Annotated in this window: 49 protein-coding genes and 1 riboswitch (2 of these 50 cut by a window edge); of the genes, 22 read left to right on the top strand and 27 right to left on the bottom strand. The window is 72.2% G+C overall.

What is annotated here, in order from left to right:
- Positions 1-2,404, bottom strand: the 5' portion of a protein-coding gene (locus ABD901_RS26080) for a GH92 family glycosyl hydrolase (protein WP_345130033.1). 3,170 nt of this gene lie to the left of the window's left edge; 2,404 of the gene's 5,574 nt are visible here — the first part of the coding sequence; its start codon is at positions 2,402-2,404; the stop codon falls past the left edge of the window.
- Positions 2,405-2,721: 317 nt separating this feature from the next.
- Between ABD901_RS26080 and ABD901_RS26075 the strand changes: the two genes are divergently transcribed.
- A complete protein-coding gene (locus ABD901_RS26075) occupies positions 2,722-3,699 on the top strand; it encodes a LacI family DNA-binding transcriptional regulator (protein WP_345130072.1) in 978 nt (325 codons plus the stop codon).
- Between the two features lie 22 nt (positions 3,700-3,721).
- A complete protein-coding gene (locus tag ABD901_RS26070) occupies positions 3,722-4,477 on the top strand; it encodes a DUF1295 domain-containing protein (protein WP_345130030.1) in 756 nt (251 codons plus the stop codon).
- A 26-nt stretch (positions 4,478-4,503) separates the two neighbouring features.
- Here ABD901_RS26070 and ABD901_RS26065 read toward each other — a convergent pair whose 3' ends face one another.
- Positions 4,504-5,361 (bottom strand): alpha/beta hydrolase, encoded by an 858-nt coding sequence (locus ABD901_RS26065; RefSeq protein WP_345130028.1) that lies wholly within the window; start codon positions 5,359-5,361, stop codon positions 4,504-4,506.
- 47 nt (positions 5,362-5,408) lie between these two features.
- Here ABD901_RS26065 and ABD901_RS26060 point away from each other — a divergent pair, with 47 nt between their 5' ends.
- Entirely contained in the window at positions 5,409-5,873 is a 465-nt protein-coding gene (locus ABD901_RS26060) for a MarR family winged helix-turn-helix transcriptional regulator (protein ID WP_345130026.1), read from the top strand.
- 80 nt (positions 5,874-5,953) lie between these two features.
- On the opposite strand, the gene ABD901_RS26055 is transcribed toward ABD901_RS26060, so the two are convergent.
- Genes ABD901_RS26055 through ABD901_RS26015 form a run of 9 tightly spaced genes read right to left on the bottom strand, consistent with a single transcriptional unit; the run spans position 5,954 to position 15,966 of the window.
- Positions 5,954-6,928 (bottom strand): ornithine cyclodeaminase family protein, encoded by a 975-nt coding sequence (locus tag ABD901_RS26055; protein ID WP_345130024.1) that lies wholly within the window; start codon positions 6,926-6,928, stop codon positions 5,954-5,956.
- Entirely contained in the window at positions 6,928-8,157 is a 1,230-nt protein-coding gene (locus ABD901_RS26050) for a threonine synthase (protein WP_345130022.1), read from the bottom strand. The genes ABD901_RS26055 and ABD901_RS26050 overlap by 1 nt, the downstream gene beginning before the upstream one ends.
- Entirely contained in the window at positions 8,154-9,158 is a 1,005-nt protein-coding gene (locus ABD901_RS26045) for an LLM class flavin-dependent oxidoreductase (RefSeq protein WP_345130019.1), read from the bottom strand. Before ABD901_RS26045 ends, ABD901_RS26050 begins: the two co-directional genes overlap by 4 nt.
- On the bottom strand, positions 9,158-9,472 hold the full coding sequence (locus ABD901_RS26040; protein WP_345130016.1) for an NIPSNAP family protein: 315 nt from the start codon (positions 9,470-9,472) through the stop codon (positions 9,158-9,160). The genes ABD901_RS26045 and ABD901_RS26040 overlap by 1 nt, the downstream gene beginning before the upstream one ends.
- Before the next feature lie 3 nt (positions 9,473-9,475).
- A complete protein-coding gene (locus ABD901_RS26035; RefSeq protein ID WP_345130014.1) occupies positions 9,476-10,696 on the bottom strand; it encodes a metal-dependent hydrolase family protein in 1,221 nt (406 codons plus the stop codon).
- Positions 10,693-11,487 carry an ABC transporter ATP-binding protein gene (locus tag ABD901_RS26030; RefSeq protein WP_345130012.1) on the bottom strand — a complete coding sequence of 265 codons (795 nt, stop codon included), beginning with the start codon at positions 11,485-11,487 and terminating at the stop codon, positions 10,693-10,695. The genes ABD901_RS26035 and ABD901_RS26030 overlap by 4 nt, the downstream gene beginning before the upstream one ends.
- Positions 11,474-13,339 (bottom strand): dipeptide/oligopeptide/nickel ABC transporter permease/ATP-binding protein, encoded by a 1,866-nt coding sequence (locus tag ABD901_RS26025; RefSeq protein WP_345130010.1) that lies wholly within the window; start codon positions 13,337-13,339, stop codon positions 11,474-11,476. Before ABD901_RS26025 ends, ABD901_RS26030 begins: the two co-directional genes overlap by 14 nt.
- A gap of 2 nt (positions 13,340-13,341) precedes the next feature.
- Entirely contained in the window at positions 13,342-14,310 is a 969-nt protein-coding gene (locus ABD901_RS26020; protein ID WP_345130009.1) for an ABC transporter permease, read from the bottom strand.
- Between the two features lie 48 nt (positions 14,311-14,358).
- Entirely contained in the window at positions 14,359-15,966 is a 1,608-nt protein-coding gene (locus ABD901_RS26015; RefSeq protein ID WP_345130008.1) for an ABC transporter substrate-binding protein, read from the bottom strand.
- A gap of 190 nt (positions 15,967-16,156) precedes the next feature.
- Between ABD901_RS26015 and ABD901_RS26010 the strand changes: the two genes are divergently transcribed.
- Positions 16,157-17,413 carry a PucR family transcriptional regulator gene (locus tag ABD901_RS26010; RefSeq protein ID WP_345130005.1) on the top strand — a complete coding sequence of 419 codons (1,257 nt, stop codon included), beginning with the start codon at positions 16,157-16,159 and terminating at the stop codon, positions 17,411-17,413.
- On the opposite strand, the gene ABD901_RS26005 is transcribed toward ABD901_RS26010, so the two are convergent.
- The 6 genes from ABD901_RS26005 to ABD901_RS25980 all read right to left on the bottom strand — a co-directional run bounded on the left by ABD901_RS26005 (position 17,400) and on the right by ABD901_RS25980 (position 24,942).
- Complete coding sequence (locus tag ABD901_RS26005) at positions 17,400-18,590, bottom strand: M24 family metallopeptidase (RefSeq protein ID WP_345130003.1); 1,191 nt, start codon at positions 18,588-18,590, stop codon at positions 17,400-17,402. The two genes, ABD901_RS26010 and ABD901_RS26005, sit on opposite strands and share 14 nt — an antisense overlap.
- A gap of 105 nt (positions 18,591-18,695) precedes the next feature.
- A complete protein-coding gene (locus tag ABD901_RS26000) occupies positions 18,696-20,192 on the bottom strand; it encodes an amidohydrolase family protein (RefSeq protein ID WP_345130001.1) in 1,497 nt (498 codons plus the stop codon).
- Positions 20,189-21,214: an LLM class F420-dependent oxidoreductase gene (locus tag ABD901_RS25995; protein ID WP_345129999.1), complete on the bottom strand. Its 1,026-nt coding sequence runs from the start codon at positions 21,212-21,214 to the stop codon at positions 20,189-20,191. Before ABD901_RS25995 ends, ABD901_RS26000 begins: the two co-directional genes overlap by 4 nt.
- Entirely contained in the window at positions 21,211-22,413 is a 1,203-nt protein-coding gene (locus tag ABD901_RS25990) for a M24 family metallopeptidase (protein WP_345129997.1), read from the bottom strand. Before ABD901_RS25990 ends, ABD901_RS25995 begins: the two co-directional genes overlap by 4 nt.
- 11 nt (positions 22,414-22,424) lie before the next feature.
- Positions 22,425-23,684, bottom strand: coding sequence for a threonine synthase (locus ABD901_RS25985; protein WP_345129994.1), 1,260 nt, complete (start codon positions 23,682-23,684; stop codon positions 22,425-22,427).
- Between the two features lie 28 nt (positions 23,685-23,712).
- Positions 23,713-24,942 (bottom strand): metal-dependent hydrolase family protein, encoded by a 1,230-nt coding sequence (locus tag ABD901_RS25980; protein ID WP_345129992.1) that lies wholly within the window; start codon positions 24,940-24,942, stop codon positions 23,713-23,715.
- A 77-nt stretch (positions 24,943-25,019) separates the two neighbouring features.
- Between ABD901_RS25980 and ABD901_RS25975 the strand changes: the two genes are divergently transcribed.
- Together ABD901_RS25975 and ABD901_RS25970 are read left to right on the top strand one after the other, a co-directional pair.
- Positions 25,020-26,033 carry an LLM class flavin-dependent oxidoreductase gene (locus tag ABD901_RS25975; protein ID WP_345129990.1) on the top strand — a complete coding sequence of 338 codons (1,014 nt, stop codon included), beginning with the start codon at positions 25,020-25,022 and terminating at the stop codon, positions 26,031-26,033.
- Complete coding sequence (locus ABD901_RS25970) at positions 26,030-26,794, top strand: IclR family transcriptional regulator (protein ID WP_345129988.1); 765 nt, start codon at positions 26,030-26,032, stop codon at positions 26,792-26,794. Before ABD901_RS25975 ends, ABD901_RS25970 begins: the two co-directional genes overlap by 4 nt.
- 53 nt (positions 26,795-26,847) lie before the next feature.
- Here ABD901_RS25970 and ABD901_RS25965 read toward each other — a convergent pair whose 3' ends face one another.
- Positions 26,848-27,390, bottom strand: coding sequence for a carboxymuconolactone decarboxylase family protein (locus ABD901_RS25965; protein ID WP_345129986.1), 543 nt, complete (start codon positions 27,388-27,390; stop codon positions 26,848-26,850).
- A gap of 307 nt (positions 27,391-27,697) precedes the next feature.
- Between ABD901_RS25965 and ABD901_RS25960 the strand changes: the two genes are divergently transcribed.
- Genes ABD901_RS25960 through ABD901_RS25940 form a run of 5 tightly spaced genes read left to right on the top strand, consistent with a single transcriptional unit; the run spans position 27,698 to position 32,203 of the window.
- Positions 27,698-27,862, top strand: a complete 165-nt coding sequence (locus tag ABD901_RS25960; protein ID WP_345129983.1) for a hypothetical protein — start codon at positions 27,698-27,700, stop codon at positions 27,860-27,862.
- Positions 27,863-27,895: 33 nt separating this feature from the next.
- Complete coding sequence (locus tag ABD901_RS25955) at positions 27,896-28,888, top strand: MvdC/MvdD family ATP grasp protein (RefSeq protein ID WP_345129981.1); 993 nt, start codon at positions 27,896-27,898, stop codon at positions 28,886-28,888.
- Positions 28,885-29,865, top strand: coding sequence for a TIGR04500 family putative peptide maturation system protein (locus ABD901_RS25950; RefSeq protein ID WP_345129978.1), 981 nt, complete (start codon positions 28,885-28,887; stop codon positions 29,863-29,865). Before ABD901_RS25955 ends, ABD901_RS25950 begins: the two co-directional genes overlap by 4 nt.
- Positions 29,862-30,065: a hypothetical protein gene (locus tag ABD901_RS25945; protein ID WP_345129976.1), complete on the top strand. Its 204-nt coding sequence runs from the start codon at positions 29,862-29,864 to the stop codon at positions 30,063-30,065. Before ABD901_RS25950 ends, ABD901_RS25945 begins: the two co-directional genes overlap by 4 nt.
- Positions 30,062-32,203 (top strand): peptidase domain-containing ABC transporter, encoded by a 2,142-nt coding sequence (locus tag ABD901_RS25940; protein ID WP_345129973.1) that lies wholly within the window; start codon positions 30,062-30,064, stop codon positions 32,201-32,203. The genes ABD901_RS25945 and ABD901_RS25940 overlap by 4 nt, the downstream gene beginning before the upstream one ends.
- A 17-nt stretch (positions 32,204-32,220) precedes the next feature.
- On the opposite strand, the gene ABD901_RS25935 is transcribed toward ABD901_RS25940, so the two are convergent.
- Together ABD901_RS25935 and ABD901_RS25930 are read right to left on the bottom strand one after the other, a co-directional pair.
- The gene (locus ABD901_RS25935) at positions 32,221-33,129 is read right to left on the bottom strand and encodes a pentapeptide repeat-containing protein (protein WP_345129971.1); all 909 of its coding nucleotides are present in this window, start codon (positions 33,127-33,129) and stop codon (positions 32,221-32,223) included.
- A gap of 112 nt (positions 33,130-33,241) precedes the next feature.
- The gene (locus ABD901_RS25930) at positions 33,242-34,237 is read right to left on the bottom strand and encodes a hydroxyacid dehydrogenase (RefSeq protein WP_345129969.1); all 996 of its coding nucleotides are present in this window, start codon (positions 34,235-34,237) and stop codon (positions 33,242-33,244) included.
- 190 nt (positions 34,238-34,427) lie between these two features.
- On the opposite strand from ABD901_RS25930, the gene ABD901_RS25925 reads away from it, so the two are divergent.
- Genes ABD901_RS25925 through ABD901_RS25915 form a run of 3 tightly spaced genes read left to right on the top strand, consistent with a single transcriptional unit; the run spans position 34,428 to position 38,017 of the window.
- Positions 34,428-35,426, top strand: a complete 999-nt coding sequence (locus tag ABD901_RS25925) for an ABC transporter permease (protein WP_345129967.1) — start codon at positions 34,428-34,430, stop codon at positions 35,424-35,426.
- A complete protein-coding gene (locus ABD901_RS25920) occupies positions 35,423-36,325 on the top strand; it encodes a carbohydrate ABC transporter permease (RefSeq protein WP_345129965.1) in 903 nt (300 codons plus the stop codon). The genes ABD901_RS25925 and ABD901_RS25920 overlap by 4 nt, the downstream gene beginning before the upstream one ends.
- A gap of 36 nt (positions 36,326-36,361) precedes the next feature.
- Positions 36,362-38,017, top strand: a complete 1,656-nt coding sequence (locus ABD901_RS25915; RefSeq protein ID WP_345129962.1) for a type 2 periplasmic-binding domain-containing protein — start codon at positions 36,362-36,364, stop codon at positions 38,015-38,017.
- A 4-nt stretch (positions 38,018-38,021) separates the two neighbouring features.
- Here ABD901_RS25915 and ABD901_RS25910 read toward each other — a convergent pair whose 3' ends face one another.
- Complete coding sequence (locus ABD901_RS25910; protein ID WP_345129960.1) at positions 38,022-39,062, bottom strand: LacI family DNA-binding transcriptional regulator; 1,041 nt, start codon at positions 39,060-39,062, stop codon at positions 38,022-38,024.
- Positions 39,063-39,130: 68 nt separating this feature from the next.
- On the opposite strand from ABD901_RS25910, the gene ABD901_RS25905 reads away from it, so the two are divergent.
- On the top strand, positions 39,131-40,915 hold the full coding sequence (locus ABD901_RS25905; protein WP_345129956.1) for a DUF2264 domain-containing protein: 1,785 nt from the start codon (positions 39,131-39,133) through the stop codon (positions 40,913-40,915).
- On the opposite strand, the gene ABD901_RS25900 is transcribed toward ABD901_RS25905, so the two are convergent.
- Positions 40,896-41,684, bottom strand: a complete 789-nt coding sequence (locus ABD901_RS25900) for a sugar phosphate isomerase/epimerase family protein (RefSeq protein ID WP_345129954.1) — start codon at positions 41,682-41,684, stop codon at positions 40,896-40,898. The genes ABD901_RS25905 and ABD901_RS25900 overlap by 20 nt on opposite strands.
- A gap of 162 nt (positions 41,685-41,846) precedes the next feature.
- Positions 41,847-41,990, top strand: a riboswitch (cyclic di-AMP (ydaO/yuaA leader).
- Positions 41,991-42,244: 254 nt separating this feature from the next.
- On the opposite strand from ABD901_RS25900, the gene ABD901_RS25895 reads away from it, so the two are divergent.
- Positions 42,245-43,039 carry a hypothetical protein gene (locus tag ABD901_RS25895; protein WP_345129951.1) on the top strand — a complete coding sequence of 265 codons (795 nt, stop codon included), beginning with the start codon at positions 42,245-42,247 and terminating at the stop codon, positions 43,037-43,039.
- 64 nt (positions 43,040-43,103) lie between these two features.
- Here ABD901_RS25895 and ABD901_RS25890 read toward each other — a convergent pair whose 3' ends face one another.
- From ABD901_RS25890 to ABD901_RS25875, 4 genes are all read right to left on the bottom strand, one after another.
- Positions 43,104-43,796, bottom strand: a complete 693-nt coding sequence (locus ABD901_RS25890; RefSeq protein WP_345129950.1) for an MIP/aquaporin family protein — start codon at positions 43,794-43,796, stop codon at positions 43,104-43,106.
- Positions 43,797-43,861: 65 nt separating this feature from the next.
- The gene (locus tag ABD901_RS25885; RefSeq protein WP_345129948.1) at positions 43,862-45,862 is read right to left on the bottom strand and encodes an MMPL family transporter; all 2,001 of its coding nucleotides are present in this window, start codon (positions 45,860-45,862) and stop codon (positions 43,862-43,864) included.
- 61 nt (positions 45,863-45,923) lie between these two features.
- Positions 45,924-46,586 carry a response regulator gene (locus ABD901_RS25880; protein ID WP_345129945.1) on the bottom strand — a complete coding sequence of 221 codons (663 nt, stop codon included), beginning with the start codon at positions 46,584-46,586 and terminating at the stop codon, positions 45,924-45,926.
- A complete protein-coding gene (locus ABD901_RS25875) occupies positions 46,583-47,623 on the bottom strand; it encodes a sensor histidine kinase (protein ID WP_345129944.1) in 1,041 nt (346 codons plus the stop codon). Before ABD901_RS25875 ends, ABD901_RS25880 begins: the two co-directional genes overlap by 4 nt.
- Positions 47,624-48,005: 382 nt before the next feature.
- Here ABD901_RS25875 and ABD901_RS25870 point away from each other — a divergent pair, with 382 nt between their 5' ends.
- From ABD901_RS25870 to ABD901_RS25845, 6 genes are all read left to right on the top strand, one after another.
- The gene (locus tag ABD901_RS25870) at positions 48,006-50,282 is read left to right on the top strand and encodes a peroxidase family protein (protein WP_345129943.1); all 2,277 of its coding nucleotides are present in this window, start codon (positions 48,006-48,008) and stop codon (positions 50,280-50,282) included.
- Between the two features lie 88 nt (positions 50,283-50,370).
- Entirely contained in the window at positions 50,371-50,721 is a 351-nt protein-coding gene (locus ABD901_RS25865; RefSeq protein WP_345129937.1) for a hypothetical protein, read from the top strand.
- 140 nt (positions 50,722-50,861) lie between these two features.
- Complete coding sequence (locus ABD901_RS25860; RefSeq protein ID WP_345129935.1) at positions 50,862-52,139, top strand: ArsB/NhaD family transporter; 1,278 nt, start codon at positions 50,862-50,864, stop codon at positions 52,137-52,139.
- Positions 52,140-52,156: 17 nt separating this feature from the next.
- Positions 52,157-52,630 (top strand): cation:proton antiporter regulatory subunit, encoded by a 474-nt coding sequence (locus tag ABD901_RS25855; protein ID WP_345129934.1) that lies wholly within the window; start codon positions 52,157-52,159, stop codon positions 52,628-52,630.
- An 85-nt stretch (positions 52,631-52,715) separates the two neighbouring features.
- Positions 52,716-53,096 carry a hypothetical protein gene (locus ABD901_RS25850; protein ID WP_345130071.1) on the top strand — a complete coding sequence of 127 codons (381 nt, stop codon included), beginning with the start codon at positions 52,716-52,718 and terminating at the stop codon, positions 53,094-53,096.
- A complete protein-coding gene (locus tag ABD901_RS25845; RefSeq protein ID WP_345129932.1) occupies positions 53,093-55,486 on the top strand; it encodes a DUF4132 domain-containing protein in 2,394 nt (797 codons plus the stop codon). Before ABD901_RS25850 ends, ABD901_RS25845 begins: the two co-directional genes overlap by 4 nt.
- A gap of 27 nt (positions 55,487-55,513) precedes the next feature.
- On the opposite strand, the gene ABD901_RS25840 is transcribed toward ABD901_RS25845, so the two are convergent.
- Positions 55,514-57,230, bottom strand: the 3' portion of a protein-coding gene (locus tag ABD901_RS25840) for a PKD domain-containing protein (RefSeq protein WP_345129930.1). 74 nt of this gene lie beyond the right edge of the window; 1,717 of the gene's 1,791 nt are visible here — the last part of the coding sequence; the start codon falls outside the window, past its right edge — the gene reads right to left on this strand; it ends in the stop codon at positions 55,514-55,516.

The following is a 57,230-nucleotide window of genomic DNA, read 5'->3' as shown; positions in this document are numbered from 1 at the left end:
ACGCGACGGTCGCGTCCTTGACCGCCGCGTTGTACGCGCTCATCGCGTCGGGCAGCTTGACGCCGTTGAGGTACGTCTCGGCGAGCGCGACGTCCGCGCTGGTGCCGGTCATCAGGTCGGCGTAGCCGGGCGAGGACCAGCGGGCGATCCAGCCGCCGTCGCGGTACTGCTGGACGAACCCGTCGGCGACCCTCGCCGCGACGTCCGGGTACAGCAGCGAGTACGCGGGCCACACGGTGCGGTAGGTGTCCCAGAACCCGTTGTTGACGTAGATCTGCCCGTCGACGAGCTTCGCGCCGGTGGTGGTGGCGCTCGACGTGCCGGTCGGGTCCGAGACCGGGCTGGCGTACTGCCAGTGCGGCGCGGCCGCGGTGCCGGTGTTCTCCGACTGCGAGTTCGGGTACAGGTTCAGGCGGTACAGGTTCGAGTACAGCGTCACCCGCTGCGTCTCGGTCGCGCCGCGGACGTCGACGCGGCCGAGCCGGTCGTTCCACGCGGCGGTCGCGGCGGCGCGGATCTGGTCGAAGCTTCGGCCGGTGACCTCCAGGTCGAGGTTCTTGCGGGCCTGGTCGACGGAGATGAACGACGTCGCGATGCGCAGCGTCACCGCCGGGTTCGCCGAGGTGTCGAACGTGGCGGACGTGGCCGAGGAGGCCGTCGGCGCCCGGTCGAACGTCCCGGACACGAACATCCGGCTGCGCCCGACCGACAGGCCGCTGCCGTTTTCGACCCAGCCGGTGAAGGTGCCGTCCGTGCCGATGGTGAACGTGCCGTTGTAGAACACGAGGCTGCCGGTGGCCTGCCCCGAGGGGAAGGTGAACTGCATGATGCCGCCGTGGTCCGTCGGCGACATCTGCGCGACCAGGCCGTTGCTCAGCTTGACCCGGTAGAAGTCCGGCTGCGCGGTCTCGTCGTTGTGGCTGAAGGCGAGCTGCCGGTTGCTCGGCGCCCCGGTGAGGGACCCGCCGGCGGCCACCGGCATGACCGACATCTGGTTGCGGTCGCCCATCCACGGGCTGGGCTCGTGCGAGATCGCGAGGCCCTGCAGCATGGGCAGGTTGGCCGCATTGTTGGCCCGCTGGTACTCGTACTCCCACGAGTTGGACGTGGCGTTGGTGACCGGCGTGAAGAAGTTGAAGCCGTTCGGCACCGCCGAGATCGGCAGGTCGTTGCCGCGCGAGAACGAGCCCGACGCGTTGGTACCTCGCCGGGTGTCCACGTAGTTCGTCAGGCTGGAGCCGTCGATCGAGGCCGGCGTGCCCGCCACGGTGACGTCGTCGAGCCAGCCCTGGAACCGGGTCGCGGCGGTGGCCTGCGGGTCGTCGTAGGCGAGCAGGATGCGGTCGATCGTCTTGCCGTTGGCGACGGCGCCGATGTCGGACTGCACCGCGTTCCACTGGTCGGCGTAGAGCACCTTCGAGGCGCCCTGCCCGGCGGCGGTGAGTGCGTACCCGTGCTGGTCGACCGCAGAGCGCCCGCTGAGGTAGCTGCCGTCGGTGAAGTGCAGGTCGACGGCGGCGTACGTGGACGGGTACTGGGCGTCCTGCCCGGTGTACTCGGGGAAGATCTTGTAGGACAGCCGGCTGTTCGGCCCGACCGGGATGTTCACGTCGAAGAGCTTGTTGGTCGCGTACGAGCGGCCGTCGGCCTCGGCGCCGCCGGAGTACCGAACCGAAGCCACCCCGGTGAACCCGGCGCTCGGCTTCATGTTGTAGCCGCTGACCGGGCCGGAGCCCACGACGCTGACCATCGGGGTGGCCGGCGGCCTGGCGTTCGAGCCGTCGCTGATGTCCCAGTCGGCGAGCTGGATGAGCGAGTCACCGGAGTTCGCGGTGACGTTCAGCCGGTAGTAGCTGTACGCGGTGGTGTTGGTGAAGCTGTAGGTGTTGGTGGCGAACCGCCCGCTGAAGGACTGGCCCGTCCGCCGGTCGAGGTCCGTCCACTGGCTGCCGTCGTTCGACCCCTGCACCGTGAAGTCCTTGGGATCGCGGGTCGCCGCATCGTTCGCGGAGGTCAGCGAGTACTTCACGACCGCCGCGGGACCGGAGAGCCGGTAGGCGACCCAGCCGGTCGGATTGAACGCCAGCCACTTGGTGGACGGATTGCCGTCCTTGAGCATGACCGCGGTTTCGTTCGGCGGGTTCTCGGCGCTCGCGGTCACCGCGCTGACCTGGTTGAGCAGGCTGCCGGGCAGTCCGGTGGGGCTCGATCCGCTCAGGTTGCCCTGAACCGGATTGCCGTTCGCGCCGACCTCGACGGTGCTCGCCGGCGGTCGCGGGTCGTTGGTCTCGAATGAGGAGCTGAAGTCGCCGGCCGTCGGCGCGGCGCTCGCGGTGGTTGCGGCAACGAGCAGCCCGATCGGCAGCAGGAGTGCGGTTGCTCCGGCTAACCGTCGGCGGGACACGGGGGGACCTACTGGGGCGCCGATGGGCACCTTCATGGGAACTCCAGGGGGTGATCGCGGGCGCAGGGGGCGCGTCCGTTGGAGATCGCCAGCCTTTCGCCGCCTGACAACGTTGTCAAGATACATCCGCGTAACCATCCGGAAATGGCGATGAACGCTGCAGCTCATCCCCTCCGGGCCGAGACAAACCGGCCGGACGGAAGCGACGAAATCGAACAAGGGGCCCACGCCGCCTTGCCAACGTTGTCAAGGACCACCCCTGCGCCGCTATCGTCTGTCGTGTGACGAGCGACCTGGTCCGTACGAGGCGGCCCACGATGGCGGACGTGGCCGCCCGGGCCGGAGTGAGCCTGAAGACCGTGTCGCGAGTCGTGAACGACGCGCCGCACGTCCAGCCCGAGCTCGCCGAGCGGGTGCTCGCCGCCGTGGCCGAGCTCGGCTTCCGGCGCAACCATCTGGCCAGCTCCCTGCGCTCCGGGCAGGCGACCGCCACGATCGGGCTGCTCATCGAAGAGATCGCCAACCCGTTCTACGCGACGATCGCGGGAGCGGCCGCCGAGATGGCCCGGCAGCGCGACACGATGCTCATCATCGCCAGCTCCGAGGAGGACCCGGCGCGCGAGCAACAGCTGCTGCGGGACATGTGCGCCCGCCGCGTCGACGGGCTGCTCGTGGTGCCGGCCGGCCACGACCATTCGTTCCTGCGCGCCGAGGTCGAGCTCGGCACGCCCGTGGTGTTTCTCGACCGGCCGGCCGGAAACCTGCGGGCCGACACGGTGCTGCTCGACAACCGCGGGGGCGCGCGGGCCGGGGTGCGCCGGCTCGTCGAGGCGGGCCATCGCCGGGTCGCCGTGCTGCTCGACTCGATCGGCGTCTACACGATGCGCGAGCGGCTCGACGGCGCGCAGGACGCGCTGGTGGAGGCCGGCGCGCCGTACGACAACCGGCTGGTCCGCGACGGCGTGCGCGACCCGGCGGCGGCCGGCCGCGTCGTCGCGGAGCTGCTCGAGCAGCCGGGCCCGCCGACGGCCTTCTTCAGCCTCAACAACCGGATCACCCTCGGCGTGATCGAGGAGCTGTACCGGCGCGGCAGCGACGCCGCGCTGCTGGCGTTCGACGACTTCGACCTGGCCCGCCTGGTGCCGTACCCGCTGACGGTGATCGCCTACGACGCGGGCGTCCTGGCCCGCGCCGCCACCGAGCTGCTGTTCCGCCGGATCGACGGCGACCAGTCCTGGCCGCACACGGTGGTGCTCCCCACCGAGCTGGTGGCCCGCGGCCTTCCGAACCGCTGAAAATCCTGTTTAGACTCGGCCCGTGCCCGCCCCCGGCCCGTACCTGTGGCTCGTCCTGCTGGAACTGGCCCTCGCCGTGGCCACGGTGGTCGGGCTGCGCTTCCTGACCGCGCCCTACGGCCGCCACGGCCGCCCCGGCTGGGGCCCGACCGTGCCCGCGCGGGTCGGCTGGCTCGTGATGGAGTCGCCGGCCGTCCTGTGGTTCCTCATCGTGTACCTCACCGGCGCGCACAAGGCCGCTGTCGTGCCGCTGGTCCTGCTGACCTTGTGGCAACTGCACTACCTCCAGCGCACGCTCGTGTACCCGTTGCTCATGCGCACCGGCGCCCGCATGCCGGTCAGCATCATGGCGATGGCGATCGCGTTCAACACGCTCAACGCGTACGTCAACGCACGCTGGATCGGCGACCTCGGCCACTACCCGACCAGCTGGCTGGCCGACCCACGCTTCCTCGCCGGCACCGTACTGTTCCTCGGCGGCCTGGCCGTCAACCTCGACGCCGACCGGCGGCTGCGCCGGCTACGCGGCCCGGGCGAGACCGGCTACCGGATACCGCACGGCGGCGCGTTCCGCTGGGTGTCCTCGCCCAACTACACCGGCGAGATCGTCGAATGGTTCGGCTGGGCGCTGGCCACCTGGTCACTGCCCGGGCTGGCATTCGCCCTGTACACCACCGCCAATCTTGCGCCCCGCGCATTGGCCAACCACCGCTGGTACCACGAGCAGTTCCCCACCTACCCGCCACAGCGCCGGGCGCTGCTGCCCCACCTGCTGTAGCCGGTGCCGGCCCACATGCCGGGGACTCAGCCGCCCAGGTGGTGACGGACGAACCGGCCGGCGCTCCGCAGCGCCTCGGCGGCCTGCGGCAGTTCGGGGCCTCGGGCCTGGAACACGTGCGACATGCCCGCGGTGACCTCGAGCGCCACGGCGACGTCAGCCGCCGCGAGCCGGGCGGCGAGCCGGGTCGAGTCGTCCAGCAGCACCTCGTGCGAGCCGCACTGGATCAGCGTCGGCGGCAGCCCGGCAAGGTCGGCGAACAGCGGGCTGACGAGCGGACGAGTCGCATCTGTTTCGCCGAGGTACGCCTGGAATGCGGCTTGCAGCGCCTCCACGCTCACCACCGGATCGACTTCCGCCTTGGTGCGGAAGCTCCGGCCGGCCATCGTGAGGTCACTGGCCGGCGAGAAGACGACGGCCGCCCGCGGAAGCGGCAGTCCGGCGTCGCGCGCGGCGACGAGCAGCGCGAGCGTGAGGGTGCCGCCCGCCGACTCACCGGCGACGGCGAGCTCGCCGACCGGCACCTCGTCGAGCACCGCCCGGTACGCGGCGAGCGCGTCGTCGACGGCAGCGGGATGCGGATGCTCGGGCGCCAGGCGGTAGTCGACCGACAGCACCCGGGTGCCCGAGACGCGGGCGACGTTCGCCGCGGGAGCGAGCGCGTTGCGCGGCGAGCCGGCCACGAAGGCGCCGCCGTGGAGCCACAGCGTTGTCCCGCGCGGCCGGGTCTGTCGGATCGTCACCTCGAGGGCGGGGATGCCGCCGAGCTCCGTGTCGCGGAGCCGGACGTCCCCCGGGACGGGCCGGGCGGCCAACACGTCCGTGAAGAAGGCGCGCTGGCGCTGGACGTGTTCGGTGATCTTCTGCGCGTCGAGAGGAGTCATGTACCTTGGAAACATGATTCCTGCGATATATCTTCCTGAGAATACACATGTCCGAAGGTGACGTAGATCTCGCCGTCCTCTTCGAGCGCATCGTGCGGCTGCAGGTGGACCTCTTCACCGCCGTCGACGCCCGCCTGCGCCGCGAGCTGGACCTCCTGCTGATCGCCCTGCTACCGATGCGGGTCATCGCGGCGAATCCCGGCTGCCGCGTCCAGGAGATCGCCGACGGGCTCGGCATCAGCGTCGGCGGCGCCAGCAAGTCGGCGGACCGCCTCGAACGCGGCGGCTGGGTGCGCCGCATTGACAACCCGTCCGACCGCCGGTCGTCCGTCCTCGAGCTCACCGCCGAAGGCGAACGCATGGTCGCCGCCGGCTCGAGCATCATCCGCGACGAACTGCGAACGCGGGCCGCCCCGATCCTCGGCGAACGCGACCTCGCCCGCTTCGCCGCCGACATCGATCGGCTGCTGCTCCGGCCGGAACCGGCGCCGCGAACCCCTCAGGCGCCGTAGCCGGTCGGACCGCCCGCGGATGGCCGGCAGGGGCAGTACGAACGGTGGCCGCGCCGGCCAGGGGTCGATGCCGGACAGCGTCAGAGGGTGATGCGGGTGCCGATGCCCCGGGACCCGGCCAGGTTGTAGGCGTGCCGGGCGGCGTAGAGGTCCTCGACCGCCAGGCCGACGGACTTGAAGAGGGTGAGCTCGTCCGCGCTGGTGCGGCCGGAGGCGGTGCCGGCGAGGACATCGCCGATGGATGCCTTGATCTCGATCGCCGTCTCGGCCGCGGCGAAGAGGTAGTCGCCGGTTTCCACCGCCATCGACGACGCCGCGTCGGCAAAGAGGGTCGCCGCCGCCATGGTGGCCGTGTCGATCTCCCTCGTCGAGGGGATCGACGAGCCCACCGCGTTGACGTGGGTGCCCGGGCGCAGCCACGACCGGTCGAGGAGCGGGGTCTTCGACGTCGTGGCGGTGACGACGACGTCGGCGGTGGCCACCGCGTCCGCCAGCGAGGAGGCCGCCTCGACCGGGACGTCGAGCTCCGGCGCGAGCCGGGCGCAGGCCGCCGCGGTCCGGGCGGCGTCGCGGGCGACCAGGCGGATGCGGCGGAAGGGACGGACACCGGCCAGGGCCCGCGCATGGGCAACGGCCTGGACACCGGCACCGACGACGACCAGCTCGGCGGCGTCGGGGCGGGCCAGCAGGTCGGTGGCGACTGCGGTGACCGCCGGGGTGCGCAGCTCGGTGACGGTCGAGGCGTTGAGGATCGCCAGGGGCTCGCCCGTGGTACCGCTGAACAGCAGGACGGCGCCCTGGTGGGCGTCGAGGCCCGCGGCCGGGTTGCCGGGGAAGACGCAGACGGCCTTCAGGCCGAACGCCGCCGACGGGGTGGCGGTGTATGCGGGCATCGCGGCGATCAAACCGGCGGCGCTCGGCGGGATGAGTACCGGGCGCTGGACCGGCTGGTGAACCTCGCCGCGGGCCAGGTCGGCCAGCGCCGAGCGCATGACCGGGATGCACTCGACGGGTGGCAGCAGCTGCCGCAGGTCGGTTTCGGAGAGGACGAGCATCACGACCCCTGTCGGAGGGTTGCGTCGAGGGACTCGAGGCTGGGCTCGATGACCGGGACCGCGGGCAGCAGCGCGGCGGTCGCGCCGATGTCCTTCAGGCCGGTCGACGTGCCGAGGAGCACAACCGTGTCGTCCGGGCCGACCGTGCCGCCGGCGACGAGCTTGCCCAGCACGGCGACCGGCAGGACCGAGGACGCCTCGAGGTAGACGCCCTCCTCGCGGGCCAGCCGCAGCTGGCTCGCCATGATCTCCTCATCGGTGGCAGTGGCCGCCGCGCCGCCGGACAACGCCGCGTACCCCTGGTAGGTGGCGACCGGCGTGCCGACGGAGAACGCGACGGTCGGTCCGGCCGGCACGGTGGCGCCGGGCCGGAAGCCGTGCGTGAGCGCGTCGGCGTAGGGGCCGAACGGCTCGGCCGCGACGAGCCGGGGCACGCGCGGGACGACGCCGAGCTCGACCAGGTCCTCGAAGCCGCGGCGGATGCCGGCGAGCCCGTCGCCGTAGGCGGCCGGCGCGACGAGCACGTCCGGTGCCGTGCCGAGCGAAGCGACGATCTCGTAGGCGATCGTCTTGTAGCCGTCGACGCCGAACGGGTTCGAGCCCGCGGGCGGGCTGAGGTAACCGGACAGGGGTACCCAGCCGCGGGCCCGCACGCCCTCGGCGAGGACCTTCCACCGGTCGGGCGCCTGCCGCAGCGCGACGACGTGGGCGCCGTAGCTCTGCATGAGGACCTTCATCGTCAGCGGCACCGACTCCAGGGTGAGCACGACGCAGCGCAGCCCGGCGGCGCCGGCGTAGGCGGCCGCGGCCGCGCCGTGGTTGCCGGTGCTGGCCACGGCGACCGTCTCCGCTCCGTCCTGCACGGCGCGGGCGACGGCGACGGCGATCAGCCGGTCCTTGTAGGACCACGTCGGGTTGCGGGACTCGTCCTTGAGGTACAACCGCTGGAGCCCGAGGCGCGAGGCGGTCCGGGTCAGCGGGAGCAGCGGCGTGCCGCCCTCGCCGAGGGAGACCGGAGCGGTGCCGGGGCGCAGCGGCAGCAGGTGCTGCCAGCCGAAGACGCCGGGCCGCGCCGGGTCGCGGTGCCAGTCGGCGCCGGTCAGCCGGTACACGGGGAACGGGTTGGCATGGACGCCCTCGGCGAGGCAGGGCGCGCATGGTGCGTAGGGGTCGGTGTCGGGCCGCTCGGTGCCGCAGCGCCGGCACTGCAGCACCCCGGTGTAGGTCACGCGTCCCCCGCAATCACGGTCTCGGCGAACTCGCGCATCATGTCGAGGGTCTCCGGCACGTCGTTGGCGGCGAACAGCAGCCCGGCGAGGGTGGTGACGCCGGCGTCGGCGTACTGCCGGACCCGCTCGCGGATCTCGTCGGGCGTGCCGATCAGGTTCCGCTCGGCCCACGCGCCCTGCTGGTCGCGCAGCGTCGACTTCGACAGCGACAGCATGTGCTGGCACAGCTGCGAGCGCTCGAAGCGTTCCCACGCCTCCTCACGGGTTCGCCCGATCGACACGGACAGCTGCGGAGCGACCTCGAAGTCGTCCGGGAGCGTCCGGCCGGCGGCGGCGGCGATCGAGCGGATCTCCGCCAGGCCGGCGGTCACCTCCGCGGGCGTGAGCACGGCAGGAATCCAGCCGGTGCCGTGCAGCGCGGCCCGCTGCTTGGAGCCGGGCGCGTTCCCGCCGGACAGGACCGGCAGCCGCGCCTGCACGGGCTTCGGGTAGGACTCGACGTCGGCGAAGCTGATGTACTTCCCCGAGAAGCTCGCCGACCGCTCCGTCAGCAGGACGTTGATGGACTGGATGAACTCGTCGGCGTAGTCGCCCCGGTGCATCCTGGTGCCCGGGAACATCGCCTCGGTCTCCTCGCGGTAGGCGCCGATGCCGAGGCCCAGGATGAACCGGCCGTGGGACAGGTTGTCCAATGTGGACGCCATCTTCGCGGCGACTACCGGGTGCCGGAACGTCATCACCGTGACGGCGGTCGCCAGGCGAATCGTCGTGGTACGGGCGGCGACGTAGGACAGGTAGAGGTACGGGTCGTAGAAGCGCGGCGGCGTGTCGAACTCCGCGCGCACGTAGGCCTGCGTGCTGACATGGTCGTTGCCCCACACCGAGTCGAAGCCCAGCGCCTCCGCCTCGACGGCGAGGCGGACGGCGTCGTCGGGGTCCGCGTACGGCACCGGGTACATCATGCCCTCGGTGCCGGTGGGGACGGCGAGTCCGAAGCGCATCAGCGGTTCGGGGACTTGTCGGTGGGCGTGCCGAAGAAGGCGGTGAAGCTCTGCTGCAGCGACATCGACTTGTCGAACATGCCGCCGAGCCAGGCGTCGCTCTCGTAGAACGCCTGCCACTTCTCGGCCTTCTCCTCCTCGCTCTGCCAGGTACGGGAGTAGGCGAACAGATCGGGGTCCTCGATGGAGGTGTACACCCCGGTGATGTTCATGCCGACCGCCTGCATGCGGGGCAGGGCCTCCTCCTGGAAGAACGCGACGAACTCGTCGCGCTTGCCGGGGTGCAGCCGGTAGGTGCGGAACTCGACGATCACCTGTTACCTCCCGAGATCGGTGTAGTCGCGGACCTGCACGCCGCGCTTGAACACGGCGCGGACGTTGCCGGGGTACGCCTTGAAGTCGAACGGGTCGCCGGCCACGAGGGTCAGGTCGCCGCGCTTGCCGGCCTCGACCGAGCCGACGAGGTCGCCGTGCTGCATGAGCTCGGCGGCCGAGATCGTGGCGGCGCGCAGCACGTCGGCGGGCGCCATGCCGAGGGCGTGCATCTCGGCGAGCTCGCCGAGGTTGCGGCCGTGGCCGAGGGCGGCGGCGTCGCTGCCCATCGCGATCCGCACGCCCGCCTCGATGGCCCGGCGGACGGAGGCGAGGTGAGCATCGCGGCCCTCGCGCAGCTTGGCGACAACGGCGTCGGGCATGCTGGCGCCGGCCGCGATCCCGTCGAGCAGGGCGCCGACGACGCCGAGGGTCGGCACCAGCCAGACGCCGTTGTCGAGCATCAGCTGGATGCACTCGTCGTCGAGGTACGTGCCGTGCTCGATGGAGCGGACCCCGGCCCGCAGCGCGTTCTTGACACCGTCGGTGCCGTGCGCGTGCGCCATGACGGGGATGCCGACGGCGTTGGCCTCGGCGACGGCCTCGGCGATCTCGTCGGGTCGCAGCTGCGGATGGCGCGGGTTGCCGCGCGGGGAGATGACGCCGCCGGAGACGTTGAGCTTGATGACGTCGGCGCCGGCCCGGATCACCTCACGGACCCGCAGCCGCATCTGGTCGGGGCCGTCGACGACGCCGTCGGGCCGGCCCGGGTGGACCGGCAGCAGCGGCACGCACAGGCCGCTGGGCATCCAGAAGTCGGAGTGGCCGCCGGTCTGGCCGAGGGCCTGCACGGAGATGTCGAGGTCGGGGCCCTCGACCATCCCCTCGGCGACGGCACGCTGGACGCCGAGGTCGGCGCCGTTTGCGTCGCGGACGTAGGTGATGCCGATGTCGAGGGTCTTACGCAGGTTTTGCTCGGCGTAGTAGAAGAACTGCGAGAAGGGGGTCTCCATCAGCCGTACCGTGTCGAAGTACGGGACCATGACGTGAACGTGGGCGTCGATGAGCCCGGGCAGCACGGTGAGGCCGGTGGCGTCGAACTCGACGTCGGCGTCGAGCCCCGCCGAAACGCCCGTGATGCGCTCGCTGTCCAGGACGACGTCCGCCGCCTGGAACTCGCCGGTGACCACGTCGAAGACCCGGCCGCCCCGGATGACGATACTCATGAGGCTGCCTCCAATGGCGATGACGGGACCCGCAGGACGGGCACGGCCCGCAGCAGCTCCCGGGTGTACTCGTGGGTTGGTGCCTCGACGACCCGTTCGGTCGGGCCCGACTCGACGAGCCGGCCGCGGTACATGACGCCGATCTCGTCGGAGATGTACCGCACGGTCGCAAGGTTGTGCGAGATGAACAGCATCGACAGCCCTTCGGCACGCTGGATCTCGCGGATGACGTTGAGGACATGGGCCTGCACCGACACGTCGAGCGCGGAGGTGATCTCGTCGGCGACGATGAGCTTGGGCCGTACCGCGAGCGCGCGGGCGATGGCGACCCGCTGCCGCTGCCCGCCGGAAAGCTCGCGGGGCAGCCGCCTGGCGTAGGCGGGCTCCAGGTTGACCAGCTCGAGCAGCCGGGCGATCTCGGCGTCGGCGCCGCCGGCGGCGAGGTCGGTGCGCAGCCGCAGCGACTCGAGGATGATCTGCCGGATCGTCATGCGCGGGTCGAGCGACGAGTACGGGTCCTGGAAGACGAGCTGGACCCGCCGGGCCCGTTCCTGCCTGGCGCGGCGGCTCTCCCCGGCGACGCGCTGCCCGGCGACCGTGATGGTGCCTGCGGCGGCGGGGATGAGCCCGACGGTGGCGCGGGCCAGGGTCGACTTGCCGGAGCCGGACTCGCCGACGAGGCCGTACACCTTGCCGGGCGCGACGGCCAGGCTGACGTCGTCGACGGCGGTGACGGCGTGCCGGCCGTGGCCGTACGCGACGGTCAGGCCCCCGATCTCAAGCGTGTTCACGGACGCTCCCGGTGTGTTGCGGCTGCGGGTGCCAGCACTCGACCCGTCGGGTGGCGGACAGCTCGACCAGCGGCGGTTGCTCGGTGCGGCATCGGTCGTCGGCGAGCGGGCAGCGGGGCGCGAACGAGCAGCCGGGCGGCATCTCGGCGAGGCTCGGCGGGCGGCCGGGAATGGTGGCGAGGGCGCGGTCGCGCTCGCTCGTCATCGTGGGCACGGCGGCCATCAGCGCCCTCGCGTACGGGTGGGCCGGCCCGGCGAGCAGTTCGTCGGCGGAGGCGTCCTCGACGACGCGCCCGCCGTACATCACCAGCACCCGCTCGCACCGGTTGGTGACGACGGCGATGTCGTGGGAGACGAGCAGCAGCGCGGCGCCGGTCTCGGCGTTGAGCCGCTCGAGCAGGTCGAGCACCTGCCGCTGCACGGTGACGTCGAGGGCGGTGGTCGGCTCGTCGGCCAGGATGAGCCGCGGCTCGCCCATGAGGCCCATGGCGATGACGGCCCGCTGGCGCATGCCGCCGGAGAACTCGTGCGGGAACTGCCGGACGCGCCGCGCCGGGTCGGTGATCTGCACGTGCTCCAGCTGGCGCACCGCCAACTCGTTTGCGGCCGAACGACTCTTGCCCAGGTGGACCTGGGCGACCTCGGCGAGCTGCCGGCCGACCCGCAGCGCCGGGTTGAGCGCGGTCATCGGGTTCTGTGACACCAGGGCGAGGGACGCGCCGAGCAGGCGGCGGCGCTGCTGCGGCGAGGCGGTAGCCAGGTCGGCTCCGTTGATGCGCAGCTCGCGCCAGGTGACCCGGCCGGGGTAGGCGATGAGCTCGGCGAGGCCGAGGACGGTGGTGCTCTTGCCGCTGCCGGACTCGCCGACGATGCCGACCCGCTCGCCCGGCCGCAGGGTGAACGAGACGTCGTCGACGGCGTCGAGCGGGGCACCGTCGCGGGACGGGTACTGCACGTGCAGCCCGCTCACGGCGAGGACGTCGTCGGTGGGCGTCCCGGCCGCGGCCGGTGCCGCGGCGGGCGCGCCGCGCAGCCGTGGCACCCGGCGAGCGAGGCTGGTCACCGACTCGCCGAGCAGCGCGAACGCGAGCCCGCCGAGGACGACGAACAGGCCAGGCCCGAGCGCGCCCATCGGGTTGACGTAGATGCCCTGCAGGCCCTGGTTGAGCAGGTCGCCCCAGTCGTAGGAGGGCGCGCGCACGCCCAGGCCGAGGAAGCTCAGCGCGGAGATCTCCAGCAGGCACCAGCCGACCGACATGGTGCCGGTGAGGATGAGCGGCTCGGCGACGTTGGGCAGGATGTGCCGGAACAGCAGCGTGAACCGGCTCGCGCCGAGCATCCGGGCCGCGGCGACGTAGTCGCGGCTGGCGACGCCGGCCGAGGTGGTCTGCGCCAGCCGGGCGAGGGTCGGCGCGTTGGCGATGCCGATGCCGATGACCGCGCCGGTCGCGCCGACGCCGATGATGGTGTTGACGAACAGGGCGAGCAGCAGCCCCGGCAGCGCCACGGACGCGGTGATGAACCCGGCGACGAGCCGGCGGACGCGCCCGCCGAGCACCGACGGCAGGATACCGAGCGGGATGCCGATGACCATGCCGATGACGGCGGCGGTGACGGCGAGCAGCAGCGACAGCCGGGTCGCCACGAGCGTGCGGGCGAACAGGTCGCGGCCGAGCTGGTCGGTGCCGAACCAGTGCTCGCCGGAGAACCCGGCGCTGGCGTTGACCGCGTCGGTGCGTTCGGCGGCGTCGGACCAGAACCAGGGCCCGACGACCGCGAGGACGACGAGCAGCAGCAGCGCGACCGCGGCGGTCACGGTGATCGGGTTGGCCTTGCGCAGAAGGCTTCGCATCGTCAGCTCCGGCCGATCAGGGACTGCCGGTCGACGATGCCGAGCAGCACGTCGACGAGGACGTTGACGAGCAGGACCGCGGCGGCGAGCACCAGCAGCACGCCCTGCACGAGCGGGTAGTCGCGGTCGATGATGGCCTGGATGATGGCCGTGCCCAGCCCGGCGCGGGCAAACACGCTCTCCACGACGACGCTGCCGGCCACGAGCACGCCGAGCAGCAGGCCGCCGATCGTCAGCGCGGCGGTGAGCAGGTTGGGCAGCGCGTGGCGGAGGTACAGCAGCCGCCAGGGCAGCCGCTTGCCACGCGCCACGGTCATGTAGTCCTCCCCCAGGACCAGGTCCGTCTGGGCCCGCACGATCCGGGCGAGGCCCGCGGCCGGCCCGATCGACAGCGCGAAAGCGGGCAGGACGAGCGAGCGCCAGCCGGTCGAGCCGGCCACCGGCAGCGCCCGCAGCGTGACGGCGAAGACGAACACCAGCACAATGCCGATGAGGAACGACGGGATCGTGTTGAGGGCGCTGCTGACGACGGTGAACGCGACCAGCGTCCGCGGCCGGCGGCCGTTGTGCGTCAGCGAGCCGATCAGCATCCCGAACAGCAGCGCGAGCACGAGCGTCAGCGCGATCGCGACGCCGACCAGCGTCGCCGTGGTGACCAGCCGCTCACCGATCGTCTGCGCCACCGGGCGGTCCGTGGCGATGGACTTGCCGAGGTTGCCGGACAGCAGCCGCTGCCAGAAGTCCAGGAACTGGATCGGCAGTGGCTTGTCGAGGCCGAGCGCCGAGCGCCGCTGGTCGACGAGGCTCACCGGTGCGGTCGGCCCGAGGGCCGCCCGCACCGGGTCGCCGGGAACGAGCGCGATCATGAAGAACACCACCGAGGCCACGGCGAACAGCGAGACCACCAGACGCACAGCTCGTCGGAGGGTGAAGGCGAGCCATGGATGTGTCCGTTCGAGGGTGTCGAGCACGAGAGCGCCGTCCGTTTCTTCCGATGTTGCCTACTTCGTGACGCGTGCTTACTTCGTGACGCGGATACTCGTCGGGATGATCCGGCCCTGCATCGTCGAGAAGGACGACTTGGTGGTCACCCAGTTCGTGATGACCGGGGCGATCGGGACCACGTCGACGTTGGAGAACAGCGCCTGCTCCGCCGTGATCCACAAATCGCAGCCCTGTTGCCCGACCGTCTGGTTCGCCTGCGTCGCGGTGTCGGTGAACGTCTTGTTCGCAACATGTCCGGCGTTGGTGCCGTTGGGCGGGAACGGCCCGCCGAGGAGCCCGAAGACGCCGGACTGGAACGGAATGGACAGGGCCAGCGTCGGCCAGATGTCGTAGTCGCCGGTGCTGAACAGCGTGGTCGACAGCGTGCCCTGCGTGACCGGGGTCAGCGTCAGCTTGATGCCGATCGCCTGCAGTTGCTGCGCGATGAGCTCCGCCGCCGGCTGGTTGCCCGCATAGGTGGACAGGTACGGCGCGTTGAGGTTGAGCTCCTTGCCGTCCTTCTGCCGCACACCGCCCGAGCCGGCGACCCAGCCGGCCGTGTCGAGCAGCTTCTTGGCCTCCTCGACGTTGGTACCCGGCACGGCGCTGCTGGCCGCGCTGTCGGGGCACGCCTGCGGCGAGGCCGGGGCCACGCTGTTCGACGGCTCCTTCGACAGACCCCGCGTGACCACCGAGGCGATCTGCGGCCGGTCGAGCGCCATCGCGATGGCCTTGCGGACGTTCGGGTCCGCGGTGATCCGCGTGCTGCCCTCGTTGAACAGCATCATCGCGCCACCGGAGTTGTACTGCTTGGCCGTCATCCCGGAGGCCGTGAGCCGCTGCCGGTCCGGGCCATTGATCGCGGCCGCGTTGAGGTCGCCGGTGGTCAGCAGGTTCGCGGCGGTGGTCTCGTTCGCGACGATCTTCATCACGATCGTCTTGGGCGCGCCCGCGGTCGCCGTGCTCGCGCCGTCGGGACCCCACGTGTAGCCGTCACGCCGGGTCAGCGTGTAGTGGTCGTTGGGGACCGCCTCGGTCAGCGTGTACGGGCCGGAGCCGCTGGCCGTGGTGGCGAGCGACGCCGGGTTGGCCGCGCCCGCACCGCACGGGATCGGCAGGAACTCCAGCGCCGGCAGGATGAACTGGTACGGCTGCTCGAGGTTCAGCGTCACCGTGTTCGCGGCGTCGTCGGCCTGCACGGTGAACTTGTTGTTGGGCAACGCGATGCCGATGAGGGTCGACGCGCTCGCCGGGTTCTTGACGTTGTCGAACATCTTCGCGACCGTCGAGGCGGTCAGCGGGCTGCCGTCGGAACAGGTGACGCCCGACTTCAGGGTGAACGACACCTTGCCGCCGTCCACCTGCCACTGCGACGCGAGGCCGGACACAATTTTGCCGTTGGCGTCGGCGTGGACGAGCGGGTCGTAGAGGAAGCGGAAGAGGTTGACCGCGACAGTGCGCGAGCCGAGCATCGGGTTGAGGGCGCCCGGGTCGTCCGCCACCGAGAACGTGAAGGTACCGTCGGTGACGACGTCCGCCGAGCCCGCCCCGGAGCCGTCGTCCGACCCGCCGCATGCCGCTGAGGTGAGGCACAGCGCCAGACCCGCGGTCAATGCGAGCAGTCGGGAGCGTGAGAGACGCATGGGTCCTCCTTGGGGGATGCCCAAGTAGACCATCGGACCTGAGGCCCGATCGCTGTCTGAAACCACAGGTTTGGCCCGGCGCAACCTGTCAGAATCGACAGAGCAACCGGATACTGGTAACGGCTCGGCAGAGATCGTGTTTCGGCGGGATATCGCACCTGCGCGACCGCCGGGCGGACAGGAGGCGCGTGTGACCGACGCGCTGGGACCGACCGCGGTGCAGCTCGCGGGGGCGCATCTGCTCGGCGAGCTCGACCTGCTGGTGGAACAGATCACCGCCGAGGTGTGGCGCGCCGTGCCCGCCTACAGCGACATCGTGATGGAACGCAGCGCCCTGGAACAGCACGTGCGGCCGAACATTCAGGGGACGCTCGAATACATGCACAGCGGCCGCGACATCGACGACGACGACCGGCGCCGCCTCGAGGTGCTCGGCCGCAGTCGCGCGCTGCAGGGCGTGCCGCAGGCGGCGATGATCCAGTCGTTCCGCATCGCGGAGCGCGCGCTCGTCGACGCGTTCTGCGTGTTCTGCATCCGCTCCGCGTTCAACAGCGCCGAGCAGCGCAGTGGCATCCAGGCCATCAGCGCCATCATGGACCGCGTCGAGCGGACCGCCTTCGAGGCGTACCTCGACACACAACGCGAGCTCGAGCTCGACCGCGGTGCCAGCATCGCCATGCTCGTCACGCGGCTCGTCGACAGCTCGGTCGGCGACCAGGTCGACATCGACGCCCAGGCGCGGCTCATCGGCGCCAACCCCGCCATGCCGTACCGCTCCATCGCGCTGATGGTGCGCCGGGGCGACGAGTCGGCGGGCGCGGCGGACCCGGCCCGGGACCTCACCCGGCTGCGCCGGCACATCCAGGCGCGGCTACGGGAGGCGCGGGTGCCCTCGGTCATCGCCGGGGTCCGCGACAACGCGCTGATTCTGCTCGTACCGGTGACCGACCGCGACGCGCTCGCCGCGATCCGGCGGGCCGTGATGCCCGGCCAGCTCCGCATGGACGTCGTCGGCGGCGCCGGTGACGTCTACCCGAGCCTGTTCGAGGCCCGGGACTCGTGCCGGCAGGCCCTTGCGGCGCTCGAGGTCGCCGCGCGGCGGGGCCGCCAGCACGAGGTGGTCGAGTTCGGCGACGTGGCCATCGACGTGATGCTGCTCGACAGCGCAGACGCGAGCCGCCGGCTGATCGGCGGCTATCTGGGCAACCTCGAGCCGCACCCGATGCTGGTGCAGACCATCCGGGAGTACCTCGGGCAGAGCCTGTCCGTGCAACTGACCGCCGAACGGCTGATGGTGCACGTGAACACGATCGCCTACCGGCTGCGCCGGATCCGCGACCTGACCGGCCACGACCTGCGCAAGCCCGATGACGCCGTCGGCTTCTCGCTGGCGCTGCGAGCCAAGGACCTGCTCGCGGAGCCCGAGGTGCCCGCTACACCGCAATGACGCGCAGGCTCCGGTCGGTCCGGGTCAGCCGGCGGTGCCCGTCGTCGGTCACGACGATCGTGTCCTCGACCATCATGCCGCCCCAGCCGACGACGTAGTACGGCGTCTCGAAGCAGAACGTCATGCCCGCCTCGACGGCGGTGTCGGTGGCCTCGTTGACGATCGGCGGCTCGTAGACGTCGGCGCCGATGCCGTGGCCGCAGTGCTGACGCCGGTAGGGGCGGATGCCGCCGGCCTCGACCTCCTGGATCGCCGCCTTGAACAGCGTCGACGCCGGCACGCCGGCACGCACGTCGGCGAGCTGCCGGTCCTCCCCGGCGAGGATCGCGGCGTACCGGCTCGCCTGCAGCGCGTCGGGCTCGCCGACGACGGCGGTGCGGCCGATATCGGACCAGTAGCCGCCGACGACGCAGCCAACGTCGAAGCGCAGCAGGTCCCCGGGCGCGAGAGGACGGTCGGTGGGGTACACGTCGGCGAAGGCACTGTGCGGGCCGGACGACGACACCGCGAACTTCGGCTCACCGCCGCCGGCGACGATGACGCCCGCGACGATCGAGGACAGCTCCCGCTCGGTCATGCCGACCCGCGCGGCGCTGATGGCCGCATCGACACCGTCCTCGGCCAGGTGCGCGGCCCGTTCGAGCAGTGCGATCTCCCCCGGCAGCTTGCGGGCCCGCACCCGCAACGCCCACGGCGACGCGTCGACGAACCGGGCGCCGGGCAGGGCGAGGGACAGCTGGGCGAGCGCGTTGGGGTTGATGGCGGCACTGTCGACCCCGATGACCGCCGAGCCGATCCCGGCGCTCAGCGCGGCCGCCGCCATGGCCTCGACGGCGTCGCGGTGTGCGTCGGGCGTGAACGCCAGCGGCAAAGGCCGGTCGGACTCGAAGTAGAACCGGCCGTAGGGCACGAAATCGTCGACGGCAATCCCTCCGACGGCCGCATCGGTGGCGGGCGCGGCGTCGGCGACCGGCCCGGCGACGACGGTGCGGTCGCCGGTGACGAACGCGCCGATCGTCGGCAGGCCGAACACCGAGCCGCCCATACTGCGGTAACCGGTCGCATACAGGACGTTGGCCGTCGATACGGCCAGGAACGCGTCGAACGGCGCGTCCTGCAGCGCCTCACGCAGCCGGGCGACGCGCTGGCCCGCCAGCACCGCTGTCTGTTCTGTCACCGCGCAAGTTGACCAGACGGCGCGAGCGGCCCGCACTGTCTCGACACACAGGGTTGCCCGACGGCCGTCTGTCGGAACAGACAACGATGCCGCCGGGAACGCCCGTCAATGCGCCTTGAGCGCGGCGACCTTCGTGCGGACGCGTTCACGCAGGGCAGCCGCGTCGTAGAGGACGCCGCCCTTGACCGTGTGGGCGACGCCGCCGGCCCGTTCGACCCGCCCGTCGCGCAGCCGCAGCCGGCCGTGGCCGTACAGCACCTTGAGGTTGGCCAACGGGTTCTCGGCGACGACGACGAGGTCGGCGAGCTTGCCGGCCTCGACACTGCCGATGCGGTCCTGCCAGCCGAGCAGCTCGGCGCCCCACAGGGTAGCGGCCCGCACGACCTCGAGCGGCTCGAGGCCGCACTCGCGCAGCAGCTCCAGCTCCTCGGGGTAGCCGAAGCCGAAGAGCTTGAAGATGGAGCCGGGGTCGGTGCCGACGGTCACCCGGCCGCCCCTGTCGAAGTAGGCCTTGACGAACGCCATCCAGCGGCGGAATCCGTCCCGCCAGACGGTCTCCGGCTCGGTGCCCCAGTCCTCGAAGAAGGACCCGTGTGCGCCCGAGTCCGGCTGCCAGTAGGACCACAGCTGCGGGGCGGTGTAGTCGGCGTGCCAGGGGGAGGTCTGCACCCGCTCGGCGTCGCGCAGACCCACGTAGACGTTGAGCGTCGGGTCGAGCGTGACGCCGGTGCTGACGAGCTCGTCGACGAAGTCGTCCCACTGACGGCTGCCGGGCTCGGCGGCCTGTGCCCAGGACCGTCCGGCGTCGGCGAAGCGCATCGCCTCGTCCTGGTAGTTGTAGTCGAGCGCGAAGCGCTGCAGACGGCGACCGGCGAGCATCGACTCGGGCAGCCCGTAGAAGTGCTCGATGCTGCCCAGACCCCAGTGCGCCGAGTCGAGGGCGGTGGCCTGCGCCACGTAGCCCTGGTGGTGGTGACACGCAGAGCCCAGCCCGAGCCGGTTCGCCTCCTTCAGCGCCGCGGCGTAGACGTCGCGGCGGTAGCCGAAGAACTTGATCCCCTCGGCACCGCGCTCGGCGACGCCCTGCACCCAGGCGCAGGCGTCCTTCGGGTCGGTGAACGGGGCCGGGTGGCCCTCACCGAAGCCGACGTACGGGCTGATGCGGGGCGCGGCAATGTCGTCGCGCGCGCTGCGGTCGGCCTCGGCGCGGACGAAGTCGAGGCCGTTGATGAAGCAGCCCGGCTCCCGCACGGTGGTGATGCCGTGGCCGAGCCAGAGGTCGTACACGTACTGCGCGTCCGGCACGTGGCCGGGCCAGCCGATGTGGCCGTGCGCGTCGACGAAGCCGGGCAGCACGTAGTGGCCGGTGAGGTCGAGCTCGTGGCCGCCGGGGCCGGGCTGCGGCGGCTCCGCCGGCTGCAGCCGCGGCCCGGTCGGCGGGCCGAGCAGGTGCACCGACGCGATGCGGTCGCGTTCGATCACGACGTCGGCCGGCCCGTACGGCGGAGCGCCGGTGCCGTCGACGACCATGACGTTACGCAGGATGAGCCGCGGGAACGGGCCGATGCCGACGTCCCGGGCGGTGCCCTCGTGCCCGCTCATGTGCCGCTTCGGCGGAAGGCGGGTGCGACCTCGACGGCGAAACGGCGCATCTGTTCGAGCATCTCGTCGACGGTGTTGGCCACGACGATCATCCCGGCGAGGTGGTCGGCGCCGGCCTCGGCGAGCCGCGCGATCCGCTCGGTGACCGCGGCCGCGTCGCCGATGAGGTTCTCCGACACGTAAGCGTCGATGTCGATGCCCTTGAGCGTGGTGGCGCGGAGGCTCACCAGGTGCTCGTACACCTGCGACGCCCGGAACCGCGAGATCGCGTCCCCGGCGTCGTCGCCGAGGCACAGCACCATCTGCGGGGCGATCGCGATCGCGGCCGGGTCGCGGCCGCCCGCCTCGGCGTTGGCGCGCAGGGTCCGCACGCCCTCGGCGAGGCGGGCGGCCGGCAATCCGGCCGGCATCCAGCCGTCGCAGAGCCGTGCGGCGCGGCGCAGGGTGCCGGCGGCGTTGCCCGAGGAGTACAAAGGCAGCGGGTGCTGGACCGGCTTGGGGTACATCTCGACATCGCTGAACCGGACGTGGCGCCCGTCGTAGCTCGCGACGCGCTCGCGGAACAGCAGCCGCAGCGCCTCGAGGGACTCCTCGACGAGCTCGGCGCGGGGGACGCCGGCGAAGTCGGGGCGCACCGACTCGAACTCGGCGCGGTAGGCGCCGACCCCGACGCCGAGGATCAGCCGGCCGCCGCTGAGCTGATCGAGCACCGACGCCTGCTTGGCCAGCAGGACCGGTTCGCGCATCGGCGCCACGACCACGCCGGTCATCAGCCGTATCGTGGAGGTCTGCGCGGCGAGGTACGACAGCGTCACCATCGGCTCGTAGAACCGCGGCGGCTCGTCGAACCCGGCCCGGACGTACGGCATCGTGCTGAGGTGGTCGTTGACGAGTACCGAGTCGTAGCCGAGCCGCTCCGCCTCGGCGGCGACGCGCGCGATGCCGGTGTGGTCGGCGAAGCGGATCGGGTAGGCCATGCCCTCGACGCAGGTCGGCAGGCTGACCCCGAACTGCAGGCTCATCGCGGCTCCACGACGATGAGGTCGCGGTCGAGCTCGGTGAGGATCTGCGTGCCGCCGCCGGTGATGACCACGGTGTCCTCGATGAAGGCGCCACCGACGCCGAGCCGGTAGTACGGCGTCTCGACCTCGAAGACCATGCCCTCCTCGAGGACGGTGTCGGCGTTCGGGGTGAGCACCGGCATGTCGTAGTACTCGATCCCGATGCCGTGGCCGACGTGCTGGCGCTGGTACGTCGGGATGCCCGCCTCCCGGACCCGCTCGACAGCGGCGTTGAACACGTCGCGGGCGACGGCGCCGGGCTTCATGAGGTCGATGGCGAGCTGCTGCCCGGCCTTCGACGCGTCGAACAGGGCGCGGGTCTCGCCGCTGGGCTCTCCGAAGGAGACGAGCCGGCCGATGTCGGACTTGTAGCCGTTGAAGTCGACGCCGATGTCGAAGAACGCGAAGTCGCCGGGGCGCAGCGGGATGTCGCCGGCCGGCACCTGGCCGAGTGCCAGGCCCTTGCCGAACCGGACGAGGCAGAAGCCGGGCCGCGCGCCCTCTGCGGTGACGGCCTTGTCGAACGCCGCCTTGACCTCGCGCTCGGTGACGCCTTCGGCGAACAGGTCGACGGCGGCCCGGAAGCCGGCCTCGGTGGCGCGCAGCGCGCCGGTGAGCAGCTCGATCTCGCGGGCCGTCTTCACCGCGCGGATGCGGCGCAGCAGCGCGGCCGCGGGCTTGAACGTGGCGCGGGGGAAGCGCTCGGCGAGCTCGGCCAGCAGCGTGGGCTTCGGGCCGCGCTCGTCGACGGCGACGACCGCCTCGGCCAGGCCCAGTTTCGTGATCGCCTCCGCGATGGCATCGACGGACGAGCGGCCGGTGGTGTGGGCCTCGGTGAGGTCGAGGATGCGCCGTTCGTCGGCGTCGAGCGCGACGCCGGGGACGGTGTCGCGGAAGAAGGTGCCGAACGTGACGACGTCGCGGATCGTCGGGTAGGCGGCGAGGGTCAGGTCGGCCTCGCCGATGGAGGAGACGATGACGCCCGCGGCCGGCGCCGCGGCGGTCGTGACGGTGTAGAACTCGTCATCCCGGGGGAACATCTCCTGGCCAAGGACCCACACGCCGCTGAGGTAGTAGTTGTTCTCGAGGGTGCTCGCGATGACGCCGTCGACGCCCTCGGCGTTGAGCAGTGCGGTCGCGCGTTCCGTGTTGATCAGCACGGGTGGTCTCCTTACGGTGCGGTGAAGCCGTACGACGAGTGCAGGACGTCGAGTGCGGAGTCGAGGTCGGCGCCGCACTCCGGGATCGACGGCAGGTGCGCCGCGGTGAGCTCCGAGTGCTTGAGCCCGGTGGAGGTGAGCACCGCGACGACCGTGCCGGCCGGATCGACGGCGCCGGTCTCGACGAGCCGCGGGATGGTGGCGACGGACAGCGCGGAGGAGGTCTCGACGTAGATGCCCTCCAGGGCGGCGAGGTCGCGCTGGGCCTGCAGCATCGCCGCGTTGTCGGCGCTGCGCGCGGCGCCGCCGGTGTCGCGCAGCACGTTGAGGGCCTGGAAGGTGCTCAGGTTGGAGCCTACGGACACGGCGACGGTCGGGTCGGGGCCGATCGGCATCTCGATGCAGTCGTCGAGGCCTTCGGCGAGGGCGTGCTCGAGCGGGCCGTAGACCTCCGCGGCGTGCATCCTCGGCACGGTGTCGATGACACCGGCGCGCCGGAACTCACAGAAGCCCTTCCAGGCGCCGGTGAACGCGTCGCCGGCGCCGACCGGCACGACGACGTGGTCGGGCGCGCGGCCGAGCTGGTCGACGATCTCGTAGCCGATCGTCTTGTACCCCTCGATGCCATAGCAGTTGCTGCCGAAGTACGGCCACGTGTAGACGGTCACCGGGAACCAGTCGAGCCGCTCGACCGCCTGGCCGACGATCCGCCAGCGGTCCTTGACGGTCGGGGCGGCGAGCAGCAGCGTGCCGAAGACGGCCATCTGCGTTTTCATCGCGATCGGGAACTGCTGCGTCGTCAGCATGACGCACGGCAACCCGGCGCGGGCGGCGAACGCGGCGGTCGCGGCGCCGGCGTTGCCCGAGGACGAGCCGGTGATGACGCGCATCCCCATGCCGCGGGCGACGGAGACAGCGACGGCGGCGAGCCGGTCCTTGAAGGAGCCGGTCGGGTTGCGGCTCTCGTCCTTGAGGTACAGCTCCTTCAGGCCGAGCTTCGCGGCGAGCCGCGGCGCCGGCACGAGGGGTGTGCCGCCCTCCCCCAGCGTGGTCACGTCCTGCGGCGCGACGGGCAACAGGTCGCGATAGCGCCACAGCGACCCCGGCTCGCGGGGACGGTCGTGGACCGCCTTGGCGAGGGCGTCGTCGTCGTAGACGACTGACAGGTTGCTCGGGGTGCCCCGCCCGGCGCACGCGGGGCAGCCCGCGAACATGGCGCCGGGTTCGTAACGCGCGTCGCAGCGCAGGCAGCGCAGTCCTTCGGCCAACATGGCTACGTCCTCTCCGTTGCGTCGGACGCTATACCGTTGCACTGGACGGGACAAGACCCCGGACCTGCCGACCGGCCTTGAACACCGCCCGGACGTTGCCCGGGTAGGCCCGGAAGTCGTAGGGGTCGCCTTCGACGACGACGAGGTCGGCCCGCAGCCCCGGCCGCAGGGTGCCGACCCGCTCGTCGATGCGCATGAGCTGCGCCGCCGACTGGGTGCCGGCGCGCAGGGTCGCCGCCGGGTCGAGGCCCTGCTCGTGCATCAGCGCCAGTTCCGCGAGATTGCGCCCGTGCGACTCGGCGGCGGCGTCACTGCCCATCGCGATCCGCACGCCGGCCGCCACGGCCCGGCGGAACGAGTCGGCCCGCAGCCGCTGGTTCTCGATCGCCTTCTCCGCGATCGCCGGCGGCACCGCCGCGCCCTGCTCGATCCGCTCCAGGATGAACTGACCCACGCCGAGCGTGGGCACCAGCCAGGTCCCGTTCGCGAGCATCAACTCGATCGCCTCGTCGTCGAGGTCGGTGCCGTGTTCGATGGAGCGGATCCCGGCCCGGACCGCGTTCTTGATGCCCTGGGCGCCGTGCGCGTGCGCCATCACGTAGCTGCCGGCCCGTTCTGCCTCCTCGACCATGGTGGTCAGCTCGGCCATCGTGAAGTGCGCGTGGGACGGGTCGTCCCGCGGCGAGAACACGCCGCCGGACGTGTTCACCTTGATCATGTTGGCCCCGTTGCGCAGCAGTTCGCGGACCTTCCGGCGGCACTCGTCGACCCCGTCGACGATGCCCGAGGGGCGGCCGGGGGTGACCCCCAGGATGTCGGTGTGGTTGCCGCTGGGCAGCCAGTGATCGCCGTGGCCGCCGGTCTGGCTGAGCGCGATGATCGAGATGTGCAGGTCCGGGCCGTCGATGAGGCCCAGCTCCACCGCCCGCTGGACGCCGAGGTCGGCGCCCGAGGCGTCGCGCACCGTGGTGATGCCCGAGTCGAGAGTCTTCCGCAGGTTCTCGGCGGCGAGGTAGAACTGCAGCGAGAAGGGCATGTTGAGGTTCTGGATGGTGTCCAGGCTGCTCAGCAGCGCGTGGATGTGGCAGTCGATGAAGCCGGGCAGGACCGTGCGGCCGGTGACGTCGATCGCCTCGTCGCCGTCCAACTCTGGGCCGACGTCCACGATGCGGCCGTCCTCGATGCTGATGTCGCCGGCGGCCGGTGCGCTGCCGGTGCCGTCGAAAATGCTGCCGCCGCGAAGGACGATGCGCGTCATCCTGCACCTCCCGTGATGTGGGTGTATCGCCTGACGCAATGTTGTAGCATCCAGCGGGAGACCACGGGAGTGTTGTGATGGACAAGACCCTTCGGATCGGCGTCGCCTCGCTGGTCGAGCGACCCATGCCCGAGCTCGCGGCACAGGCGGCACGCCTGGAGTCGCTGGGCTACGACCAGATCTGGGTGCCCGACGAGCGGCTCCTGCGCAACGTCTACGTCGCCCTCGCGACCATCGCCACGGCCACCTCCCGGATCGGGCTCGCCACCGGCGTCACCAACCCCTACACGCGGCACCCCGCGATGACGGCCGCCGCCATCGCGACCATCGACGAGCTGTCCGGCGGCCGGGCCTCGCTCGGGCTCGGCGCGGGCGGCGGGCTCGACGCCTTCGGCATCGACCGGCCCAGCCCCGTGAAGGCGCTGCGCGAGACGACCGCGATCGTGCGGGCCCTCACCGGCGGGGAGCGGTTCACGGCGCGCGAGGGCATGTTCCCGATGGACGCCGGGCTCAACTTCACGTCTTCGCGGCGGGTTCCGGTGTACCTCGCGGCCCGCGGCCCGAAGATCCTCCGCCTCGCCGGCGAGATCGCCGACGGCGTCGTCATCGGCGGCTTCGCACGACCCGAAGGCATCGACTATGCTCGCCGCCAGGTTGCGCAGGGCCTCGAACGGTCCGGCCGCACCTGGAGCGACCTCGACGTCGTCTCCTGGCTCTACGTATCAGTGGACGACGATGCAGAGAAAGCGCGGGTGGCGGTGGCGAAGATCGTGCTCGCCAGCCTGGTGACCAGCCGCCCGATCCTCGACCAGCTCGGCGTCGACCTGCCCGGCCCGCTGCGCGACCACCTCGACCGCACCGGCTGGGCCTTCCCGGCACTCGACGCCCACGAGGCCGCCGCACTGCTCTCCCCCGGGCTGCTCGACACCTTCGCCGTCTACGGCACGCCCGACGACTGCGTGCGCCGCCTGCGCGAGATCCGCGAATGCGGCATCGACCACCTCACCTGCGTGCTGTTCGCCCCGTCCGGGTCCACGGTCGACGACGTGGCCGAGCGACTCGCCGAATCCGTCCTGCCGGCGCTGCGATGACCGAGGACGCGAAGAACTCGACCGTCGACCGGGCGCTACGCGTCCTGGAGGCGTTCCTGACCGAGGACCGCGACCTCGGCGTGCTCGAGCTCGCCCGCAAGGTCGACCTCGACAAGAGCGTCATCCACCGCATTCTCACCACACTGGTGCGGCGCGGCTTCCTCGAGCAGAACCCGGTCAGCCGCCGCTACCGGGTCGGGCTCCGGGTCTGGGAGCTCGGCCAGCGCTACGTCGCCGGGCACCAGTTCGAGGAGCTTGCGACCGCCGCGCTGACCCGGATCGTGGAGAACCACCCGTACACCACCGGCTCTCTGTCCATCCTCGACGGCACCGAGGTCGTCGTCCTGCTGGCACTGCGCAGCGCCGGCCCGATCAGCGTCTACGTCGACCCCGGCACGCGCCTGCCCGCCGCGCTGACCGCCAGCGGCCGCGCCGTCCTGGCCTACGCCTCGTCCGAGGACGTGGCCGCGGCGCTGCAGGCGGGTCGATCGGCGGCCAGCCACACCCGCCCGAGCGCGGCGGCCCTCGCCAAGGACCTGGCCGCCATCCGCGAGACCGGCCACGCGATCAACCGCGGCGGCTACTTCCCCGGCATCGCCACCGTGGCGGCCTGCGTCCGCGACCAGGCCGGCACCCCGCTCGGCGCGCTGTCGGTGTACTTCCCGATCGCGCCCGAGACCGAGGACCTCTTCGCGAAGCTCCCCGACGCGGTCGGTGAGGCGGTGGAAGAGGTCTCCAGAGGCCTGAGCCCCGTCCTCTGACCTCACCGCCGCCCGGCGTGGCCGGCGGACGACGAAGGCGCGCCGCGGACCCCTCAGACGCCGTAGCCGTGCTGCACGATGCGCTCGGCCATGGGCAGGTAGTCCTCCTGGCGCTGGGGTGTGAACGTGCCGAGGCCGTCGACGTACCGGTTGTACATGCAGAACGCGGCCGCGATCAGCACGGTGTCGTGGAGCTCCACGTCGGTGGCGCCCTCCGAGCGGGCGGCCTCGACCAGGTCCGCCGTCACCGCCCGGCCGCTGCGCTGCACGGCGCCGGCGATGCGCAGCAGCGCCCGCAGCTTCGGCGAGATCGGCGCCGAGTCGACGTCGGCCCGGACCTTTTCCACGAGGCCCATGCCGGCGTCGAGCTGGGCCGCCGCGAACGCTGAGTGCGACGAGCAGCAGAACGTGCAGTCGTTGAGCCCCGACACGTAGGCCGCGATGAGCTCCCGCTCCCCCGGCGACAGCGAGTGCGGCGCGCGCAGGAGCACTTCGGCCAACGCGTTGAGCGGCTCCGCCGTCTCCGGCCGGTACCGCATCGGTCCGGTGATACCGGGGAACAGTTGTTCGTCCACACAGAGGTCGATGTATGCCATGCCCCTACCGTGGCACACCGGAGCCTGCGGTTCTTCTTCGAGCATGCGCAATCGCGTAGACATACCTGGATCACAGGACTGTCCACTGTGGATCAGGGATCGAGTCCCCTCGTCGAAACATGGCCGCGATACACGATCCTGGAACGGCAAAGCCAGAGGTGCGACCGTAATCCGACGCCCTGGGCGGCCGTCCGATCGGCGACAGAACGCAGCAAGTCAGCTTTAACTCGATCCCAAGTCGGTGCGGGCCTAATGGTGTTCGCCGGGCCGCACGGCTCGGCCTCACCGGAAAAAGGGAGTTCCACCGATGTTGAAGAAGGCCACGACGCGCATCAAGCTCGACCAGATCGTCGCCACCGGCGTCGAGCTGCGCGAGGACGACCTGCGGCAGATCAGCGCCGGCGTGCGCAGCCAGGTCTGCACGAAGAGCGGCGGCGGCTGGTCGTGCTCCGGCGACGGCATGAGCGACTGACCGGGTACCGGACGACTCTGCTGACACATCGCCATGACTGAACAGATCCTCGTCCTCACCGACGCCGAGGACGTCACCGCCGAGCGCGTCGCGGCCCTGCTCACCTCACGCGGAGCCGAGGTGCTGCTCCTCGATCCGGGGGTCGTGCCGGCCGGTGCACACGTCGAGATGACCGCCGGCGGCACCGGTCGCGTTCGCCGGTGGCTGCGCCTCGGTGACCGGGACGTCGATCTGGACGGTCTGACGTGTGTGTGGCACCGGCGCCCGACGGCGCCGGTGCCACCCCGCACCGTCGGCGACCCGGACGTGCGGGCCCACCTGTCCGGCGAGGTGAAGACCTACCTCGACGGCGTGTGGCGGGCGCTGGCCTGCCGCCAGGTGCCCGCCACCCGCGACGTGATCGACCGTGCCGACCGCAAGGCGTACCACCTCGCGGCCGCCGTCGACCTGGGGTTCGCGGTGCCGCCGACGCTGATCACCGCCGACCCCGACCGGCTGCTCGACTTCTACGACGAGCACGACGGGAAGATCATCACGAAGCCGTTGCACCGCTCGCCGCGTGGCACCGCCGAGGCGCCCATGGGCCGCTACACGGAGCCGGTGAGCAACCGCGACCTCGGATACGTCGCGGCGTTGCGGCTGTCGCCGATGATCGTCCAGGCGTACGTGCCGAAGGACGTCGAGCTGCGGGTGACCGTCGTCGGCGCGGCCGTCTTCGCCGTCGAGATCCATTCCCAGGCGACGCGCCACACGCGGTACGACTGGCGCCGCTATGACCACGAGAACACCCCGCTGCGGGTCCACGCGCTGCCCGATGACGTGGCAGAACGCTGCCGGGCGCTCGTGGACCGCCTCGAGCTGAGCTTCGGCGCCATCGACCTGATCCTGACCCCGGAGGGGGAATACGTGTTCCTGGAAATCAACCCCAACGGGCAGTACGACTGGCTCGAGCTGGCCACCGGGCTGCCGATCACCGCGGCGGTCGTCGACCTGCTGCTGACCGGTTCGGTCGAGGTGCCGGCATGACGCTACTGACGGAGGCGGTCGGGCTGCTGCGCGCGGCGACCGCCGAGAAGGCCGAGCGGGCGGAGGTCCGGGCCCGGGTCGACGCGCTGCGCGCGCGGCACCCCGAGGCGGGGCTGCGCCTGCTGTGGCAGCGCGAGGAGTACGACGGGTCGCTGCACTACGACCTGCTCGTCCGGCAACCGGCCACCGACGCGGGCGTGGTGTCGGTGTCGTGGTGCCCGGACGACGCCCTGCCCTGGCCGCTGCGCGGCGTGCAGCGCGGCGGCGAGATGCTGCTGGTGCGGGTCGACGGTTTCGAGCTGGGCGTGGCCGACGCGATCGGCTTCCTCGACCTGCTGTGGCGGGAGGCGCCGCTGCGCGACCGGCTCGTCGACACCTGCCTGGTGCGCCTGGCCTTGGACGCCGCCGCCGACGGCACGGAGCTCGACGACGCGGCGTTGCAGGAGGCCGCCGACGCGTTCCGGCGGGCGCGCGGCCTGCTCACCCTCGAGGACACCCGCGCCTGGATGTCCCGCGAGCGGCTCAGCGACCAGCAGTTCGAGGACCTCGTCGCGCACCAGGCCCGGGTGGCGAGGCTGCGCGAGCGGGTCACCGCCGGGCGGGTCGACGCCGAACTCGCCGCCGACCCGGGCCGCTACGAGCAACTGCGGCTGGTGCGGGTGGAGGCCGCCGACGATGCCGCCGCGGCCCGGCTGGCCGCGGCGCCGGACCTGCTCGCCGCCGCGGCGGCCGACTTCGCCGCCGGCGTCGGGCCGGCGCCGGTGCTGATGACGGTCACGCGTGCGGACCTCGATCCCGCGCTGGCCGAGGCGATCGCCGGCGGCGTGCCGGTGCCGCTCGCCGGCGGCTACCTCGTCGCCGCGGTGCTGGGCGTGCAGCCCGCCACCCGCGACGCGGTCTCCCGCCGGCTGTTCGGCGAGTGGCTGGCCGAACGGCGGGCCGCGGCGCACATCGAGTGGAACTGGGGCCCGTCATGAGCGAGCTCAACGTGACCCGCGACGGGGTGTTCCTGGCCGCCGCGGTGCGCCGCCACGCGGACGCCGGCCGGGTCGAGCCGGAGCGGCTGCGGGTCCTGCCCGCCCGGCTGTTCGCGGCGTTGTGGCTGGCAGCCTCGCTGCTGCTCACCGGGCTGGGCGCGGTGCTGCTCGCGATGAGCACCGGGCTGGTGCCGCGATGAGCCGCCGGCGCCTGCCGGAGCTGCGGCAGGTCAAGGCGGCCGACTGCGGTGCCGCCTGTCTGGCCATGGTGCTCACCTACCACGGGCGGCCCACGACGGTACGGCAGATGACCGCCGACCTCGGGGTGTCCCGCGACGGGCTGAGCGCGTTGGCCCTCGTCGAGGAGGCCGGCCGGTACGGCCTGCACGCCCGGGCGTTCTCCCTGCCCCCCGAGGAACTGGCCGCGGTGCCGACGCCGGCGGTGCTGTACTGGAACTTCAACCACTATGTGCTGCTGGAGCGCTGGGGCCGCCGGCGGGTGCAGCTGCTGGACCCGGTCTCCGGGCGCCGCCGGCTCACCCGCGAGGAGTTCGACGTCGGCTACACCGGTGTCGTCATCGGCTTCGAGCCCGGCCCGGACTTCCGGCCCGCCGATGCCGAACCGGACCGGCCGGCCTGGCGGCGGCAGTGGCTCAACGCGGCGCTGCGCCGGTACCGCGGGCTGCTGGCACAGGTGCTGCTCGCCTCGGTGCTGCTGCAGGTGCTCGGCCTGGCGGTGCCGGCCCTGTCGGCGGTGCTGGTGGACCGGCTGCTGCCCACCGGCGCCACCGACCTGCTGGCCCCGCTCGGCCTCGCCGTCGCCGTCGCGGTCGCGGCACACGTCGTGCTCGGCTTCCTGCGCACCGCGCTGCTGCTGACCCTGCGCTCACGCGCCGACGACGACGTCACCGGCGGGGTGGTGCGGCACCTGTTCGCCCTGCCGTACCGGTTCTTCGCCGAACGCGGCAGCGGCGACCTGGTGATGCGCACCCAGAGCGTCGCCGCGCTGCGGGACATCCTCTCCGGTCACGTGTTGTCGACGCTGCTCGACGCGCCGCTGGCGCTGGGGTACCTCGGCCTGGTGCTGTGGCGCGACCCGGTGTTCGGCGGCTTCCTCGCCGCGCTCGCCTGCGTCCAGCTGACGCTGCTGCTGGCCACCCGCCGCCGCGTCGCCGATCTCGCCGAACGGGAGCTGCACGCCTCGGGCAAGGCGCAGGCCCAGCTCATCGAGGCCCTGAGCGGCATCGAGACGCTCAAGGCCGCCAGCGCCGAGGAACGCGCCGTCCAGCGCTGGTCGTACCTGCTCGCGGGGCAGCTCAACGCCGGCACCCGGCACGGCCTGGTGCGCGGCGGCCTGGAGACCGCGCTCGGGGCGTTGCAGTACCTCGCGCCGGCGCTGCTGCTGCTCATCGGCGCCCAGCGCGTCCTGCACGGCGAGCTGAGCCTCGGCACCATGCTCGCCCTCAGCGCCCTGGCCACCGCGGCGCTGGCCCCGCTGTCGTCCATTGTGGACAACCTGCACCAGCTGCAGCAGACCGGCGCGCACCTGGCCCGCCTCGACGACATCCTGGACGAGGCGCCGGAGGAGGGCGGCCGGGTGGCGCCCGCACACGACGGGCGGGTGTCCGTGCGCGACCTGGGTTTCCGGTTCGACCCGCGGGCGCCGTGGGTGCTGCGCGGGCTGACGTTCACGGTCGAGCCGGGACAGAAGGTCGCGTTCGTCGGCCGCTCCGGCTCGGGCAAGAGCACCCTTGCCCGGCTGCTGCTGGGCCTGTACCAGCCGACCGAGGGCCACGTGTACCACGGCCGGCACGACGCGGCGACGCTCGACGTGCGCACGCTGCGCCGGCAGTTCGGCGTGGTGACCCAGGACCCGACGCTGTTCACCGGCAGCGTGCGGGAGAACATCAGCCTGACCGACCCGCAGGCGCCGCTGTCCCGGGTGGCCGCCGCGGCGGCCGCGGCCGGCATCCACGACGACGTCATGGCGATGCCGATGGGCTACGACACGCTTCTCGTCGACGGCGGCGGCCTGTCCGGCGGGCAGCGCCAGCGAATCGCCCTGGCCCGGGCGCTGCTGCCCGAGCCGCGGGTGCTGCTGCTGGACGAGGCGACGAGCAACCTCGACCCGGCCACCGAGGCGTACATCGAACGGGAACTGGCCGAGCTGCCACAGACCCGCATCGTCATCGCACACCGGTTGAGCACCGTCCGCGATGCCGACGTCATCTACGTCCTGGACGGCGGGCGCATCGTGGAACAGGGCGGCCACGACGAGCTGCTCGCCCTCGGCGGCCGTTACGCGCAGCTCGCCGCACTCCAGTCGGTGGCCGGATAGGGAGAGGCCGGGCGGGTCTACGGCCGATCGGAGCGGCGTCGGCCCGCCGCGGCCAACGCCCGCCGGACCTGCCCGGCCGCCGACGGCACGTCGCGAAGGTTCAGCAGCGCACCGTGCCCGCCCACCACCTCGTTGCGCATGTCGTCGAGCAGCTCCCGCGCGAACGCGGTATCGGGATCGCCGGCAGCGCCGAGGGCGGCGACGGCGGCGTCCAGCTGCGCCAGGCTCGTCACCAGGACGATGTCGGGGTCGTCGGGCAGCCGGACCGACCCGAAGTCGACGCCCCGGAAATCGCACCCGTCGAGCACCGCATCGGTCAGGTCGACCTCGAGCATCGGGTTCGGATCGGGCTTGCCCTCCCCCAGCATCCGCCCGTTGAAGATCACCTCGCTGAGCGGGCCGGCAAACCTGCACCTGATGAGGCTGGACTGCCAGAAGTTGACCCGGTCCAGTCGCGCGCCGGAGAAGTCGCAGTCGACGTAGGTGGCCGCGCTCGTGCTCATCCTGGCGAGATTTGCCCCGACGAAGGAGACCCGCTCGTAGTGGTTGCCGCGGCCGTCGCGCCACGCGCCGAGGCCGGCGTCGCGCAGGTTCGCCGATCGCATCGAGCAGCCCGCAAACCGGGTGTCCCAGACCCGCAGGTCGTTGAGCTTCGCCCGGTCGAAGACGCAGTCCTCGAACGAGCTGCCCTCGAACCGCAGGCTCTCCAGCCGGGCCGCCGTGAGGTCGACCCGCCGCAGCCGCACGCCCCGCAGGATCGCGGTGTGCCGGCCGAAGTCGAACCCCCGCAGGTCGGTGCGGCCGTCGGCCAGGGTCTCGAGCCCGTCAACCTGCTCGAGACCCCGGCCGCCCCGAAGGGCGGCGACGACGGCGTCGGTCAGCCGCAGCCCCTCGGCGGTGCGCCATCGAGTTGCCAGCTTCGACATCGCCGGCTACCTACGCATCTCAGAGAGTTCCGATGCCAGGACCGCTTTCACGAGATGACCGTAAGGATCGGCGCCCCATCCTTCAAGGTCCGGATTGCGGCATCGACAGGCGTCAGGCCAGCTGGCGAAGCTCCTCCGCGCGGACGGCGCCGTGCAGCGGCTCGCCGGCGACGAACCGCTCGACCTCGGCGACCGCGTACTCGCCCAGGCGGCGCACCTCGCTGCCCTGCACGCCGGCCAGGTGCGGCGTGATCCAGACGTTGTCCAGCGCGAACAGCGGGTGGCCCGCCGGCAGCGGCTCGGGGTCGGTGACGTCCAGGCACGCGTCGATCCGGCCGGTCGCGCACTCCCGGGTCAGCGCCTCCGTGTCCACCACCGAGCCGCGCGCCGTGTTGATCACGAGAGCCCCGTCGCGCAGCAGCGCCAGCCGCCGCCCGTCGATGAGGTGGCGCGTCTCCGGCAGCTCCGGCGCGTGCAGCGTCAGCACGTCGCAGCGGCGGCACAGCTCGTCGAGGTCGGCGAGCTCCGCGCCCAGCTCCGCGGCCCGCGCCCGGTCCAGGTAGGGGTCGGCGACCAGCACGCCAAATCCGGCGGCCCGCAGCCGGGCGATCACCCGCCGGCCGATCCGCGACGCGCCGACCACGCCGACCACCCGGCCGTCGTTGCCGCTGCGCTGCCCGAAGGGTGCGTGCCGCCCGGTCGCCGCGTACTGCCGGGCCAGCCCGAACGCGCGCTTGCCGGCCAGCGTGAGCACGGCGAGCGTGAAGTCCACGACGGGCTCGGCGTTGGCGTCCGCGGCCGAGGACACCACGATGCCCCGGGCGAACACCTCCGGGCCCACGTGCCCCTTCACCGAGCCCGCGGCGTGCACCACCGCCCGTAGCTTCGGCGCCGCGTCGAGCACGTCCGCGGTCAGCGGCGGGCACGACCAGCCGGTCACCAGGACCTCGGCCGTCTCCATGCCGCGGCGCGCCGCCGGATCGTCGAAGCTCTCCGTCGCCTCCGTGCCGACGAGCCGCAGGACGTCCGCGAGCCGGGCCATGAGATCCCCCGGCAGGACCGCGGACGCCACCGAGCGGGACATCGCGATCATCCCGACAGGGAGCACGGCCTCTCCATTCGATAGAAAACGTCTCCTGTGATGATCGTCGACGGTACCCAGTCGATAAGACCAGGTCAAGCGCGCGCAAAGCCTGCGCAGATGTCCGTTTCGGATCAGGGTCTTGACGATTTCGTAGAAAAGCTTTTACCTTGCATCCAGTGTGGTCTACACCACAAGGCCGGTCGAGGAGGTGCAGGTGTCAGTCCAAGCCCGAGCGGGGGCGGCCGAGCCCGAGGCGGTGCGGACCACCGGCGGCGGGGTGGCCGATTCTGGGCCGGCCACCCCGCCGCGCCGGACCCGCCGTCACCGGTGGCGGCGCGACCGGATCCTGGTCGCGTTCATGGTCCCGGGGCTGCTCTACTACGCGATCTTCCACTACGGCGCCCTGTTCGGCAGCGCGCTGGCCTTCGTGGACTACGTGCCGTTCCTGGGCCTGTCCGGCAGCCGCTGGGTCGGGCTGGACAACTTCCAGCGCCTGTTCGGCGACGCGGCCTTCTGGCGCGCCACCGCGAACACGCTGGAGATCTCCGTACTGCAGCTCGTCTTCTTCTTCCCGGCGCCGCTGGCCCTGGCGATGCTGCTGCACAGCCTGACCGGCACGCGGGTCAAGCGGTTCGTGCAGAGCGTGGTGTACCTGCCCCACTTCGTCTCGTGGGTGATCGTGATCGCCCTGTTCCAGCAGATGCTCGGGGCCACCGGCGTGCTCAACGGGTTCCTCGCCGACGGCGGCCTGCACACCGTGCACATCCTCGGCGATCCCGGCGCGTTCAAGCCGCTGATGGTCGCCCAGGTCATCTGGAAGGACACCGGCTGGGGCACGATCATCTTCCTGGCCGCGCTGACCCAGGTCGACGAGCAGCTGTACGAGGCGGCCGCCCTCGACGGCGCCAGCCCGTGGCGCCGCTTCTGGCACGTCACCCTGCCGGCGATCCGTCCGGTGATCGTGCTGCTGCTCGTGCTGCGCCTCGGCGAGATCCTCTCGGTCGGCTTCGAGCAGATCCTGCTGCAGCGCGACGCGTTCGGCCCACGCGCCGCGGAGATCATCGACACCTTCGTCTACTACCACGGCATCCAGGACGGCGACTTCGGGTTCGCCGCGGCCGCCGGGCTGTTCAAGGGCGTGGTCGGCATCGCGCTGGTCTACGCCGCCAACAAGATCTCGCATCGGATGGGTGAGTCGGGGGTGTACCAATGAAGCCCGATCGGCGCCGCGCACGCCCCGCCTGGCAGGAGGACCCGCACCCCCTCACCAGCGCTTCGAAGGCCGTGGCGATCGTGGTCGTGCTCGCGCTCGTCACGGTCCCGTTCCTGGTCGTCGTGTCCACCAGCCTGGCGGACCCGGCGGACGTCGTGGCCAACGGCGGCTGGGTCATCTGGCCCGAGCACCCGTCCCTGGCCGCCTACTCGGAGATCCTCTCCGGCGGCATCGTCGGGCGCGCCACCCTGGTCAGCCTCGGCGTGACCCTCGTCGGCACCGCGTTCAGCCTCGCCGCGACCGTGCTGCTGGCCTACGCGCTGAGCCGGCCGGCCGTGTTCGGCGGCAAGCCGATCACGCTGGTGGTGCTGTTCACGTTCCTCTTCCCGCCCGGCATCATCCCGGCCTACCTGGTGGTCAAAGAGACCGGGCTGCTCAACTCCTACGCCGCCCTCATCGCGCCGGTGCTGGTCAACACGTTCAACCTCGTGGTGATGCGCGGGTTCTTCCAGTCGCTGCCGGCCGAGCTCTACGAGGCGGCGCGCATCGACGGGGCGTCGGAGCTGACGATGCTCTGGCGCATCACGGTCCCGCTGTCCCGGGCCGTCCTCGCCATGGTCGGGCTGTTCTACGCCGTCTCGTACTGGAACTCGTGGTTCAACGCGCTCATCTACATCGACGACCCGGCCCGCTGGCCGCTGCAGCTCGTGCTGCGCACCTACGTCCTGGCCGGCGGGCAGCTCGCCGACCCGTCGGCCGGCGAGGCGGGCCTGCTCGCCGCGCCGCAGACCGTGCGGATGGCCGTCGTCGTGCTCGCCACCATCCCGATCGTGCTGGTCTACCCGTTCCTGCAGCGCTTCTTCGTCAAGGGCGTGCTGAGCGGGGCCATCAAGAGCTGATCACCTTTCCCCGCCTGAATGAAAGGAACCCTTCCCATGACCCGAGCCCCTGAGCTGTCCAGACGTTCGCTGCTGCGTGCGATCGGACTGGGCGCGACGGCGGTCGCCGTGCCGTCGCTGCTCGCCGCGTGCGGAGACGGCAGCGGCGGCGGTTCGGTCAGCAACGCCGGCACCGACCAGGTCCCGTGGCCGACGTACCAGCCGTTCGCAGGGCCGACGCCGGACCTGCCGGGCACCGCCGAGGGCGTGCAGGCCGGCTACACAAAGTACCCGAGCAGCCTGGTCAGCTCGGTCAAGGCGACGCCGGGCGACAAGTCCAAGGTCCGCGCCGTGGCCATCACGTACGGCACCCCGCCGAAACCGGCCGACCAGAACAAGCTCTGGAAGGCCATCAACGACGCGCTCGGCATCGACCTCGAGCTCACCCTCGTGCCGGACGCCGACTTCGACGCGAAGATGGCCACCATGACGGCGGGCGACGACCTGCCCGACATCATCAGCATCGGCGGCGGGCACCGGCTGCCGCGCGAGCTCGAGTTCGTGTCGGCCAAGTGCGCCGACCTGTCCGACTTCCTGTCCGGCGACAAGATCAAGGCCTATCCGAACCTGGCCAACCTCCCGCCGTACGCCTGGCAGGGCATGGGCCGGATCAAGGGCCGGATCTTCGGCATCCCGCTGGAGCGGCCGCTTCCGGCCTACGGGATGTTCATCGACCGCGGCGCGTTCGCCGCCGCCGGCGCCAACGACGGCACCTGGACGAAGGACGACTTCGCCGCGGCGGTCAAGGCGCTGAGCAAGAACAAGCAGTACGGCCTCGGCGCCCAGAAGGCCAACCAGTTCGGCCTGCGGCAGTTCCACGCCGCGGCGTTCGGCGCGCCCAACGACTGGAAGGTCGACGGCGGCAAGTTCGTCCGGGCGGAGACCCTGCCGGAGTTCACCGACGCGCTGGCCTTCGTGCGGGAGCTCTTCGCCGCCGGCGCCTACTACCCCGACACCATGTCGCTGAGCGTCACGGACACGAAGACCTTCTTCTACAACGGCACGTTCAAGAGCATCACCGACGGGCTGGCCGCGTTCGCTCCCGCGGTCACCAGCGTCAAGGGCGCCTATCCCGTCGATGTCGCGCTGCCGTACAAGGTGAGCTCCGCAAGTCCGCACATCGTCGCCGGCACCGGCAACTTCGGCTACACCGTGCTGAAGAAGGCGCCGGCCGAGCGCATCCAGATGCTGCTGCGCGTGCTGGACTACCTGGCCGCGCCGTTCGGCACCAAGGAGTACGAGCTCACCCACTTCGGCGTCGAGGGCTCCCACTTCACCCGGGCCGCCGACGGCACGCCGACCCCGACGCAACTGTGGTCCGACGGCGAGAACAACGTCAACCTGCCGATCATCTACCTCGCCGAGGCACCCCGCGTGCTGTTCTTCCCCGGCGTCGACGCCGAGTCGGTCAAGCGGCTGCACGCCTGGGAGACCAAGGCGGTGCCGCTCGCGGTGAAGAACCCGGCCGCCGGCCTGGTCTCGGACACCCGCAGCCGCAGCGGCGTCGCGCTCGACAAGGCGCTCAACGACGGCATCAACGACATCGTGACCGGGCGCCAGCCCGTGTCCAGCTGGGACACCGTCGTCAAGAAGTGGCGCAGCGACGGCGGCGACAAGATGGCCGAGGAGTACGCGAAGGAGTACGCCGGCTGACGGGTCACGGGGCTGGTGCGCGGACCGATCCGCGCACCACCACGTGCGTGCCCAGCATCACGTGCTCGCGCCCCGACGCCTCGCCGGAGCGCTGCGTCGCCAGCTTCACCGCGGTGCGCCCCAGCTCCTCCTGCGGCACCCGCACGGTCGTCAGCGGCGGGTTGAAGTCGACCGCGCTCGGGACGTCGTCGTAGCCGACGATCGACACGTCCTCGGGGATGCGCCGCCCGGCCTCGCGCAGCGCCGCCATCGCACCGGACGCGACGCCGTCGTTGCCCGCGAAAACGGCGGTGAACCGCGCCCCCGCGGCGATCAGCGCCCGCATCCGCAGGTAGCCGCCCTCGCGGTCCCACGGCCCGTGGCTGATCAGCGCCGGGTCGATCGGCCGGCCGTACGCGGTCAGGGCCGTGCGGTAGCCCTCGACGCGCTGGTCGGACGTGGTCAGCCCCGCCGGCCCCGCGATCATCAGGATGTCGCGGTGCCCCGCCGTCAGCAGGTGCGTGGTGGCCGCGTGCGCCCCGCCGACGTTCTCGTACTCGACGGTGATCGCGGGGAAGTCCGGGCCCAGCGACGGCCGGGCGCACAGGACCAGGCGGCTGCCGGCGTCCTCCAGCCCCTGCGCGTACTGGCGCATCCGCGCGCGGTAGTCGTCGTTCTCCACCACCCCGCCGGCCAGGATGACGGCGTCGGCGCGCTGCTCCCGCATCAGCCGGACCACGTCGAGCTCCCGGTCTGGATCGGCGTGCGTGGTGCAGACCAGGCAGAGCCGGTTGGCCTCGGTCGCCTGTTGCTCGACGCCGGCGGCGATGCGGGCGAAGAACGGCGTGGTGACCTCGGCGACGACGAGCGCGACCACCTTCGACGTCGCCCCGTGCAGCGCCCGGGCGTGGGCGTTCACCACGTAGTCCAGCTCGCGCACGGCGCGCTGGACCCGCTGGCGGGTCTCGTCGGCCACCGGGTAGTCGCCCGAGAGCACCCGGGACACGGTGGCCATCGAGACGCCGGCGCGCGCGGCGACGTCCTTGATGCTCGGCCGCTTGTTCAACCGACACCCTCCCGGGGTACCGTAGAAACGCTTGCGAAAAGCTTTACCATAGTTCTACGCTGCGTCGAGTGTCCACGCCGGCGCAACTATATGGAACGCTGTCCCCCACTCGCGACGGATGGGCGCGGGCACTGCTCGCGCTGATTGCGCCGGCCACCCGGCTCGCCGCCCTCGGGCCCGACCGGCAGCCGGTCAGCGCCTCCTCCAATGACCCCGGCGCGACCTGGCTCGAGCTGGTGACCCGGCCGCTCTGGGGCCTCGCCGCGCACGCCGCCAGCGGCGGCCGCGCCGACGAGCGATGGGACGAGGTCCGGCGGGCCCTCCTCCCGGCGCTCGACCCCCGCCACGACTGGCACGCGGGGCCGCCGAGCGGCCAGCGGCTCGTCGAGTCCGCGGCGATCGGCTACGCGCTCGCGGTCGCGCCGCACGAGCTGTGGGATCCGCTGTCCGGCGCGGATCGCGACGTGCTGGTCCGCTGGCTCACCGCCGCGACGGAGTCGACCCCGCACGACAACAACTGGCACTTCTTCCCTGTGCTGGCCGGGCTCGGGCTCGAGCGGCTCGGCATCGCCACCGGCGCGGACCGCCGCCGCGCCCACCTCGACCGCCTCGAACAGTTCGCGCTGGCCGACGGCTGGTATCGCGACGGCGACGGCGGCGGGCAGGACTACTACAACCCGTTCGCGTTCCACTGGTACGGCCTGGTGCTCGCCGGCCTCGGCGCGCTCGAACCGGACCGGGCGCAGCGGCTGACCGCGCGCAGCGGCGCCTTCGCCGGGCAGTTCCAGCACTGGTTCGCCGCCGACGGGTCGGCCGTGCCGTTCGGGCGCAGCCTCGGGTACCGCTTCGCTCAGGGCGCGTTCTGGGGCGCGCTGGCCTTCGCCGATCTGCCGGCGCTGCCCTGGGACCGTGTCCGCGGCCTGGCCGACCGGCACCTGGCGTGGTGGTGGCAACGGCCGATCGCGAGCGAGGACGGGCTGCTCACCGTCGGCTACGGCTACCCGAACGGCGGGATCGTGGAGCAGTACCTCGGCGCCGGCTCCCCGTACTGGTCGACCAAGTTCTTCCTTCCCCTCGCGCTGCCGCCCGAGCACCCCTTCTGGACCGCGGCCGGATCCGCACCGGCGGACGAGGACGCGGTGAGCGCACAGCCCGCGCCAAAGGCCGTCGTCAGCCGGCACCGGGGCGACGTCGTCCTGCTCAACGGGCAGGGCTGGCGCGACTGGGCGCGCGGCGGCGCCGCGAAGTACGCCAAGTTCGCCTACTCGACCCGGGCCGGCTTCAGCGTCCCCGCCGGCGACCGGAGCCTCGCCGCGGGCGCCTTCGACAGCATGCTGGCGCTCAGCGACGACGCCGGGCGGCGCTGGCGGGCCCGCGAGGAGGTGGACGACTCGCGCGTCGACGGCGGCGTCGTCCGGGCGCGGTGGTCGCCGTGGCCGGACGTGACCGTGGAGACGTCCCTCGCGCCGTTCCGCGACGGCTGGCACGTCCGGCTGCACCGGCTCGTCACCGCCCGCGCGCTGGCCGGCGCGGAGGGCGCGTTCAGCCTGCCGTGGTCGGCGGCGGCGCTGCCCGCCACGCACGGCCCGGTCGGCTGCGGCGCGCAGAGCGGCGGGCTGAGCACCGTCATCGTCGACCTCGACCCCGACCGCGTGCGGGCCGGCGAGCTCGTCGTGCCCTTCGCCGGCACCAACGTGCTCCACCCGCGCACGGTCCTGCCCATGCTGCGCGCCGACTACCCGCCCGGCGAGCACCGCATCGCTACCGCGGTGTACCTCGGTGACGAGCCGCCGCGCATCGACGACGAAATCCTGACCGCGCTGCGCGCCGCCGTCAGTCGTCCAGGGACCTGACCCAGTCGTTGCCCGCGGCCAGCGCGTCGGCCAGCGGCGGGATGCCGGGGTGCCACTTGCGCTCCCACTCGAGGCTGTACCAGCCGTCGTAGCCGCCGCCCTCGACCGCGCGCAGGATCTCGCGCAGCGGCACGGCGCCGGCGCCCAGGAGCACCGGCGTCTTGTCGACGGCGTCCGCGTTGTCCTTCACCTGGACATGCGCGAGCCACGGGGCCAGCGCCCGCTGGGTGTCGGCGACCGCCTCGCCCGCGGCCCAGGGGTGCCGGGCGTCCCAGATCGCCCGGACCCGCGGGTCGTCGACCTGTGACAGCACCCGGCGCACGTCCTCGCCGCGCGGGTGCGAGTCGTGCGTCTCCAGCCAGATCTCGACGCCGCCGGGCAGCTGCGCCGCGGCGGAGCGCAGGCGCCCGATCGCGCGGGCGTCGCCGTGCTCGTCATCGCCGCCGGGGAAGACGCGGACCGCGCGGGCGCCGAGATCGGCGGCGAGGGCGGCCTCGGCGAGCAGGTCGGCGACGCATCGTTCATCATCGATCTTGCCGCTGGCCACCTTGACGTAGGAGGCGACACAGAGGACTTCCGCGCCCTCCAGGGTCTCCGCGGCCGCCCGACGCCCGGCCGCGGACAGGCCGACGTGGACGGGCTCGTCGGGGGCCGAGCGCAGTTCGATGCCGCGCCAACCGGTGTGCAGCGCCAGCTCCGCGACCTCCGGCAGCGGCAGGCCGGGGCAGCCGAGGGTCGAGAACGCCAGCCGGCCGGAGATCCATGGCATCGACCGAGCATAGATCGCGCCGCTCACGTTCGCGGCAAGGGGCAGAACGCCGGGCCGCCACGCGCACCCTGTCAGTTCCGCGCAGGGGCTTCACCTGCGGTTATGCAGCCGTTATGGTCATGACGTTCGCTGCGCCCAACCGTCGCCGATCAAGGTGACGGCGCGGCGGACCCGCTGAGTCGTGCTCGCACGAGCCGGGGAACCAAGCACAACTGGGGTGAATCCGAGCGGCCACGCGCCGCGAGGTAGGGCGATCCTCCCGTCCGAATCCGTCAGCTAACCCGGTAGGCGGCATCGGAAGGAGCACGCGTGCAGACCCTCGCACGGCGCCATACCTCGACCCGCGGCCCCGGACACCGACCGGCACGGCAAGGCCACCGCCCAGTCCGGTAACCCCTCCGCGCAACACCGGTCGCACCGGCACACCCTGGCACCATGCCCATAACCGTCCCCTGTGGACGGTCGTTGGCCCGTGCCCTCCTGCCGAGTTCTCAGCAAGCAAGTCGAGGTTTTCGTGAAGCACCGCCAGCAACACCGTCCGCCGGTCGTGAGGTCGCCTCATGCCGCCCGATGAGACCATGGCGCGGCGACTCGCCCGTCACCGGCAACGCTACCGCCGCGGCCGCCATTCGGCGGCCCGCCCGAGGACCGGCCTGTACACGGCCGCGGTCGTCATCGCATTCCTGGCGACCGGTTCGCTGTTCGTATCCGCGTCGCCGGGCAGCCGGCCGGACACCGTGGCGCAGGTCGACACCATGCAGCAGGGCGGCACCGGGCGGGCGGCGGACGCCGAGAACCGCGCGTCCCGCGGCGGCGCGCGCACGGGCGACCAGCCCAGCCGGCAGTCGGCGGCTTCGGCCAGCGCGCAACCGGCGCAGAGCCCGGCCACGTCCGCGCCGGCAGCGGCTTCGCCGTCGCCGACCGTCCACGATCCCGTCGGCGGGCTGACCCGGGCCGAGATGAACAACGCCATCACGATCATCCAGGTCGGGCAGCAACAGAACCTGCCGCAGCGCGCGTTCGTGGTGGCGATCGCCACCGCGTTGCAGGAGAGCCACCTGCACAACCTCGCGAACTCCAACGTTCCGGCGTCGCTCAACCTGCCCAACGAGGGCGTCGGGAGCGATCACGACTCGGTCGGCCTGTTCCAGCAGCGGCCGAACTGGGGAACCGTCGAACAGCTGATGAACCCGGCCGGGGCCGCGAGCCGCTTCTACGCGGCGCTGGTGCAGGTCTCCGGCTGGCAGCAGATGGCGATCACCGTGGCGGCGCAGACGGTGCAGGTGTCGGCGTACCCGGACGCCTACGCCAAGTGGCAGAGCCTCGCCGAGCAGGTCGTGAACGCCGTCGCGTAGGACGTGCACGCCGGCCGCGGCGCCCTGCCGGGCGCCGCGGCGCGGTGTCTCGGGTGCACAGGCGCTACCGGTGAGCCGCCTCCTCGTGCTCCTCGTGCTCCTCATCGACCCGCCGGGCCCGCACCTCGTCCGGGTTGAGGGCGAGGAACGCGTAGCCCGCCACGACACCGGCGAGCACCTGGACGATGAGGTACATCAGGGCCGTCGACCACGCGAGCAGCCCGAGCGCCGCGATACCGGCCGTCACCGCCGGGTTGAAGGCGGCCCCGGAGAGCGGACCGACGGCGATGGCGCCGGCGGCGACCGTGAAGCCGATGGCCAGACCGTAGAACGAGTTGTTCGGGTTGCTACTGCTCGTCGCGACGTTGAGCATCACGTAGACCAGCGCGAAGGTGAACAGCGCCTCGACGAGCAGCGCCGCGAGCAGGGTGCGGCCGGAGAGGTTCAGCGTCCCGACCGCTCGGGGGTTCACCGCCCAGTAGGCCAGGCGCGCGCCGAGCAGCCCCGCGACCAACTGGACGACCCAGTAGGCGACGGCGTCGGCCACGTCGACACGGCGCCGGACCAGCGCACCCATGGTGACGGCGGGGTTGTAGTGCCCACCGGAGACGTGTCCCCCGGCATACACCATGACCATGAGCATGGCGCCGATGGCCAGCGGAGCCAGCGGGCTCCCGATGAGCAGGCTCATGCCGACCGTGAACACCAGGAAGAATGTCCCGATCAGTTCGGTGACGTAGGCAGCGTACCTGTGCATGGCTCCTCCTCGTCAGCAGCCGGTCGCCGGACCACAACGAGGTTTCATGCCCGGCATCGCCGGAACTAGTCAGCATGAGGCGGCCGGCTCCGGTTCGCTCCCAGTGGTTGATCTCGTGGGTCATCCACGCCGAGGTGGCCGTCCGGAACCCGGCCGATCGGCACGCCACCGCCCGGCAGTTCCAACAGCAGCGACGGCACCAGCACCGACCGGACCAGCAGGGTGTCCAACAGCACCCCGGCGGCCACGACGACGCCGAGCTCGATCACGAACACCACCGGGACCACGGTGAGGGCGGCGAACGTCGCGGCCAGCACCACGCCGGCGCTGGTGATGACGCCGCCGGTGGCGACGAGCGCGGGCAGTACGCCGTCCTCTCGCACCCGGGACAGCAGGAAGATGTTGTAGTCGATCCCGAGCGCCGTCAGCACCACGAACCCGATGAGGATCGCCTGGTCGTCCAGGCCCGCGAAGCCGAGCACCGGACCGAACAGCAGCCAGCCGCCGCCCAGCGCCGCCGCGAACGACGCCAGGGCGATCGCGACCAGCAGCACCGGCGCCAGCAGCGCGCGCAGCAGCAGGACCAGCACAACGAACAGGACCGCGAGGACGGCCGGAATGACGATCCAGCGGTCGTGGTCGTTGGCCTCCGCGGTGTCCAGGACGGTCGCGGCGGCGCCACCGACGAGCGCGTCCGCGGGCAGGACGGCACGCAGGCGGCGGACGGTATCGGCGGCGGCGGGGCTGCCGGGCCCGGAGGCGAGCACCGCCTGCAGGTGCGTGTCGCCGACCCGGCGCACGCCGGCGATGCCGGGCTCGTGCGGCAATGTCGACATGAGAGCGTCCACGATGGCCCTCGGGGCGACGATGTCGGCAGGGGCGGACGAGCCCGCGGGGAAGTGCATGGCGACGACGCGATCGCCCACGACCGACTCGGGGGCGGTGACGTAGGAGCGCTCGGACGGCACGCCGATCCGGGCGCCGAGCAACGGCACGGCCAGGGCGACGAGCACAGTTGCCGCCGCGATCCAGGCGAGGCGGGGCCGGCGTGCGAGCCTCCCGGCCAGCCACCGCCACGCGGGCGCCGCCGGGGTCGGCGTGCCGGGCAGCGGTACACGCGGCCAGAACACCCATCGCCCCAGCGCGACGAGCAGCGCCGGGTACAGGCTCAGCATCGCCGTCAGCACCACCGCCACGCCCGCAGCGCCGATCGCGCCCAGGCTCCGGGTCGTAGTGACGGATGCGGGCAGCAGGCACAGCAGCCCGCCGACCACCGTCGCGGCCGAGGCTGTGATCGCGGGCGCGGCCCGGCGCAACGCGGTCGCCATCGCGGCCCGCCGGTCGGCGTGGCGGTGCAGCTCCTCCCGGTAGCGAGCGGTGAGCAGCAGCGCGTAGTCGGTGCCGACGCCGAACACGAGCACGGTGAGGATGCCCTGGCTCAGGCCGTTCACGGTCAGGTCGAACGCCCGCACGACGAGCGTCACGGCGCCCTGCGCCGCACCGGCCGCGACCATCACCGACAGCAGCGGCGCCAGCCACAGCACCGGGCTGCGGTAGATGACCAGCAGCAGCGACGCGACGACGGCGAGGGTGACGAGCAGCACGGTGACGTCGACGTCAAGAAACGCGCCGGCGCCGTCGACGAGCGCTCCGGCGGGGCCGGTGACCTGCGCGGCCAGGCCGGGCGGGAGACCGCTGCGGGCCTCGGCGCGCAGCTGTACCGTGCGGTCGTAGAGGGCGTCCAGGTCACGGGCGTCCAGCGGTACCGTCTGCAGCAGCGCCCGGCCGTCGGCGGATTCCTCCACTGTGGACCCGGCGAACCTGCCCTGCACGGCGGAACGGTCCGCGGCGGTGATCCCGGATGCGCGGACGTACACGACCACGGCCGGGAGCGTGTCACCGCCGCGCGCCAGCTCGGCGCGGACCCGCGTCGACTCGGCATCGCGGGGCGCGTAGGCGGCGGCGTCGTTGCGCTGCTCGGCGGAGAGCTGCCCGGCGAGCGGGCCGAGCGCGGCCATGGCGCCGAGCCACGCGACGAGGACCAGCCAGGGAACGAATCTCGACATGGCCGCCACCCTCGCCCGGGCGCGCCCGTCGTGTCGTCGTGCGAGGAGCGGCCTTGCGCGCCTACGCGTCCGGGCGTACGAGGCCGGAGCGGTAAGCGAAGACGACGAGCTGCGCGCGGTCGCGGGCGTTGAGCTTCACCATCGCCCGGCTGACGTGGGTGCGGGCGGTGGCCGGGCTGACCCGGAGCCGGTCGGCGATCTCGTCGTTGGACAGGCCGTACGCGGCGAGCGCGACGACCTCCCGCTCCCGCTCGGTGAGCACGCCGAGGGCCCGGTCGTCGGCGATCCGGGCGAGGCTGGGCGCGGCTGCCCCGGCGAACATCGCGATCAGCCGGCGGGTGACGGCGGGGGCGAGCAGCGCGTCGCCGCGCGCCGCGACCCGGACCGCCTGCAGCAACTCGGCCGGCTCGGCGTCCTTGAGCAGAAACCCGGCGGCACCGGCGCGCAGCGCGGCGTAGACGTACTCGTCGAGATCGAAGGTCGTCAGCACGACGACCCGGGTGCCCGGATCCCCGGCGAGCGCGGCGAGAACGCCGAGGCCGTCGAGCACGGGCATCCGCACGTCGAGCAGCAGCACCGCGGGCCGCAGCTCGCGGACCAGGTCCAAGGCCTGCCGGCCGTCGGCCGCCTCCCCGACGACGGCGATGTCCGGCTCGGACTCCAGGACGATCCGGACCCCGCCCCGCAGCAGGGCCTGATCGTCGGCCACGACGACGGTGATCACCTCGGCAGCCAGGCGTGGACCCTGAAGCCGCCGTCGTCGTGGGGCCCGGCCTCGAGGCGGCCGCCCACGGACGCGGCCCGCTCGCGCATGCCGGCGAGGCCGTGACCGTAGAGGTGCGCTACCGCGGTGCCGTCGTCGGCGACCGTGATGGCAACGCCGTCCGGCCGGTACGCCAGGGTCACCGTCGCCGACTCGGCCCCGGCGTGCCGGGCCACGTTGGTGAGCGACTCCTGGACGATGCGGTACGCGGCGTGGTCGACGTCGCGGCGCAGCGGCGGTGCGGCGCCCGACGAGCGCACCCGCACGGCCATCCCGCCGCGCCCCAGCCGCTCGACGAGCGCGGGCAGCCCCGCGAGCCCCGCGCCGTCGCGGACCCCGTTCAGCGCGCCGCGCAGCTCGGCAAGGGCCTCGCCGCTGGTGTCGCGGATCGCCGCCAGCGCCTGCCGCGCGGTCTCCGGCTGCCGTTCGAACACGTGCAGCGCGGCCCCGGCCTGCATGCTGATCGCGGCCAGCCCGTGCGCTACCACGTCGTGCACCTCGCGGGCCAGCAGCAGCCGTTCCTGGGCGAGGTCCGCGGCGCGGCGCAGCTTCACCGTGGTACCGACGCCGAGCGGCACGGCCAGGCACAGCGCCCAGGCGATGGCGGCGGCGCCGAGGTCACCCGGCGCCGCGAACACCGACGCCCCGACCAGCCCCGCGAACGTCGCACCGCAGGCGAGCGCCGCCCGGCCGGCCGGAACCTGGATTGCGAGCTGGTACATGGCCACGGTCGTGGCGAAACACACCGGCCCGTACGGATAGAACGCGGCCGCGTACGCCGCCGTCAGCACCGCGGTGGCGGCGAGCGTCCATGCGGGCCGTCGCCGGGCGAACGCCAGGGCGAGGCAGATCGCGACGACGAGCGCCAGGCCGCCGGCGTCCAGGGGCCGCATCGGCGGGGCGAGGCGGCGCTGGGCGGCGAACCCGCCGGCGAGCGCCAGCACCAGGAACAGCGCGACCCCGACCGGCCCCGCCGTCCGCACCCCGATCCGGAACACCACCCGACGATACCGACGCCGGGGCGGTCCCGGCCTCCGCCGCAGGACCGAGGGGCCTACGTCGTGGAACGTACGGACGCCCCCGAGCGTGCCGATTGATCGATAAGTTAACAAACCTTACGATAATGATCGACGTCTATTGACCTGTGTCTGGATCGGGTCCAAACTGGCCGCACGGCGCCGACGCAACCGCACGTCGAAACGCAACCCGGCTGGCGTGCGCGATGCGCGCAAGAAACCACATCCAACATCTGCGTGCCGAACTCCCTCGCCGCCACGAGGGCGGCAGAGCGATCCGCCGTGCACCCGATCAATCCACGCACGGATCCGGAGTCGAGGACGCACCGCACGCAAGGCTCATCGAGCCGCGTGGGGAGGAGTCATGTCCCGCTCGCACAACCTTACCCAACCCCCGAGCCATCCGTACCCCGAGCGCCGCCTCCGACGGGCGGTCGTCGCGGTCGCCGTCATGAGCACGCTGACGGGATCGATGGTGATCGCCGCCACCCCGGCGCGGGCCGCCGTCAGCTTCGAGGTCGAGAGCCTCGACGGCAGCCGCAACAACCTCTCCCGCCCGACGCAGGGACAGGTGGGCACCAACTACGCGCGCGTCGGCGCGGCGCGCTACGCGGACGGCCGCAGCCAGCCGGTGACCGGACCGAACAGCCGTTTCGTGAGCAACCGCGTGTTCAACGACGTCCACCAGAACATCTTCTCCGAGCACCGCATGACGCAGTGGGCCTGGACGTGGGGCCAGTTCCTCGACCACACGTTCGGCCTCGCCGACGCCGGCACCGAGACGGCGAACATCCCGTTCAACGCCGCCGATCCGCTCGAGACGTTCACCGACACGCTCGGCGTGATCCCCTTCACCCGCGACCGCGCGGCCGCCGGCACCGGGGTCGGCAACCCCCGCGAGCAGGTCAACACGGTCAGCTCGTACATCGACGCCTGGGCCGTCTACGGCGGCACCCAGCAGCGCCTGGAGTGGCTACGGGACGGGCCGTACGACAACAACATGGCGAACAACGCCGCCACGCTGATGCTGCCGGGCGGATACCTGCCCGTCCGTTCGCAGCGCGGCAACGCCTCCGCAGCGCCGGTCATGGCCGTCGACGGCCGGCTCACGGCGAACCCCGACCGGGCCAGGGTCGCGGGCGACGTGCGGGCCAACGAGAACCTCGCGCTGACCGCCACGCACACGCTCTTCGCCCGCGAGCACAACCGGATCGTGGCCCTGCTGCCGGCGTCGCTCAGCGCCGAGGACCGCTTCCGGATCGCCCGGCGGATCGTGATCGCCGAGCAGCAGTACATCACGTACAACGAGTTCCTGCCCGCGATGGGCGTGGCGCTGCCGCGGTACACCGGCTACAACGCAGGCGTCAACGCGACGCTCAGCAACGAGTTCGCCGTCGTGGGGTACCGTGCGCACAGCCAGATCCACGGCGAGTTCACGGCGGAGACGCAGGCGTCGCGGTACTCCGCGGCCCAGCTCGACGCCTTCCGGGCGCAGGGCCTCGAGGTCGAGGTGGACGGCGCCGACCTGGCGCTCACCGTCCCGCTCAACGTCGCGTTCTTCAACCCGGACCTGCTGCCGGCCATCGGCCTCGGGCCGTTCGTGACCAGCCTGGCCGAGTCGCAGTACCGCAACGACGAGATGATCGACAACCAGCTGCGCAGCGTCCTGTTCCAGGTGCCCGTCCCCGGCAACCCGGGCTGCCTCGACGGACCCACGCTGCCGCAGTGCTTCACGGGCGTCGTGGACCTCGGCGCCATCGACATCGAACGCGGACGCGACCACGGCCTGCCGAGCTACAACCAGCTGCGCCAGGCGTACGGGCTCGCGCCGAAGACCTCGTTCACGGCCATCACCGGCGAGGCCACCGACGCGTTCCCCGCCGGCACCGGCCCCGACAACCCGAACAGCCTCGACTTCCTGCGCACGGCCGACATCGACGGCACGGCAACGGTCGTCGGAGCGGCCGACGGTTCGACATCCGGCGTCAGGCGCAGCACCACCGCCGCGCGCCTGCGCGCCGTCTACGGCAACGTGAACAACGTCGACGCCTTCGTCGGCATGATCGCCGAGCCGCACGTGGCCGGCAGCGAGTTCGGCGAGCTGCAGCGCGCCATCTGGACCAGGCAGTTCCTCGCGCTGCGCGACGGCGACCGCTTCTTCTACGGCAACGACCAGGGACTGACGTCGATCCTCAGCACCTACGGCATCGACTTCCACACGACGCTGGCGCAGGTCATCGCGCGCAACACCGACGTGCCCGCGGCCGACATCAACCCCAACGTGTTCCTGGTCCCCGACGACGACCTGCCGGCCGCGACCTGCAAGATCGCGTACCGCGTCGTCACCACGTGGCCGGGCTTCTTCCAGGTCGACATCGCCCTGACCAACCAGTCGGGTGCGGCGTGGAACGGCTGGAACCTGCAGTGGCAGTTCGCCAACGCACAGAACTTCTCACAGGGCTGGAACGGCACGTTCAGCCAGAACGGAGCGTCGGCGAACATCGCCAACGCCAGTTGGAACGCCACCATCCCGCCGGGAGGCACGCTGACGGGGGTGGGCTTCAACGGCACCTGGGACAATGTCACGGGCGCTCTGCCGGTGAACTTCACGGTCAACGGCAAGCGCTGCGCACTGGGCTAGCACCCTGACCCGACGCCGTATCGACGACCACGCATCACCGCCGGCCGCTGGTAGACTCCACTGTTCAGCGGCCGGCGGGAGGTGCGGAATGAAGACTGCTTCCGCGCTGCGGACCGCCGCCGTCGGGCTCGCCCTGACCATGTGCGCGCTGCTGCTCGGCCTGTCCTACGCGCACAATGCCGTGCCCGGCGACACATTCCAGGTGGTGCGCACGGCGTCCGCGACGGCCGCCACGCAGGGTGCGGACGCGCCACAGGGGCGCAAGCCGCTCAAGGCGCACGACAAACCGCCCGCCGGGCCGCTGCTGCAGGCCACGCTGCCGGACCCGGTGACGGTCGATCCCGGGCCGGGCCGGGCACCGGCGGCCGGGGCCGATCGCATCGTCCAGAGTGGACGGTGCATCGGCACGCCCGGCTGCCGCGGGCCACCCATCTCCTGAGCCACCAGACGTCAAGCCGTGACCCGCCGGGTCGACGGCCTCGTGGTGTTGCCCCTCAGGAGGTCTTCCATGCTTCGCGTACCACTGTGTCCCCGTTTGCTCGTCACCCTCCACGGCCCGCCGGGGCTGCGGTGAGTGCCGTGGCCGCGATCGTGATCTTCACGGTCGCGTTCGCGTTCATCGCCACGGAAAAGATCCATCGCGTCGCGGTCGCGCTCTTCGCGGCCGGGCTGATGGCGCTGCTGGGCCTGGTGCCGGGCAAGGACGTGTTCTTCTCCGAGCACGCCGGCATCGACTGGAACGTCATCTTCCTGCTGCTCGGCATGATGATCATCGTCGGGATCATCAAGCAGACCGGGCTCTTCGAGTTCCTCGCGATCTGGGCGGCGAAACGGTCCCGGGGCCGGCCCTACCGGCTGTTCGTGCTGCTGCTGGTCATCACGGCCGTCGCGTCGCCGTTCCTGGACAACGTCACCACGATCATGCTGGTGGCCCCGGTGACGGTCCTGGTCTGCCGGAAGCTCGGCATCTCCCCGGTGCCGTATCTGATCGCCGAGGCGCTCGCGTCCAACATCGGGGGCGCGGCGACGCTCATCGGCGACCCGCCGAACATCATCATCGGCAGCCGGGCCGGGCTCACGTTCAACGACTTCGTCGTGCACATGGCGCCGATCGTCGTGGTGCTGTTCGTCCTGTTCGTGCTGCTGGGCTGGGTCATGTTCCGCAAGCGCTTCGAGTACCACCCGGAGCGCGTCGCCGAGGTCATGGCCCTCGACGAGCGGGCGTCCATCACCGACCGGGGGCTGCTGGTGCGCTGCCTGGCCGTGCTGACGCTGGTCGTCACCGGGTTTGCGCTGCACGCGGTCATCCACGTCGAGCCGTCCATCATCGCGCTGCTCGGCGCCGGGCTGATGGTGCTCGTCTCGCGGGTCAGCGCCGAGGCCTACCTGGAGGAGGTCGAGTGGTCGACGCTGGTCTTCTTCATGGGCCTGTTCGTCATGGTCGGCGGCCTGGTCGAGACCGGCGTCATCCACCACATCGGCGGCTGGGCGTCCGCGCAGGTCGGTGACGACTACTTCCTCGCCGCGACCGGGCTGCTGTTCGGCTCGGCGATCCTCGGGGCGTTCTTCGACAACATCCCGTACGTGGCGACGATGGCCCCGATCGTCGAGGACCTGGTCGCCACCACACCCGACCCGGAGACCGGGCGCTCACTGTGGTGGGCGTTCGCCCTCGGCGCCGATTTCGGCGGCAACGGTACCGCGGTGGCGGCCAGCGCCAACGTGGTCGTCCTCGGCATCGCGGCCAGGGCCGGCGAGCCGATCAGCTTCTGGAAGTTCACCCGCTACGGCATCGTCACCACGCTCATGACCACGGTCATCGCGTGGGGCTACGTCTGGCTGCGGTACTTCTCATGACCGCCGAGGGAGACATCATGCGAACAGATCACCATCCACTTCCCGGCGTCGGCACCCTGCACCTGCTGCACGCGGCGGACGGTCACCACGTCGGCATCCTGCAGCACGCCGACGAGCGCCGGGAGCTCGTGGTCTACGACCCGGCCGACCCGGACACCCGCCAGACGGGGGTGCTGCTCACCGCCGAGGAGGCGCGGGTCCTCGCCGGCGTGCTCGGCGTGGACGGCCCGACGGTGCACTGCGCGCGCCTCGACCGCTACGCGGACCGGGTGGCCGTGCTGCAGGTCCTCATCGGCGCCGTCCCGTCCGCGGCCGGGCGGTCCCCGGCCGACGCGGCCGTCGACGGCGCGGTCGTCGCCGCCGTCGTCCGCGAGGACGAGGTCATCGCGCCACCGGACCGGCGGCTGCGGCTGCGCCCGGGCGACGTCGTCGTGGTCGTCGGCCGGCCCGACGCGGCGCTGGAGATGATCGACCACCTGACGGCGGCGTGACCCACGCGGTCCGGGCCGGTTCGCCGGCCCGGACCGTCGCGGACCGCGGCGGGCGGCGACCTGGCGTACGCTCCGGCCTGTGATCATGAGCATCCACGACGAGACGGCCACGGGCCGGGTCGTCGGCACGGTGGAGCTGGACGTTCCCGGCACCGTGACGCTGCGCGAGCTGATCCGCCTGCGGGTGCGCGAGGAAGTGGCGCGGTACAACGCCCGGCCGGTCGAGCGCTTCCAGGGACTGGTCCGTCCGACCGCGGCCGAGGAGGACCTCAACGGGTACCGCATGCCCGGCCAGACCCGGATCGACTGGGAGCGGCAGGCCGACGCGGCGGTGGCCGCGTTCGGCCACAACGCGTTCTTCGTGCTCGTCGACGACCGCCAGGTCGAGGACCTCGACGCCGAGCTGTCCCTGGACGAGGCCTCCCGCGTCGCGTTCATCCGCCTGGTCCAGCTGGTGGGCGGGTGAGCGCCGAGGCGCTGGCCGGGCACCGGGACCGGGCCGCGCGGGTCCTGCCGGACGCGCCCGGCCTCGACGCCGCCGCCGTCGAGCACTTCCACCACCGCGTCCTGCCGGACCTGGACGACGAGGCGGTCCGCTCGGTCACCATCGCGCTCGCCGAGCGGGCGTCGAGCGAGCGCGGCTGGGCCTGGGAGGCGGCGCGCCTCTTCCCCGCCCTGGCCGCCCGGCGGCCGGCCTGGACGGCGGCCGACATCGAGCTGCTGTTCGACCTCGCACACCAGGCGTCGGAGAACTCGGTGGTGACCGTGCTCCGGGTCGCGACCGGCGCGGCCGAAGCGCTGAGCCCGGCCGACCGGGGCCCGCTCGTGGAGCGCTTCCGCGGGGCCTGGAAGCTGGTCGACGCGTCCACGTCGCGCGAGGCCGGCGAGCGGGCGCAGCTCCTGCGGCGGCTGGTCCTGCTCGCGGACACCGCATACGGTGGCGCCCCCGCCTGGGCGGGGCGGATCCGCGTCGAGGACGGCTGGAGCCGGGCGGCGGTCCAGCGCCTGGCGGCGACGCCCGGCGCCGACACCGAAGCCGTCGCCGCGCTGCTCGACCACGCCCTGAACCTGACCTCCGGCCCGCGCCCGACCAAGGCCTGGCTGCGCCGGGCGGACGAACTGCTGGACGACCGGCCCGGGCTGGTCGCCCTGCTGCACGACCTGCTCCGGCTCGCACACACCTGCGAGCCCGCGATGATCGAGCGCTGGTACTCGGACTACCGCGTGCGGGTCGGCCCGGACAACACGGACGTGGTGCGCGGGCTGCTGTGGGCCGCGCAGGTGTCGGGCGAGCCGTGGCTGGTCCCGCTCGTGCTGGCGCTGGAGCCGACGCTGCACGAGCCCAAGCCGATCAACGCGTGCTATGCGGTGCTCGGGCGGCGGGCCGACGCCGACGCGATCGCCGCGCTCGTGCGGCTGCAGCGCGCCACCCGGGACCGCGGGAAGCTCAAGCAGATCGCCGCCGCCCTCGACGAGGCCGCCGCGAGCGCCGGCGTCAGCCGCTCGGAGCTCACCGAGCTGACCATCCCCGACTGCGGGCTCGACCGGCAGCGGCAGCGGCGCATCGAAGCCGGCGACGTGACCGCCGTGCTCTGCATCGACGACCGTGCCCGGGTCCGCGTGACCTGGGAGCACGACGGCACGACCACGACGACGGCCAAGCCTCCGGCCGCGGCCGGGGCGCAGCTGACGGCCGAGGTGCGCCGCGCCACCACCGAGCTGAAGAAGACCGTCGCGGGCGAGCGGGAGCGGCTGGAGGACCTGCTGGTCGAGGAGCGCGAGTGGCCCTTGCCGACCTGGCGGCAGCGGTACCTCGAACATCCGGTCACGGGCAGCCTCGCCGGCCGTCTCCTGTGGACCGTCACCGATGACGGCCGCCGCTGCACCGGCCTGCCGGACGCGGACGGTCACTTCACGCTGGCCGGCGGCGACACGTTCGAGCCGGGCGCCGATGCGCGGGTGCGGCTGTGGCACCCCGTCGACGCCGACCCGCAGGAGGTGCACGCCTGGCGCTCGTACATCCTCGCCCACGAGCTGGCCCAGCCCTTCAAGCAGGCGTTCCGCGAGGTGTACCTGCTCACCCCGGCGGAGGAGGGGACCCGCGTCCACTCCAACCGGTTCGCGGCGCACGTCCTGCGGTACCACCAGGCCTATGCGCTGATGAAGGAGCGCCGTTGGGGCAGCAACTACCTGGGCGGCTGGGACGGCGGCTACTCCGGCGAGGCGAAGCGCGAGTTTCCCGCGTCCGGGCTGACCGCCGTGTTCCACCACGAGCAGGCGGATGACGACGGCGGCCGCGACGCCGTGCAGTTCTGCACGACCGACCGCGTCCGGTTCGAGCGGGGCCGCGGCCGCGCGCGCCAGGACGTGCCGCTGGCCGAGGTGCCCGCGCGGGTCTTCGCCGAGGCGATGCGCGACGTCGACCTGTTCGTCCGGGTCACCTCCATCGCCACCGACCCGACCTGGGCCGACCGCGGCACCGACGACGCGCGCCTGGGCTACTGGCGGTCGTTCGCGTTCGGCGAGCTGACCGCCAACGGCCAGGTCCGCCGGCAGGTGCTCGAGCACCTGCTGCCCAAGCTGAAGATCCGCGACCGGGCCCGGCTCGACGGCCACTACCTCGTCGTGGAGGGCCGCCGGCACACCTACCGCATCCACATCGGCAGCGGCAACATCCTGATGTCCCCGAACGACCGCTACCTGTGCATCGTGCCGTCCGGCACGGCGAAACCCGCCGGCGTGCGCTTCGTACCGTTCGAGGGCGACCTGATGCTCTCGGTCGTGCTGTCCAAGGCCCTCCTGCTGGCCGACGACCACAAGATCACCGACCCGTCGATCCTCAGCCAGCTCGGCTGAGGATCGACGGGCACACGTGCCGAGCGACTACCAGTGCTGGGGCGGCGGGACGGGCGAGCCGTCGTCCTCCCAGACGTTGCCGGTCCACACGTTGCCGGGGCTGGTGTCGTCGAAGTCGGTCACCGGACCGTAGCCGCCGCACAGACCGTTGCTGCCGCGCTGGAACACGTTGTTCTCGTAGCTGATGTGGTCGCCCTTCGGGAACGGCGACGTCGTCTTGTCCCCGCCGTACGTACAGAAGGCGAGGTCGGTGTTGGCCACCAGGTAGTTGTTGGCGATGCGCACCCGCGACGCGGTGGCGAAGTTGGGGATCAGGTTGATGTCACCGGTACAGCCGCCCTGCAGGTTGTTCATCGGGTGGTCGCAGGCGACGGTGTTGTGCACCAGCTCGATGCACCAGGTGCCGGTGCAGCCCGCGCCGCGGGTGCCGTCGGACAGGAAGCCGCCGAGGTGCCAGTCCACGTCCTCGGGCATGCCCTGGCCGTGCAGCCACGAGTCGGTGATGCTGCAGTGCAGCGACTTCTCCTCGCAGGCGGTGGCGGTCTCGCCGCCGTGGGCGTTGACCCGCAGCAGCGTGAGGTTGCCGCAGCAGATCGCCTGGATCTGCCGCACGCCGATGTCGACCTCGGAGTCGGTCATCGTCAGCGACCAGGCGTCGGCGCCGGGGTTGTCGACGTCGAGCCAGATGACGCCGTTGACCTTCGACTTGGTGATGGTGACGTTGGACGCCCGGATGATGAGGTCGCAGTTGACGGTCTGGGAGTCGATGACCGTGTCGTCGGCGGTGATCGTGCACGGCCCGGTGTACGTGGTGAGCGTCGTGCCGGCGGGCACGCCCGTGTTCGTCGGGCCGGGCCAGCCCGCCGTCGGGCTGCTCACCGTGACGTAGCCGCTCTTCGTGACGCTGTCCGAGCCGCCGGCGTTGGTGGCGGTCAGCGAGACGCTGTACGTGCCGGCCGCGGCGTAGGTGTGGCTCGGGTTCTGCGCGGTGGACGTGCCGCCGTCGCCGAACGTCCACGCCCATGAGGTCGGCGCGCCCGTGGACGCGTCGGTGAACTGCACGTTGAGCGGGGTGGTGCCGGACGTCGGCGTGCCGCCGAAGTCCGCCACCGGGGCCGGCGTGCCTCCGCCCCCGCCGGCCTTGAACGCGGCCAGCTGCATGATCCAGGGGCCGACGTTGGTGGCTGTGGCGCTGTACGACCCGGTGGCCGCGACCGCGCGGTCCTGGGTGATGTCGCCGTTGCCGGTGATGATGCGCGACGTGTACCCGGTGCCGGCGGCGGAGTAGGCGCCGCCGCTCATGCCGGCTGCGAAGAGCAGGTCGTCGGCGTTGGTGGTGGCGACGGTACCGCTGTCGCCGTCCCCGGTCGCCCCGCTGTCGCTGGCGCCGGCGTCGAAGCCGCTGACCCCGCTGTACTCGCTGACCCGAAGGTCCACATAGGACGCCGGCTGGTCGAACGTGACGGTGACGGTGTCGGCGCCGGCGGCGATGCCGGTCGCGTAGTAGATGGCCTGGGACATGCCGGCACCGCGGTAGGTGGCGATCGCCGCCTGGTAGGTGTTGCCGGCGCTGTCGCTGACGGAGGCGATCGACGCGGTGGTGTCGGTCCACCCGATCGCCAGGATGTTGGTGTTGCCGGCGGTCTCGTCGTCGGCGAACGGGACGCTCACCGACGACTGCGGCGTCGGCGGCGTGACCCCGGCGACCTGGACGAACGCCGGCGCGTCCGCGAACGCGGCGGTG

It is taken from the genome of Dactylosporangium darangshiense (genome assembly GCF_039537565.1).
Classification (GTDB): domain Bacteria; phylum Actinomycetota; class Actinomycetes; order Mycobacteriales; family Micromonosporaceae; genus Dactylosporangium; species Dactylosporangium darangshiense.
The sequence above is the reverse complement of the archived record's forward strand: the minus strand, read 5'-3'. Positions and strand labels throughout refer to the sequence as shown.

What these genes read in the sequence shown, in the direction of transcription:
- ABD901_RS26075 (WP_345130072.1), top strand. Translation starts at nt 2,722, where the DNA reads ATGGCGGACGTGGCCGCCCGGGCCGGAGTGAGCCTGAAGACCGTGTCG.
- ABD901_RS26065 (WP_345130028.1), bottom strand. Translation starts at nt 5,361, where the DNA reads ATGACTCCTCTCGACGCGCAGAAGATCACCGAACACGTCCAGCGCCAG.
- ABD901_RS26060 (WP_345130026.1), top strand. Translation starts at nt 5,409, where the DNA reads ATGTCCGAAGGTGACGTAGATCTCGCCGTCCTCTTCGAGCGCATCGTG.
- ABD901_RS26055 (WP_345130024.1), bottom strand. Translation starts at nt 6,928, where the DNA reads ATGCTCGTCCTCTCCGAAACCGACCTGCGGCAGCTGCTGCCACCCGTC.
- ABD901_RS26045 (WP_345130019.1), bottom strand. Translation starts at nt 9,158, where the DNA reads ATGCGCTTCGGACTCGCCGTCCCCACCGGCACCGAGGGCATGATGTAC.
- ABD901_RS26035 (WP_345130014.1), bottom strand. Translation starts at nt 10,696, where the DNA reads ATGAGTATCGTCATCCGGGGCGGCCGGGTCTTCGACGTGGTCACCGGC.
- ABD901_RS26025 (WP_345130010.1), bottom strand. Translation starts at nt 13,339, where the DNA reads ATGCGAAGCCTTCTGCGCAAGGCCAACCCGATCACCGTGACCGCCGCG.
- ABD901_RS26015 (WP_345130008.1), bottom strand. Translation starts at nt 15,966, where the DNA reads ATGCGTCTCTCACGCTCCCGACTGCTCGCATTGACCGCGGGTCTGGCG.
- ABD901_RS26000 (WP_345130001.1), bottom strand. Translation starts at nt 20,192, where the DNA reads ATGAGCGGGCACGAGGGCACCGCCCGGGACGTCGGCATCGGCCCGTTC.
- ABD901_RS25995 (WP_345129999.1), bottom strand. Translation starts at nt 21,214, where the DNA reads ATGAGCCTGCAGTTCGGGGTCAGCCTGCCGACCTGCGTCGAGGGCATG.
- ABD901_RS25985 (WP_345129994.1), bottom strand. Translation starts at nt 23,684, where the DNA reads ATGTTGGCCGAAGGACTGCGCTGCCTGCGCTGCGACGCGCGTTACGAA.
- ABD901_RS25980 (WP_345129992.1), bottom strand. Translation starts at nt 24,942, where the DNA reads ATGACGCGCATCGTCCTTCGCGGCGGCAGCATTTTCGACGGCACCGGC.
- ABD901_RS25975 (WP_345129990.1), top strand. Translation starts at nt 25,020, where the DNA reads ATGGACAAGACCCTTCGGATCGGCGTCGCCTCGCTGGTCGAGCGACCC.
- ABD901_RS25970 (WP_345129988.1), top strand. Translation starts at nt 26,030, where the DNA reads ATGACCGAGGACGCGAAGAACTCGACCGTCGACCGGGCGCTACGCGTC.
- ABD901_RS25965 (WP_345129986.1), bottom strand. Translation starts at nt 27,390, where the DNA reads ATGGCATACATCGACCTCTGTGTGGACGAACAACTGTTCCCCGGTATC.
- ABD901_RS25960 (WP_345129983.1), top strand. Translation starts at nt 27,698, where the DNA reads ATGTTGAAGAAGGCCACGACGCGCATCAAGCTCGACCAGATCGTCGCC.
- ABD901_RS25955 (WP_345129981.1), top strand. Translation starts at nt 27,896, where the DNA reads ATGACTGAACAGATCCTCGTCCTCACCGACGCCGAGGACGTCACCGCC.
- ABD901_RS25950 (WP_345129978.1), top strand. Translation starts at nt 28,885, where the DNA reads ATGACGCTACTGACGGAGGCGGTCGGGCTGCTGCGCGCGGCGACCGCC.
- ABD901_RS25945 (WP_345129976.1), top strand. Translation starts at nt 29,862, where the DNA reads ATGAGCGAGCTCAACGTGACCCGCGACGGGGTGTTCCTGGCCGCCGCG.
- ABD901_RS25940 (WP_345129973.1), top strand. Translation starts at nt 30,062, where the DNA reads ATGAGCCGCCGGCGCCTGCCGGAGCTGCGGCAGGTCAAGGCGGCCGAC.
- ABD901_RS25935 (WP_345129971.1), bottom strand. Translation starts at nt 33,129, where the DNA reads ATGTCGAAGCTGGCAACTCGATGGCGCACCGCCGAGGGGCTGCGGCTG.
- ABD901_RS25920 (WP_345129965.1), top strand. Translation starts at nt 35,423, where the DNA reads ATGAAGCCCGATCGGCGCCGCGCACGCCCCGCCTGGCAGGAGGACCCG.
- ABD901_RS25915 (WP_345129962.1), top strand. Translation starts at nt 36,362, where the DNA reads ATGACCCGAGCCCCTGAGCTGTCCAGACGTTCGCTGCTGCGTGCGATC.
- ABD901_RS25900 (WP_345129954.1), bottom strand. Translation starts at nt 41,684, where the DNA reads ATGCCATGGATCTCCGGCCGGCTGGCGTTCTCGACCCTCGGCTGCCCC.
- ABD901_RS25895 (WP_345129951.1), top strand. Translation starts at nt 42,245, where the DNA reads ATGCCGCCCGATGAGACCATGGCGCGGCGACTCGCCCGTCACCGGCAA.
- ABD901_RS25890 (WP_345129950.1), bottom strand. Translation starts at nt 43,796, where the DNA reads ATGCACAGGTACGCTGCCTACGTCACCGAACTGATCGGGACATTCTTC.
- ABD901_RS25885 (WP_345129948.1), bottom strand. Translation starts at nt 45,862, where the DNA reads ATGTCGAGATTCGTTCCCTGGCTGGTCCTCGTCGCGTGGCTCGGCGCC.
- ABD901_RS25870 (WP_345129943.1), top strand. Translation starts at nt 48,006, where the DNA reads ATGTCCCGCTCGCACAACCTTACCCAACCCCCGAGCCATCCGTACCCC.
- ABD901_RS25865 (WP_345129937.1), top strand. Translation starts at nt 50,371, where the DNA reads ATGAAGACTGCTTCCGCGCTGCGGACCGCCGCCGTCGGGCTCGCCCTG.
- ABD901_RS25855 (WP_345129934.1), top strand. Translation starts at nt 52,157, where the DNA reads ATGCGAACAGATCACCATCCACTTCCCGGCGTCGGCACCCTGCACCTG.
- ABD901_RS25850 (WP_345130071.1), top strand. Translation starts at nt 52,716, where the DNA reads ATGAGCATCCACGACGAGACGGCCACGGGCCGGGTCGTCGGCACGGTG.